Here is a 57,671-nt window from a genome sequence, read left to right as displayed (position 1 = left end):
TGCGCCATCGGGACGATGACCTCGTTGAACAGCGGGTTGCCCAGCCGGGACACCTGGACCTGCGGGCCCACGTAGACGTCGGCGTTCTTGCTGTCGCCGTTGCGCACCTGCACCTGGCGGCGGCTGGCCGAGGTCCACACGCCGATCACGGCGCCGGCGTCGGTGGCCTTGACCCGCTTCTTGCCGTCGCGGCGGACCATGTGCAGCGGGATCTTGATCGCGATGCTGTGCACGTTGGTCTGGTCGGTCGCGTTGACCGCCTTGCCGGCGTAGTTGAACAGCTTCTGGCCGACCAGGTGCTTGTCCTGGAACGGGCGCAGCGTGCCCAGGTCGAAGATGGCGCCCAGGTCGACGAAGAACGCGTCGGCGCGCTGGCCGGCGAAGACCGTCTCCCCGGACTTCAGCTTGTGGACGGCGTCCTGGGCCAGCTTCTCGTAGTGCGGGATCGAGATCTTGCCGACGTTGCAGGGCGGGCAGGGCAGCTTCTTGGCCAGTACGGTCTGCTTGCCGTGCCGGTCGACCTTGGTGACCGAGAAGAACTGCCGCCGGTTCCAGTTCTCGCTGTCCAGCGACTCGATCTGGCCGGTGTTGTAGAGGAAGGTCCGGTCGTTGCGCAGTTCGGTGACGAACCGGAACTGGTACGTGATGTCCGGACGGGCATCGCCGTTCGCGTCGATGTGGACCTCGTAGAGCACATCGTCGCCGAACTCGAAGAAGTTCGGTCCGCTCGCCGGGATCTGCAAGGGGACGTAGTTGGCGATGATGGTGACCGTGTCGGCATCGTCAGGGCTGACGAACGCGTACAGGTCGGAACTGTCGGCGACCGGGTCTTTGCTGATCTCCGGCGCTTCGCGGTGAGAAGACATTTACGCGATTCCTCTGAGGTCAGCGGGCGGCTTTGAGCAGCTGCGCGGCGAGTTTCTTGTCGGTCACGGTCTTTTTGGAACTGCCGGAGAAGATGTCGAGCGTGCCCTTCTTGGCGTCCCGTACCGAGATCACCAGCGGCGCGCCATCGGACGCCGAGGCGGTCTCGTTCTCGCTGGCGAGACTGAGCCCGGCAACCCCGGCGGCCGAGACGCCCACACCTGCTGCGGTGAGCGCCAGCAACCGCCGGCGATTGAACCGCGGGAACGCCTGGGCTCGGTAGCGACTACGACTCATGCTGGGCCTTTCGTCTGTTGGGGGCCGGACGGGCGTGCATTGTCGACGCCGGTGATTACGTGATCCACGAACGAGGGGTTCAAAAGTTTTTTCGAGCCATTTCTCCGGGGACTCACAGATTCGTGCGGCGACGGCGGCTGAGCAGGGCAATCATGATCGTCAGCAGGCCGACACCGAGTGCGCCACCGATCAGCCAGTGGCCCACGTTCGTGTTGTCGTCGCGACTGTCCGCGGACGCCAGCACCGGGTCGACGCTCGGCTCCGCGGCCGTCTCCTCGGCCGGCTCCACGGCCGCCTCCGCACTCGTCGTGGTGGCCGGCGACGTGGCCGGCGCGGCCGAGCCGCGGACCGGGGCGACCGACGGCTTCGCGCTCGTCTTCTTCACCGCGGGAGCCGCCGGGAAGACCAGGTCGGAACACGAGTAGTAGGTGTCCGGGGTGCTGGAGGTCTCCCAGACCACGTAGAGCATGTGCCGGCCGGTCCGCTGCGGCAGCGTCACCGACATCCGGTACGACCCGTCGGTCAGCGCCGGGTCGGTGAACGACGCGAGCGGCTTGCTGCCGAGGTCGTCCCAGGTCAGGCGCTTGGTCGGGTCGTACCCGGGCTTGGTCAGGAAGATCCGGAATTCACCCTTGTGCGGGATGGTTCCCCGGTAGGCGATGGGCAGCTTCTGCCCGGAGCGCACCGCGGTCGACGGGAAGTCCTCGCGAGGCAGGTCGAGCCCCTTGTACGCGTCGAGCCCGCCGCTGCAGAGCTTCCCGTCCGGCACCGACACGCGGTCGTCCTTCACGTTCGCGATCCGCAGGTTGTCGAACGCCCCGATGAACCCGTTCGTGGCGGTCTTCGCCGCCTTGCACGCCGCCGTGGAAGTCTTGGTGCCGTTCCCCGCGCAGGCGGCCGACCGGCTGATCGGCGTGATCGGCGTGCCGTGCGCGTACCCGGGCACGGCCGGTACGGCGAACACGGCAGCCGCGGTGAACAGAGCGGCGGCACAGAGGCGGCGGACGGACACGGGATTCCCCCAGGCGGGTCACACGACCGGGACGTTCCCGGTCACCCGGGGATACGGAGATCCGGCACCGCTCGTTCAGCGGGCCCGCGGTTGTGATTGCATGACCGGGTCCGGCAACACAAAACGGGAGGACTTCATGAACAAGCCCGACGTCGGTCCCATCCCCGACGAAGCCCCCAGCGATCTGCTGATCGAGGACCTCGTCGAGGGCACCGGCCCGGAAGCCACGCCCGGCGAGTACGTCAGCGTTCACTACGTGGGCGTGGCCCAATCCACGGGCAAGGAGTTCGACGCCTCCTACAACCGGGGCCAACCGCTCGGCTTCCGGGTCGGCGCCCAGCAGGTCATCTCCGGCTGGGACCAGGGCGTGGCCGGCATGAAGGTGGGCGGCCGCCGCAAGCTCACCATCCCGCCGCACCTGGGCTACGGCTCGGCGGGCGCCGGTGGCGTGATCAAGCCGAACGAGACCCTCATCTTCGTCGTGGACCTCGTCGAGGTCCACTGACCGCAGTCCGGCCGGTCAGGCCCGGGGGCTGTCCCCGGGCCCGCCCAGCAGCCCGGAGAGCCCGGCGGCCGCCTCCGCCTCGATCCGCGCGGCGGCGGCCTCCTCCTCGGCGATCCGCGCCTCCTCGGCCAGCACCTCGGCGGCCACCTCGGCCACGTGCGCCGCCCGCCGCTCCTCGACCGCCTCGACCAGAGCCTCCTCGTACCGCAGCTTGGCCTCGGCGACCTCGAGGTCGACGCGCTCCAGCGCCGCCTCCTCCGGCCGGGTGTGCTCCCAGATCCGGTTCAGCTGATCCACGGAGAGTTCACCGCGCCGGTACGCCTCCAGCGCCGCCCGCTCCACCAATTTGCGGCCCTCGTCCTTCGGGCCGGTCCACGCGTCCCACCGCGCCTGCTGATAGTGCTGCTCGGCCTGGGCGCGCACATCGTTCGCCTCGGTCGCCCGGTCCCGCGCCGCGTCGGCGGCCTCCACCGCCCGCCGCGCCGCGGCCCAGACCTCGCCGGCACCGGTCTCCAGTTCGGTCACCTCCGGCGCCACCTCGGGCACCGGCGCCGCGGGCGCGCGCCGCCCGGCGATGACGGCCATCCCCCCGAGCGCCAGCCCGGCGAGCAGGAGCAGCGCCAGCAGGATCTGCGCCGCTTCGATCCCCGTTCCACTCACGTTTTCCGACGCTAGTAGGAACGTGAGTCAGACGCACATCGGGGCCTACGGCATTGGCTGGGGTGGTGCGGGCTCCGGATCCGGCTCCCACGGCCAGTCGATCGGGATCACCTGGCCCCCTTGAGGGCCGCGCAGCCGCCGGTCTCGTCCGGCAGCAGCGGCCGGAAGGTGACCTGCCACTGCTTGCCACCCGACTTCCACGGGGTGCGCAGGTTCGCCTTGGCCGCGGCGGCCAGCACGGCGTCCTTCTCGGCGCCGGAGACGGCGAGGCAGTGCAGGCCGGCACCGGTGGACAGCTCGGCGCCGGGCAGCGCCGGGCCGGGCCAGTCCTGCGCCACCTGCTTCAGGCCGTCGTCGGCGGCGACGTACGGCTGGGCCAGCGCGGCCAGGGATGCCGGTTGCCATGCGGTGGGGGCGGGGGATCCGGACTCAGCGAACGCGGTCAGGTCGTCGGCGAACGCGGCCAGCTTCTTGCGGGCCGACTGCTGGACGGCGGAGAGCTTCGGGTCGTTCGGCAGCGCCTGGTGCAGGGCCATGACCCGCACCATCTGGGTCTTTCCGGCGGAGGTGGCGGTGATCACCGTGTCCGGGATGTCGGCGACGCCGGGCAGGCCGAGGTCGGCGCCGGTCTTCACGCCGGCGGCGACGGCGTCGTCCGCCCACTTGCGCGCCCGCTCCGGGGTGATCTTGATCATCTGCAGGTTGGGCAGGGCCGGGCCGGGCGCGATGGCGGGCACCGGGCCGTTGCTGATCACCCGGCCGTCGGCGTACACGGTCACGTCGGGCAGCCGGCCGTACGCGTAGCCGGCCGGGACGAAGCCGCCCTCCTGGGAGATCCGGACCAGAACGGTGGAGTCCTGCACCGGGGCGCTCTCGGCGATCGGATCGGCGGCGGAGCCGGCTTCGCCCGGCTGGGCGCAACCGGCCATCAGGATCAGGGGGACGGCGGCGGCGGTCAGGAGGCCGCGGGTTCGGGTCATGACCGGTACGACGAGACGCCCCGCCCCTCGGTTCCGTGCCCGCCGAAGAAACCCGCCGAAAGAGTTGATCGTGGCTACGGTGCGACCCGGGCACGCCGGCCGAGCACCTCGACCACGTCGCCCGGGTGAAGCTGACGGCCCCGGCGGGTGTCCACCTCGCCGTTCACGAGAACGTCGCCGGAAGCGATCAGGATCTTGCCCTCGCCCCCGGTGTCGATGAGGTCGGCCAGCTTGAGGAACTGACCCAGCCGGATCATCTGACCGTCGATCGACACGTCGCGCATCCGGACATCATCCGTCACCACCCGATCGCCCTCGGCGCCAGGGGACGTGAGACAGCTGAAAAGACCCGGAAAACTTTTGTCCGGGCATTGAACCATCGGGGCGCGTGATCCGAACTACCTCCCGTGAGGTATTTGGGAACAGCGCTGACCCTCGTGGCGACCGCCGGGGCGATCGGGATGGCCGGTCCGGCGTTCGCCGGTGTGACCGTCAGCCCGGCCACCGTGCCGCAGGGCAGTGGGCAGAACCTGACCTATCACGTGGTCAACGACGGCGCGGCGGCGCTGACCCGGGTGACCCTGCGGATCCCGGCGGACAGCCCGATCGCCGAGGTCTATCCGCTCTCCGTGGACGACTGGGCGCCGACGATCGAGTGGCAGAATCTCAGCACACCGCTGAAGACGATCCACAACGGCACCCCGGTCACCCAGGTGCCGAAGTCGATCACCTGGATCGCGGTGGGCGGCAAGTCGATCGCGCCCGGCGGCTCCGCGGACCTGAGCGTGGCGCTGGGCCCGCTGCCGACCCTCAGCTCGATGCAGTTCTCGCTGGTCGGGACGTACGCCGACGGCAAGACCGCGCCAGCGATGACCGCGAGCCTGACGCTCACCCCGGACGCCACCGGCACGGCGGGCCACGGCCACGACACCACCGGTGGGGACGCGACCGCCGACGAGGACGAGCTCTTCCGGCAGGCGGTGGCGGACGCGGAGCAGAACGCCCGGGGCTACTCGGTGCTCGCGATCGCCGGCTGGGTGGTCGCCGGGTTCGCGCTGCTCGGCGCCGGCTGGATCGTTCTGCGCAACCGGCACCGCGCCAGCGAGGAGCCGGACGACTCGCCCTCCCCCGAGGACGAGGCCGGCGAGGACAGGTCCGAGGAGAGGGCGGCGACGGACGACGAGCGGGAGGTCGTAGCGGCCGGCCGCTGGAGCCTGCGCGACTGAGACACCGAGTGCGGTTGCGTGAGCACCGCCGGAGAACTCCCCGCAGGGCAGGGTCCTTGCAGCGGGAAACCTCACGCGGGTGGGCGTGAGGCTGGTCGTGGGTACGCGCGTGGGGCGCGGGCCACGACAGGCGGGTGGGGCCGCGGGCAAGGCCCATGATCCGCGCACGGAGCGGGCGGCGAGGACACTCTCCGCCCGCTCCGTGTTTGCCCGGGTCTTGTTCCGCCAGGCTCCGGCGCTTGTTCCGCCAGGCTCCGGCGCTTGTTCCGCCGGGCTCAGGCGTTTGTTCCGCCAGGCTCAGGCCGGGACGACGCGCTCCGTGCGGAGGGCGTCGATGATCTCGCGCTCGATCCGCTCGGACTCGTCGTGCGGGACCTGGCAGGTACCGGCCGCGATGTGCCCGCCGCCGCCGTAACGCAGCATCACCTCGCCGATGTCCACCGGCGACGTGCGGTCCAGGATCGACTTGCCGCAGGCGAAGACCGTGTTCAGCTTCTGCCGCCCCCAGAGGACGTGCATCGAGACCCGGGCCTCGGGGAAGAGCGCGTACACCATGAACCGGTTGCCGGCCTCGATGATCTCCTCCTCGCGCAGGTCGATGATGACGACGTCGCCCTCCATCCGGCTGACCCGGTGCAGCTGCTCGACGAACCGGGCCGAGCAGTCGTGGAAGAGGGTGGCCCGCTCGGCGACGTCCGGCAGGGCGAGGATGTCCTGCACGTCGGGGTGCTCGATGCAGGCGTCGATGAGCATCATCATCAACTGGTAGTTGGAGATCCGGAAGTCACGGAACCGGCCGAGCCCGGTCCGGCTGTCCATCAGGAAGTTGAGCAGCGTCCAGCCGGTCGGGCTGAGGATGTCCGTGAGTGAGTAGTCCGCCGAGTCGGCCTGGTCGACCGCGGTCATCAGGTCGTCCGAGATGGTCGGGAAGCGCTCTTTGCCCCCGAAGTGGTTGTAGATCACCCGGGCAGCGGACGGTGCCTCCGGGTCGATCACATGGTTGGGGTGTTCGCCCGGGTTGCGCAACGTCTCCGAGTGGTGGTGGTCGTACACCCGGTGCGCCCGGGGATCGTACGGCAGGTTGGTGAGGATGTCCTGTTCGGTGATGTTGACCGCGCCGGTCTGCACGTCCCTGGGATGCACGAACGTGATCTCGTCGATCATGTCGAGTTTCCGCAGCAGCACGGCGCAGACCAAGCCGTCGAAGTCGCTGCGGGTCACGAGCCGGTACTTCACGGGTTCCCCCTCAATTGCCAACCTTATGTGCCCATTTTGCCCTTTTATCGGTTAGGTCTGCCCAGCAATCAAGGGAAGCTGCCGCATTGTGCTGGGCGGCACACATCACGATGAACCGCGGACGGGGGCTGCTGCGTAAGGTTCAAACGGACGCAACAAACCCGGTCGGAGGACACGGAGACGATGGACCAACCTCAGCTCATCCAGGAGCGCAGCGCGCCGCCGGCCACTCTGGTGATCTTCGGCGCCTCCGGTGACCTCACCCGCCGTAAACTGCTGCCTGCGGTAGAGAGCCTAGCCCGCCACAACCGGCTGCCCGACCAGTTCGCGCTGGTAGGCGTCGCCCGGACACCGATGTCCGACGAACAGTTCGCGGAGAGCGCCCTCGGCGGCCGCAGCCTGAGCGAGAAGCGACAGCTCGCCGGCGGCATCCGTTACGTTTCGGGCGGCTACGACGATCCGGAGACCTACAAGCGTCTGGCCGAGACGCTCGACGAACTCGACGCGCAGCGGGGCACGTCCGGAAACCGGCTGTTCTACCTCTCGACCCCGGCGAACGCGTTCGAGCCGGTGATCTGCGGCCTCGCCGCCGCCGGGCTGAACCAGGCGAACGAGGGCTCCTTCTCCCGCCTGGTCATCGAGAAGCCGTACGGGCGGGACGTGACCACCGCTCGCGAACTGGACGGCGTCGTGCACGCCGCGTTCGACGAGTCGAACGTCTTCCGGATCGACCACTACCTGGGCAAGGACACCGTCCAGAACGTGCTGGCGCTGCGCTTCGCCAACTCGATCTTCCAGCCGATCTGGGACCGCTCCTGGGTCGACCACGTGCAGATCACCGTCGCCGAGACGCTCGGCGTCGGGACCCGCGGCGGCTTCTACGAGTCGGCCGGCGCGATGCGCGACATCGTGCAGAACCACGTGCTCCAGGTCCTCGCGCTCGCGCTGATGGAGCCGCCGGCGTCGTTCGGCGGTGAGGGCCTGCGCAGCGAGAAGGTGAAGCTGCTCCAGGCGATCCGGCTCCCCACTGACCGGGACATCGCCGACGCGGCCGTCCGCGGGCAGTACACCCGGGGCGGTACCCGGGAGGAGCTGATGGCCGGTTACCGCGAGGAGATCGGCGTCGACCCGCTGTCGCGGACCGAGACGTACGCCGCCATGCGCCTGAACGTGGACAACTGGCGCTGGGCCGGCGTCCCGTTCTACGTGCGCACCGGCAAGCGCCTGCCGGCCCGGGTGACCGAGGTCGCGCTGCAGTTCCAGCGCCCGCCGCACCTGCCGATCCCGACCAGCCAGCTCACCGAGCTGGACGCGGACGCGCTGGTCCTGCGGATCCAGCCGAACGAGGGCATCTCGCTGCGCTTCGGCGCCAAGGTGCCGGGTCACTCGTTCCGGGTCCGGACCGCCAGCATGGACTTCTCGTACGACCAGACCTTCGTCGAGGAGTCCCCGGAGGCCTACGAACGCCTGCTGCTGGACGCGCTGGTCGGCGACGCGTCGCTGTTCATCCGCAGTGACGAGGTGCAGCAGTCCTGGCGGGTCGTCGACCCGATCATCGAGCACTGGGCGAAGGACCACTCGCCGATCCCGACGTACGAGGCGGCCTCCTGGGGCCCGTCCGACGCCGACCGGCTGATCGGGCGCAACGGCCGCAGATGGCGTAACACGATCTGATAAATGCGGGGGTGGGCGTGCTCGCATAGGGTTGTCAGCAACCCTGACGCCCGCCCCCGACCCGAAAGATCACAGCGAAATGCAGGTATCGGTCGCGCACCATCCACCGAACACGGCCGTCCTCGTCCTGCGCGGTTCCCTCGACATCGACACGGCGCCCGCTCTCAAGGCCAACCTCGGCCGCCTGGTCGAGCGGCCCGCCCCGCGTGTCGTGGTCGACGTCGCCGGGCTGGACTTCTGCGACTCGATGGGCGTCGGCGTCCTGGTGACCGCCCACGGCCGCGCCATGGAACGCGGCGGATGGGTCCGCCTCGCCGCGCCGTCCGGCTTTCTCCGGCGCCTCTTCGACACCCTCGGTCTCAGCGACCACCTGCCGATGTTTCCGGACGTGGCGACCGCCCTGAAAGAGGAATAAACCCTCCTCCGGTACGACCCGTCCAGCGCCGCCGCAGCCACCGGCCGGCTACACCGATGCGAGCCAGCCCACCGCCGCCTGCGATCCGCAGGTGAGGACAGGTCAGCGGGAAGCGACGGAGACCGCGTCGAGTGCGGCGACCGCTGCTCCCCGGGCGCCGGCCATGTCGAGGTCGGCGACCAGGGCGAACGCCGCCGACTTGGCCTGCTCGTCGCGGAGCTGGGTGCTGTCCCGCACGGTGTTCAGGAACCACTGCCGGAAGTGGGGAGCCGCCTCGACCACCCCGCCGCCCAGGAAGTAGGCGTTCGGGTCGGTGAAGTTGGCGGCGATGGTGAACAGCTTGCCGATGGCCCGGGCCTGCTGGGTGAAGACCGCGATGGCCATCGGGTCCTCCTTCTCCCCGTACCCGCGCAGCAGCTTGGCGGCCTTGCCGATCGGCTCGGCGGCGAGCGGGTGGTCCGGGAAGCGGGTCAGCCAGTACGGCAGCAGGTTGTTCTTGATGCCGGTGAGGGAGGCGATCGACTCCACGTCGCCCGCGAAGCCGCAGTTGCAGGTCGGCACCGGCTGGCCGTCCTCCAGCACCCCGTGCAACGGGATCTGCACGTGGCCCAGCTCGCCGGCCATCCCCGCGGTGCCGCGAATGACCTTGCCGTTCTCGACCACTCCTCCGCCGAGGCCGGTGCCGACGATCGCGGCGACCGACGACGTCTCCAGGGCGGCGGCGCCGAAGTGGCGGTGATGGGCGTAGAGGGCGGCGGCGTTCGCGTCGTTGTTGTAGATCACCGGCAGGCCGAGCCGGGCCTCGAGGGCGCCGCGGATGTCGAAGCCGTGCCAGGAGACCTGGTTGAAGTTGGTCGCGCCCTTGGAGGAGATCACGCCGTGGGCGCTGGCCGGGCCGGGGGTGTCCAGGCCGACCGCGCGGACCAGGGACCGCGGCGTGCTGGTCAGCTCCAGGATGCCGGTGAACGCCTCGGCGAGGGACTCGACGGCCGACTCCGGGCCGTCCAGGACCCGGCTCGGGTTCTCCACCAGGTTGTTCACCAGGAACTGGCCCGTCGCGTCGAGGACGGTGGCGTTGTTACAGGTCCCACCGTTGTCGAGACCGACGACGACCCAGGACGAGGGGGTGCGTACCGCTTCAGCCTGATCCACGGGAGGAAGCCTACGTCCGTCACCCGTGTCCGGTCACGGGTGCGCCCGGATTCCGGACGGGTCGGGTGACGGTTACACCCGCGCGGCACCCGCGTGAACCACTGCCGTCCGTTGCAACAACAAAGTCAGCCGTGGCCCTCCGCTGAAACAACGGAGCCGGCCGCGGCCGTCCGCCGGAAGAACGACGGCAGCCGTGCGGATCTCCGCACGGCTGCCGTCGTTGTCGCTACCGGGAGGACCGGCTCACTTGGCGCGAGCGGTGCGGCGCTTGCTCCACACGTCGAAGGCGACCGCGAGCAGCAGCACGAAGCCCTTGAAGAGCATGACCTCTTCCGGCGCCCGGCCGAGCAGGCCCATACCGTTGTTGATCACACCCATGATCAGGCCACCGGTGATCGCGCCGACGACCTTGCCGACGCCGCCCTGGACCGCGGCGCCGCCGATGAAGGCCGCCGCGATGGCGTCCAGCTCGAAGCTGTTACCGGCGGTCGGGCCGGCCAGGTTCAGGCGGCCGGCGAAGATGATGCCGGCGACCGCCGCCAGCACGCCCATGTTGACGAACAACCAGAACACGACCGACTTGACCTTGACGCCGGAGAGCGTCGCGGCCTGCAGGTTGCCACCGACGGCGTAGATCTGGCGGCCGAACACGGCCCGGTTGGTGACGAAGGTGTAGCCGACCACCAGCACGGCGAGCAGGACGAGCACCCACGGCAGGTTGCGGAACCGGGCGAGCTGCACGACCAGGAACATCACCAGCACCGCCGGGCCGGCGACCTTGAGGAGGAACAGCCACATCGGGTCGACGACCTGGTTGTAGCTGATCCGGCCGGCGCGGGCCCGCCACTGCACGAAGGCCAGGGCGACCACGACGACGACGCCGACGATGATGCTGAACAGGTCGGCGCCGCCGAGCGCGCCGAGCCCGATGTTGCCCATGAAACCGGGGATGAAGCCGTTGGCGAGGGTACGGATCTCGTCCGGGAACGGGCCGATGCCCTTGTTACCGAGGATCATGTAGGTGACCGCGCGGAACAGCAGCATGCCGGCCAGGGTGACGATGAAGGCGGGGATGCCGAAGTACGCCACCCAGTAGCCCTGCCAGGCGCCGATCGCCGCACCGACGGCCAGCGTCGCGATCACCGCGATCGGCCAGGGCAGATCCCAGTTCACCATCAGGACCGCCGCGATCGCACCGGTCGCCGCGACCACCGACCCCACCGACAGGTCGATGTGCCCCGCGATGATGATCAGCACCATGCCGATCGCCAGCACCAGGATGTACGAGTACTGGACGATGATGTTGCTGAGGTTCTGCGGCGCGAGCAGGTCACCGCCGGTCGCGACGGTGAACCCGAACACCAGCAGCGCGAGCGCGATGTAGATTCCGCTCTGCTTCAGGTCGAAGCTGACCCTCCGCGGCGCGTTGTCCTGGGCACCGGCCGGACCCTTGCTGACCGACATGTCAGCGTTGGTAGGTGCGACGGTCACGGCGCCACCTCCTGTTCTTCCTTCGTCATGAGAGTCATCAGGCTCTCCTGCGTGGCCTCGGCACGGGGCACCTCGCCGGTGATCCGGCCGGCCGAGAGGGTGTAGATACGGTCACAGATCCCGAGCAGCTCGGGCAGCTCGGACGAGATGACCAGGACGGCCTTCCCCTCGTCCGCGAGCCGGTTGATGATCGTATAGATCTCGTACTTCGCGCCGACGTCGATCCCTCGGGTCGGCTCGTCGAGGATCAGCACGTCCGGATCAGTGAAGATCCATTTCGACAGTACGACCTTCTGCTGGTTGCCGCCGGAGAGTTTGCCGACGATCGCCCCGACGTCCGGCGCCTTGATGTTCATGCTGGCGCGGTACTCGTTGGCGACCTTGAACTCCTCGTTGCCGTCGACCCAGCCGCCCTTGGCAAGCTTGGACAACGCGGCCGCCGAGATGTTGCGCTTGATGTCCTCGATCAGGTTCAGGCCGTACCGCTTGCGGTCCTCGGTCGCGTACGCGATGCCGTGGTCGATCGCCTCGCGTACCGTCCGGGCCTGGATCTGGATGCCGTCCTTGATCAGGCGGCCGGAGATGTTGACGCCGTAGGAGCGGCCGAAGACGCTCATCGCCAGCTCGGTGCGGCCGGCGCCCATCAGGCCGGCCAGCCCGACGATCTCGCCCCGGCGCAGCGTCATGTTCGCCTTGCGGACCAGCGCCCGGTCGGGCTGGGTCGGGCTGTAGACCGTCCAGTCCTCGATCCGCAGTGCCTCTTCGCCGATCGTCGACTCGTGCTCCGGGTACCGGTGCTCCATGTCACGGCCGACCATGCCGGAGATGATCTTCTCCTCGGAGAGGTTCTCGATCTCGTCGGTCCAGATGGTCTTGCCGTCGCGCAGGATGGTGACCCGGTCCGAGATTCCCATCACCTCGTTGAGCTTGTGCGAGATGATGACGCAGGTGATGCCCTCGTCACGAAGGCCTCGGAGCAGGTTCAGCAGGTGTGCTGAATCCTCGTCGTTGAGGGCCGCGGTGGGCTCGTCGAGAATCAGCAGCTTGACGTCCTTGGAGAGCGCCTTGGCGATCTCCACCAGCTGCTGCTTGCCCACGCCCAGCTCGAGCACGTGGGTGACCGCGCTCTCGTTCAGGCCGACGCGGCGCAGCAATGTATCCGCCGCCGCGTTGGTCTCGTTCCAGTTGATCCAGCCGCGCTTGCTGCGCTCGTTGCCGAGGAAGATGTTCTCCGCGATCGAGAGGTTCGAGGCGAGCGCCAGCTCCTGGTGGATGATGACGATGCCGCGGTGCTCACTGTCGCGGATACCGGAGAACTGGCAGGACTCGCCCTCGAACTCGATGTCGCCCTCATAGGTGCCGTGCGGGTAGACCCCGGAGAGCACCTTCATCAGGGTCGACTTGCCAGCTCCGTTCTCCCCGCAGATGGCGTGGATCTCGCCCCTGCGCACGTCCAGGTTGACGTCCTGCAGCGCCTTGACGCCCGGGAACGTCTTGGTGATGCCGCTCATCCGCAGGATCGTGTCGGTCATGCAGACCCTCCTATGGGCCGATCAGTTCCGCGCCCCGCCCGTCGGACGGGCGGGGCGCGGAGCTCAGATCACTTCAGCTGGTCAGCGGTGTAGTAGCCGCTGTCGATGAGGACCTTCTGGTAGTTCTCCTTGTTGACGATGACCGAATCGAGCAGCATGGCCGAAACGATCTTCTTGCCGTTGTCGTAGTCGGTGGTGTTGTTCGTCTTCGGGGTCTCGCCCTTCAGGATGGCGTTGGCCATCTCGCCGGTGACCTTCGCCAGCTCGCGGGTGTCCTTGTAGATGGTGGAGTACTGCTCACCCGCGATGATCGACTTGACCGACGCCAGCTCGGCGTCCTGGCCGGTGACGACCGGGTACTTCTGGGAGGCGGTACCGTAACCGGCCGACTTCAGCGCCGAGAGGATACCGATCGAGATGCCGTCGTAGGGCGAGAGAACGCCGTCGACCTTGGCGCCACCCTTGTAGGTGGAGGTCAGGATGTTCTCCATGCGCTTCTGCGCGGTCTCCGGGTCCCAGCGGAGGGTGGCGACCGTCTTGAAGTCCTTCTGACCCGACTTGATGACGATCGTGCCGTCCTTGATGTACGGGTCGAGGATGCTCATCGCGCCGTTGAAGAAGAAGGTCGCGTTGTTGTCGTCCGGCGAGCCGGCGAACAGCTCGACGTTGAACGGGCCCTTCACGTCGCCCTTGCTGCCGTCGGCCTTCAGCACGCCGAGACCGGTCAGGAGCGAGGTCGCCTGCTGCACACCGACCTTGAAGTTGTCGAAGGTGGTGTAGTAGTCCACGTTCGCGTTGTCGCGGATCAGGCGGTCGTACGCGATGACCGGGATGTTCGCGGCCTTGGCGTTGTCCAGCTGGCTGGAGAGCGCGGTGCCGTCGATCGACGCGATGATCAGCAGCTTCGCGCCCTTGGTGATCTGGCTGTCCAGCTGCTGGGTCTGGGTCGGGATGTCGTTCTCCGCGTACTGGAGGTCGACCTTGTAGCCCATGCCCTCGAGCTGCGACTTGAGGTTGTCGCCGTCGTGGATCCAGCGCTCCGACGACTTGGTCGGCATGGTGATGCCGATCAGGGCGCCGGCGGTGTCGCCGCCGGAGGCAGCCTTGTCCGTGCTCTTCTCGCTCGAGCCACAGGCGGCCATGGTCGTCACCAGCGCGACGGCACTCAACGCCGCCGCGAACCGGGTGTATTTCACGGTGGTTTCTCCTCTTTGAGAGCGGTGTTACAGGGGGCGGGCCAGGCGGTGGTATGCCTGGTTCCACCGCACCCGGTCGGCGAAATCGTCGGTCGTGGTGCGGTCATCGATGAGCAGGAGCTCGGTCTGGGCCATCGTCGCGAAGTCCCGGAGGACCTCGGAGCCGACGGCCTGGGTGAGGACCGTGTGGTGCGGTCCTCCTGCGGTGAGCCAGCACTCCGCCGAGGTAGAAAGCGACGGCGCAGGCTTCCACACCGCACGAGCAACTGGCAAATTAGGCAGCGGCTCGTCCGGCGGAACCACTTCGATGACGTTCGCCACCAGGCGGAACCGGTCGCCGAGGTCGGCGAGTCCGATCACCACACCTGGTCCGGACGTGGCGTCGAACACCATGCGGACCGGGTCCTCCCGGCCGCCGATGCCCAGTGGGTGGATCTCCACGCGAGGCCGCGCGGACGCGATGGTCGGACAGACCTCGAGCATGTGGGCACCGAGGATCTTCGGTTCGCCCGGACCGAAGTGGTATGTGTAGTCCTCCATGAAGGACGTGCCCCGGCCGGTACCGGCGCCCATCGCCTTCACGGTGGCCAGCAGCGCGGAGGTCTTCCAGTCCCCCTCGCCGCCGAACCCGTACCCGTCGGCCATCAGCCGCTGGACGGCCAGGCCGGGCAGCTGCCGCAGACCACCGAGGTCCTCGAAGTTGGTGGTGAAGGCACCGAAGCCACCGTCGGTGAGGAACTGCCGCAGGCCGGCCTCGATCCGGGCGCCGTAGCGCAGCGAGTCGTGCCGCGCGCCGCCCTTCGCCAGCTCCGGCGCCAGCTCGTAGAGCTCCGCGTACTCCCCGACGAGGTCGTCGACGGCCTTCTCATCGACCGCGTCGACGACGGCGACCAGGTCGTTCACGCCGTACGTGTTGACCGAGACGCCGAAGCGCAGCTCGGCCTCGACCTTGTCGCCCTCGGTGACCGCAACGTCGCGCATGTTGTCGCCGAAGCGGGCCAGCCGCAGGGTGCGCAGGCGCTGCAGGCCGGCCGCCGCCTTCGCCCACCCGTCGATCCGGGCCACCACCGACGGGTCGGACACGTGCCCAGCCACCGTCTTGCGCGGCACGCCCAGTCGCGCCTGGATGAACCCGAACTCCCGGTCGCCGTGGGCGGCCTGGTTGAGGTTCATGAAGTCCATGTCGATGGACTCCCAGGGCAACGAGATGTTGTGCTGGGTGTGCAGGTGCAGCAGCGGCTTGCGCAGCGCGTCGAGGCCGGAGATCCACATCTTGGCCGGCGAGAACGTGTGCATCCACGCGATCACACCGATCACGTCGGGATCGCTGTTCGCCTCGAGCATCACCCGCTTGATCGCGCCGGAGTCGGTCAGCACCGGGCGGGTGACGAGTTCGGCACCGAGGCCGGCCGCCAGGGTGCGCTGGATCTCAGCGGACTGGTCGGCGACCTGCTGCAGGGTTTCCGGCCCGTACAGATGCTGACTGCCGGTCAGAAACCAGATCTGCGGTTTCATCGTATTTCCTTTGGTGTCGACGGTGGTGCTGTTACCGATCCCGGTCAGGCTTCACTCAAAGTAATCGTGCAGCACCGCACAGTCGCCGATCTTGGCTGTTTCCGAATTGCCACCGAAGGCCACCCCACCCCGTGACCGAACGGCGATTCGGGACCGTTCACGGTCCCGGACGCCGCTCCGGCAACGGGGGTCACGCTCGACTCAGCGGGCACGGGTGGCACCTCCACGAGGGGGGCCGACTGCGGCGACAGCCACACGGCGGCGGGGCGAACCCAGTGTTATCGCTAACAATTGTTGTGTCAACGGATCTTCGCAACAACGCGGTAACGGCCGCTTAACCGGACCGTCGTCACCGCTCAGGCGGGCGGTGCCACGCTCTCACGTACCACCAATTGTGCCGGAACGATCACCGTGTCCGCTGCCCCGGGTTCCTCTCGCAGCTGACCCAGCAACAGCGTCAGGGCGGCCCGGGCGACATCGCCGAACGACTGCCGCACCGTGGTCAGCGGCGGAAATGAAGTACGCCGCCTCGGGCACGTCGTCGAAGCCCACCACGCTGACGTCGTGCGGCACCCGGCGGCCGCGCTCGTGCAGCGCTCGCAGCACACCCAGGGCCAGGTGGTCGTTGGCCGCGAAGATCGCGGTGACCTCGGGCATCCGGGCCAGCATCTGGCCGGCGCGGTAGCCCTCGGCGGCCGACCAGTCCGCGCTCAGCAGCGGCGGCACCTCGCGCCCGGCCTCCAGCAGGGTCTGCCGCCAGCCGTGGATGCGGCCTGCCGAGTCGAACCACTCGGTCGGCCCGGAGACGTGCCAGACCGTCTCGTGCCCGGCCTCGAGCAGGTGCCGCACCGCCGCCCGGGCCCCGGCCACCTGATCGACCGTGACCAGGGAACGGCCGGCCGCCGGGTCGCCGTCGATGAAGACCACCGGCACGTCGGCCGGGATCTCGGCGAGCGCCTCGGTGGCCGAGGCGACCTGGGCGATCACGACCAGGCCGGCGACCCGCTGGTCCAGGTGACGGTCGACGACCGCGGAGATCGAGTCACGGTCCAGCTCCCGGACACTGCCGACGCTCACCGCGAAACCGGCGTCCGCCGCCGCCTGCTCGAACTCGGTCAGCATGGACGCCGGGCCGTAGAGCATGCTGTTGCGCGCGACCACGCCGATCAGCTGCGAACGGCCGGTGACCAGGGCACGGGCCGCTCGGTTGGGGCGGTAGTTCAGCTCCGCGATGGCCGCCCGCACCCGCAGCCGGGTCTGCTCCTTGACGTTCGGATGATCGTTCAGGACGCGGGAGACGGTCTGGTGGGAGACCCCGGCCAGCCGTGCCACGTCCGTCATCGCCGGGGAACGGGATCCCTTGGTCTCCACTTGCGCACCTCGCCAGGTCCGGATCTATTGGAGCGTAGCGGCAGGCCGCGCGTCTCCCGGTATGGGAAATGTTATCGATAACAATGCCTGCGCCGCGAGCCCCTGCGGCGACGGTTGCCGCGCGTCCCCGTACTCTCGGCACGGATGGACGCGACATCAACGACCGGCAGCCCCGTCGTTATCGGCTCAGCGGGCGACGAGGGTTTCACCTCCCTGCGCCGGCCCGCACGTCCGCGCGCCGAACGATACGAGATCGGCCGCTCCCTGCGCGAGCGGTCCCCCCGTTCGGACATGGCCCAGTGGCAGGCCCCCGCCGGCCGGCCCGATCCGGTGGACCAGGTGATCCAGTCCCATGAGGGCCGGCTCCCCTGGCTCGTCCCGGTCCGCATCGGCCGGATGATCACCAGTCCGTACGCGTTCCTGCGTGGCACCGCCGGCCTGATGGCGGACGACTTCGCCAGCCTCGCACACACCGGCATCACCCCGGTGATCTGCGGCGACGCCCACCTCGGCAACTTCGGCTTCTACGCCTCCCCGGAGCGGGAGCTGGTCTTCGACCTCAACGACTTCGACGAGGCGCACCCGGGCCCCTGGGAGTGGGACCTGCGCCGCCTGGTGGTCAGCGTCCACGTGGCCGGCCGGGTCAACGGCTTCCGGGAGAGCGCCTGCTCCCAGGCGGTGCAGCACTGCGTCGAGGAGTACCGGCACCAGATCGCCATGCTGTCCGACCGGCCGCTGCTGGCCCGCTCGTTCGACCAGCTCGATGTCGACGCGATGCGCAGCGCCGCGAGCCGGTCCAGCTTCCGTGACGAGATCGAACGGGCCGCCCGCCGGGCGCGGCGGCGCACCAGCGACCGGGCGCTGCCCCGGTTCACCGAGCGGCGCGACGGCACCCGCCGGCTGGTCGAGGAGCCGCCGGTGATCACCCGGCCCCCGGACGGCGACCGCGAGCTGCTGGACGAGGCGCTGGACGGTTACCTCAACACGCTCAAGCCGCACTGGGCACGGATCCTCGGTGGGTACCGGATCGTCGACGTGGCGCACAAGGTGGTCGGCGTCGGTTCGGTCGGTCTGCGGGCGTACGTCGCGCTGTGCGAGGGCAGCGACCCCGAGGACGTGGTGTTCCTGCAGCTCAAGCAGGCCCGCCGGTCGGTCATCGCGAAGCACCAGCACGGCGCCCTGGCCTGGCACCGGCACCAGGGTCAGCGGGTGGTGGAGTACCAGCAGGCGCTCCAGACGGTCAGCGACCCGCTGCTGGGGTGGACCACCGTGGGCGAGCACCAGTACTACGTGCGGCAGTTCCGCGACATGAAGGGCGCGATCCTGGTCGAGGACATGAACGCCGGGGCGCTCGCCGACTACGCCGGGATCTGCGGCTACCTGCTGGCCAAGTCGCACGCCAGGACCAGCGGCGCGTCGATGATCGCCGGCTACTGCGGGAGCAGCGACAAGCTCGACGAGTCCCTGGCGCGGTTCGCCCGGCTCTACGCCGACCAGGTGGAGCGCGACCACCAGGCACTGGTCACCGCCGTACGGCGCGGCGAACTGGCGGCGGAGACGGCATGAGCGAATCGATCGGCTCGACTGGAACAAGGATGTACCGATGAGCGGAGTGGTTTCCCTGGCGTCCGCGAGGTTGCGGGAGTTCTGGACCGAGCGGCACCTGTGCACGCTGACCACCCTGCGCGCGGACGGATCGCCGCACGTGGTCGCCGTCGGCGCCACCCTCGACCCGGTCGCCGGGATCGCCCGGGTGATCTCGTCCAGCGCGTCCGCCAAGGTCCGGCACGTACGCCGGGGCCAGCAGCGGGTCGCCATCTGCCAGGTGGAGGGCCCCCGCTGGAGCACCGTGGAGGGGATCGCGATCGTCCGCGACGACCCGGACTCGGTCGCCGAGGCGGTACGGCGGTACGCGGAGCGCTACCGGACGCCCCGGCCCAACCCGGCGCGCGTGGTCATCGAGGTCGAGGTGACCCGCGTGCTCGGCTCCGCCTCGATCATCGCCTGACGTTCCCGCTCCCGCGCCGGCCGGCGCAGGTGGCTGACGGCCAGGTAGATCAGGTAGATCGTGACCAGAGGCGCGCCCGGGAACTTCAGCGAGCGGACCAGGCCGGAGCCGTCCGGCAGCACCGAGAAGGCCGCGACGATCGTGATGACCATCACCACCTTGGTACGCAGGGTGGTGGCGGCCAGCAGGGTCAGCGGCCAGAGCGTGTACCAGGGCAGGAAGACCGGGGCCAGGGCCACCGTGGCGACCACCGCCGCCGCGGCCCCGCAGAGCGCGGCCCGGCCCGGGTCGGCGCGGTCCAGCAGCGCCCGCACCCAGATGACCACCAGCGCGACGGCGAGCACGGCCAAAGCGGCCGCGCGGACCGCCGGGACCGCGTCGAAGCCGGGGTCGAACAGCTGTCCGGCGTAGGTGATCGTCATACCCACCGCGGTCGGCATCGAGCTGAACTGGACCAGCGCCTCGCTGTCCCGCATACCGGCGATCCAGCCGAGGTCGAGCCCGCCGGCCACGGTGATCCCGGCCAGGGTCGCGGCGGCCGCGCCGATGACGCCCGCCGCCCCGATCGCCAGCCCGCGCGGGTCGATCGCGCGTCGCCGGGTGTGGGCGGCGGCGACCGCCAGGACCGCGAACGGGACGGCGATCAGCGCGGTCGCCTTGACCGCCACCGCGCCGCCGAGCAGGACACCCGCGCCGATCATCGCGGCCGGACGGCGCGGGAACCGGGTCGCCAGCGCCAAGCCGGCGACCAGCAGGCCGAGCATCGCCGCGTCGTTGTGCGGGCCGCCGATCAGGTGCGCGCCGATCAGCGGGCCGGCCAGCGCCAGCCACAGCGCCCGGGCCGGCGGCACCCCGCACCGCCGGGCCAGCACCGGCAGCCCGGCCGCCATCGCCAGCACGCCGATCAGCGCGACCAGCCGGAACAGCACCAGCGGCAGGATCAGGGAGCCGAGCTGCGGCGGCAGCGCGTCGACGACGCCGGGAGCGAGCGGCACGGCCTGCCCGGCCGCGACGACGGCCGCGGCGAGCAGGATGAAGAGCGGGCCGTACGGCGCCACGGTGTCCCGCCAGATCGGCGGCACCGCCCCGACCCAGGTGCAGGGCAGCGTCTGCGCGGTCGACGAGTACGGACTCAGGCCGTTCGCGTAAAGCTCGCCCTGGCAGCTGTACGAGTAGAAGTCCCGGCTCCCGACCGGCGGCAGGAACAGGAACGGCGCGGTCCAGAGCGCGATCGTGCCGAGCACCCACCGCGGGCTGTGGTCGCGGTCCCGGCCGGTCCACCAGGCGTACCCCATCAGGGCGGTGCCCACCAGCCACAGCGAGGTGACCACGATGTTGTGGTTGCCCTTGGCCGGCAACGCCCCACCGAGCAGCCCGGCGACGAGAAGCAGGACGGAACCACCGAAACCGACCCAGCGCAGGGCCCGCGACGTCAACACCGGCAGATGGTCGCGACAGCGGGTGAGCAGCAGGCCGAGCCTGGGAGAACGGCAGGCGTCCAGCAGACGATGAGGTGACCCGGTTCGGTCGATGTTCATCCCGGCCTCACGCCCCCGTCACGCGGCCCCGCTCGGATCGAGACCGGCGGGTGGAGACTGCCACGGCGACGCAAGCCGCCGGAACCCCGGCCGCGACCACGCCGGGGGCCGCTCTGCGGTTTCAGGCCGCGGCGCGGCGGCCGGGTGCGATCCGCAGTACGGCGGGCGGCCGCACGCCGAGCACCTCGGCGTAGTGACCGAGCAGCTCATCGCCGACCGCCGCCCAGCTGCGGCCCGCGATCGCGGCGCGACCGGCGGCGCCCATGCCGCGGCGCAGCGCCGGATCGGCGGCGAGCCGGGCGACCGCCGCGGTGAACCCGGCCGCCTCGTGCGGCGGGACCAGCAGGCCGGTCCGCCCGTCCGCGACCAGGTCGCACGGGCCGCCCTTGGCCGGAGCCACCACCGGGACGCCGCTGGCCATCGCCTCCTGAACGGTCTGGCCGAACGTCTCGAACGGGCCGGTGTGGGCGAACACGTCCAGGCTGGCGTAGATCCGGGCGAGCTGGCCGCCGTGCCGCGCGCCGAGGAACGTGGCGTGCGGCAGCGCCCTGCGCAGTCGCTCCTCGGCCGGACCGGCACCGACGATCACCAGCCGCACGCCCGGCAGGCACGAGACGCCGGCGAGGAGGTCGACCTCCTTCTCGACGGCAAGCCGGCCGACGAACCCGACCAGCACCTCGTCGTCGCGGCAGAGCGCGCGGCGCACCCCGGCGCTGCGCCGGCCGGGGTGGAAACGGACGTCGTCGACACCACGTCGCCACAGGTGGACCCGTTCGACACCGTGCCGCCGCAGCGCGGACATCGACTCGGTGGAGGGCGCGAGGGTGCGGGCGGCACCGTTGTGCAGCCGCCGGATCCAGCGCCACGACAGGTCCTCGCAGACGCCCAGGTTCCGGGCTCGGGCGTACGCGGCGACATCGGTCTGGTAGACCGCCACCGTGGGCAGGCCCAGCGACGCCGCCGCGGTACGACCCCACGCGCCCAGCACGAACGGGCTCGCCAGGTGGACCACCTCGGCACCGTGACCCCGGATCGCGGCACGCAGCGCCGGCATCGGCAGGCCGAGCCGGATCTGCGGATATCCGGGCAGCGGGATCGAGGGGATCCGCACGACCGGGTACGGCAGCGTGGCGGGCATCGGGGCCGGTGCGGGTACCGGTGCGATGACGATCGGTTCGTGGCCGGTGCGGATGAGGTGCTCCGCGGTCCGCACCACCGAGTGGGCGACGCCGTTGACGTCCGGCATGAAGGACTCTGTGACCAGCGCGATGCGCATGCCCCCAGGGAAAGGCCGGGCCCGGACCGCTGAGCACCGGCCCCATGACGCGCAGTTTAAGCGTGGCTTACATCACTGATGTTCGCCTCGCTGTCGCTTGTATTTAGCTGAAAGGTTCCTGAATGCCTCCTCACAACCGCCATGGGCGTACGTCGATTGACGGCAGTCGCACAAAGGGGCGTTGACGGTGCGCCGATCCGGACGGAGGGTCAGGTGAAGAAGCAAGCACGGGCATCCGGAGTGTGCCGTGACCCTGTTCGACGCCAGTCGCATCGCCCTGATCATCGCCACGCCACCGCTGGCCCTCGCCGCCGTCCGGCACGCGCCGCGGTGCTGGCGCACGCTCACCGGGCGGGTCCGGGAGCGGCGGCCGGCCGAGCCGCGACCCTACGGGCTGCCGATCGAGCGACTCGCCGCCGACCTGCGCCGGTTGCTGCGACTGCACGGGGCGCTGACCGCGTCGGCGCAGTCGGCGCACTGCGCCCACCGGGTGTGGGCGGTGGAGGCGGCGATCGAGGCCCGGGCGATCGAGGCGGCCACCGCGCTCGGCGTGCCGCATCCGTGGCCGGACGGGGCGGGACTGTTCACTCGCACGCAACTGTCGGCGCTGCTGACCGACCTCGCCGAGGCCGGCCTGGTGCTGCCGGCGGGCGCCTGCCCGTTCACCCCGGACGGCCGCATCTGAGCCGTGGGGCAGTTGGTCCGCGGGCAGCCGGTCGATGGGGTGGCGACAAGAACGGCGGCGGGATCACTCCCGCCGCCGTCTCTCGTCCCGGCCAGCGCGCCCTGATCCGCCAAGCACCCGGAGAGTCGGGGGGCGGTCCCCGGGTGGGTCGTTCACAGGCGCCGAGAAGCGACCGCCAAGATTGGGGGGCGGCGGCCGCTCGGCCGGGGAGCTCGGAGGCTCGTCGTCACCGCGGCCGATCACCGGCGCGGCGGGCGGCCGTTCCGTCCTGAACCCGGTCTCCCTCAGGAGATCCGATCCGCTGTGGACCCGGCCGCACAACAACCGTGCCAGGCCCGACCCCCAAGATCCGCGGAAGGCGGGGGTGTCCTTCACCACGCCCCGTCACCTGTTCAGGGTCACCCGCGAGTCTGTTGCTCTTCTGAAAAGGACCTTAAGAAATGATTAAGTCGATCAGCCCGGAGCCGCCGAGGGCCAATCATGCGGATTGATGAGCAGGCGTTCCGGCGCGCCCGCCGCCCCGCCGCCGGAAACCCGGCATAGTCACTGCTCACAACATTGAACCGAATGCGTTCGGTGGACGTATCTCTGATCGACCGAGTACACCCGGCGGGCTGCGGCGCCGGGTCGGTCACCGGCCGCGGTGCCTACGCGTGTCCGGTCAGGGGGATCCGCAGGGCGGTGGCGCACTACGCAAATCCGTGATTAACCTTCCACATCCACCAGTGGCGGGCGGTTGATCCGGGTGCGCGAGGGGCGGGCATCGGGGGGCGCGGAGGTGGTCCAGGGTGAGGACGGTGGCACAGATGCGGCGACGGGGCGGTGGGATTTTCCCCAGCCGTGACGGAGCCAAGTCATGAGCTTCGAGGACGACGAGTACTGGGACGAGGAGTACAACGAGTACTCCTTCATGCCGAAGTACGCGGTGGCCCAGGAGCGCCACTTCGAGAAGCGGTCGGCGCCGGATCCGGTCATCCCCACTCGACGCCCTACGGAGGGTGACGAGCTGGCCGCGCGCCGTGCGCGGCGCGACGCCGGCAAACCGGCCACCCCCTTCGACGGCGAGCGTCCGAGCTGGCTGAACGACCCGGACTTCGTGCCGATCGACACGTCGGTGGACAACCTCGCCGGCGACTACTTCGACGACATCGACTTCAACCGCCCCGAGCTCGGGGTGGACTTCGACAAGCCGGACTTCCCGATCGTGGACCCGGCTTCGCTGCGCAACCCCGAGCGGCAGTCCCGCCGGCCCCAGGGCGACGAGCGCGGTCGGCCCGCGCGGCCCGACGACCGGTATGCCGCGCCGAGCCGCGACGGCGCGAGCCGCGACGACCGGGAGCGTGGACGCGGGCGGGACGAGCGCTGGGACGACGACCGGCGCGGTACGGACGAACGCCGGGGCGAGAGCTCGGCCGGGCGGCGGCCCGCGGATCGCTGGGACGACGACCGGCGCGGCGGCCGGCGCGAGGACGAGCGGCGGGACGTCGCGGCCTCGTACCGCCGGCCCGCGGAGGCCGGGCCGGAGGGGCGCTGGAACGAGGACGACCGCGGTCGCCCCACCCGCGACGGCTGGAACCCGCCCGGCGAACCGCGCGGCACCGGTCCAGCGCCGCGACGGGACGAGCGCGACGGCCGGGACCTGCCCGGCGAACGGCCCGGCACCGGCCCGGCGGCCAGGCCGGACGAACGCGACAGCCGAGACCTGCCCGGCGAACGGCGCGGCACCGGCCCGGCGGCCCGACCGGACGAACGCGACGCACGGCCCGCTGCGGCGCGGCCTGAATTCGGCGACGAGCGCGGCCGAGGCCCGGTCCCGCAGCCGTGGCAGGAGGAGGACTTCGGTCCGATCCGTCCGGCGGGTGGCCGGCGGCCTCGGCGCGACGACGAGGACCCGCGTCGCGGTCCGGCGCCCCGCGACGACCGGGCGGCCGCGTCCGGGCGGGCGCAGGTGCCCGGCGGACCCGATGACCCGTACGACGTTCGTGGGCGTCCGCAGGACGCGGAGCCGGCCCGCGGCAGTGGCCGGCCGCGCGACGACGAGCCGGTCCGCGGCGACGGGCGCGTGGCCGAGGACTGGGCGGCGAGCGAGCGCTCGGGCAGCCGGCCCGACGCTCGGGACGACCGTTCCAGGGGTCGGGACGACGAGCAGCGGCCCCGCCCCGAGCCGATCGTGCTGGACGGCGAGTACTACGAGACGCCGCAGGAACCGGCGCAGCCCGAGCCGCCCACCGACGAGGACGGCAAGCCCCGCGTGCTGCGGCGCGCGGAGCCGCCCGCGCAGCCGAAGGTGGTCAACCGGGCCGCTCCGGCGCCCGTGCCGCGCGTCATCAAGAGCGAGCCGCCGGTCGCGCCGCGGGTCATGGCCGCTCCGCAGCCGACGGCCCCGGCCCGGGTGGTCGGTCCGGACGGGCCGCAGGTTCCGGTGACGCCGCCCGCGGCGTCCGCGCCGGCCGCCTCGGTCTCGCCGGCCGCGTCGCCTTCGGCCGCTGCCATGCCACCGGTCCGTCCGCAGGATGCGAACCCGGCCGATTCCGGTATGCCCGGCCATTCCGGTACGCCCGGCCGCGACGAGCCCGGCAAGCGAGCCGGTGCGCCCGATTCCGGCCCGGCGGCCCCCGTGTCGCCGGCGGCCGGCGCGAACCGTCCCGCCGCCCCGACCGGCGCCGAGCCCGTCCGGCAACGGCCGGAGCCGATGCCCGGTGCGGACCGGTCCGGCGCGAGCGCGGAGCCACGTCCGGCCGGCGCGTCCGCTCACCCCGACACCCCCGCCCGCCCCAGCGACGCACGACCGGCCGCTGGCCCGACACTCCCCAACGGCCCGGCGCCCGTTGGGGGCCCGGCATCCGTTGGCGGACCGGCGCCCGTTGGCGGACCGGCATCCGTTGGCGGACCGGCATCCGTTGGCGGACCGGCGCCCGTTGGCGGCCCGGCATCCGTTGGCGGCCCGGCGCCCGTAGGCGGACCGGCGCAGGCCGTCCCCGGCATGACCGATCCCCGGCAGGCCGGTGCGCCGGGTCAGGACCCGACCGGGCGCCCCACGGCTTCCGCTCCCGGGGGTTACCCGGCGCCGGGCATGCCTCAGCAGCGGGCCGGGCGCAGCCCGCGCACCGCGCACGTCTTCCTCTCCGACGGCGACGGGCCCTGGGCGATCGTCCCGGACGAGGTCCCGCCGATGCCGACGCCCACGCACGCCCGTCCGGCGCGGGGGCCCGCGCCGGCGGACCGGCCGACCGTCCCGATGCCCGGCGCGGGCCGGCAGCCTGCGCAACCGGCCGCCCCGACCCCGCCGAACACGGCCCAGCCGGCCACACCCCCGCCCGGATTGGTCGCCCGACAGCCGGCCCAGCCGGTCATGCCACCCCCCGGGCTCGTCGCTGCCCCGCCGGTCACGCCGCCCGGGCCGGCCACGCCCCAGCCGGTCGCGCCGCCGCCGGGACTGGTCACACCTCAGCCGGTCACGCCGCCACCCGGACTGGTCACACCCCAACCGGCCCAGCCAGTCACGCCGCCCTCCGGACTGGCCACGCCCCAGCCGGTCGCGCCGCCGCCCGGACTGGTCACACCCCCACCGGCCCAGCCGGTCATGCCACCACCCGGACTGGTCACACCCCATCCGGGTGCCGGGCAGCAGCCTGGATACCCAGCACCCGAGGGTCGGCAGGGCGCTCCCGCAGGGCCGTGGGAACCCGTGCAGCCGGTTCCCGGCCGGCCGCAGGCATCCGGCGCCCCTCGGCCGGTGTCTCCGGCAGCCCAGTGGGCACCGCAACAGCCCACAGCGCCTCGACCGGTGTCGCCGGCAACGCAGTGGGCACCGGAACAACCCACCACGCCTCGACCGGTGTCGCCGGCAACGCAGTGGGCACCGGAACAACCCACCGCACCCCGACCGGTCTCCCCGGCAACGCAGTGGGCACCGGAACAGCCCGCCGCGCCTCGGCCGGTGTCGCCCGCAGCGCAGTGGGCACCGATCGCACCACGGCCGGTGTCGCCCGCAGCGCAGCCGGGCGTCCCGGGTGGGCCGATGCCCGCGCAGCCCGGCTCGGCTCGCCCGGTCTCACCCTCCGGACCTCCGGCGGCGAACGGCCCCTGGGCACCCGCCGCCACCCCGAGCGGACAGCCCCAGACGGCGCAGCCCGGACAGCGGCACCCCGAATGGGCGGCCGAGGGAGGCTGGGCGCCCCGGGCCGGGCATCGGGCGGCGCCCGACCAGGCCGGCGAGCCCGGCCGGCCGACGGCCGGCGGGGGTACCGGCAGCACGGGGACGTCGCAGGCCGGCGCTCACGCGGCCGGTGACCTGCCGACGGGCGAACTACCGCTGGCGGCGCCGACGGACGCCGACGGCTGGGGACCCCGGGCCGGTCAGCGGCCCGTCTCACCGGCGCCGGTACAGCCTATTTCCGGACAACCCACGCAAGGGCGGCACAGCCCGGAGCAATTCGCACCAGGGCAGCCTCCCGCCGGACAGGCAGCGCCGGGACAGCCTCCGGCCGGACAAGCCGCCGCGGGCCAGCCCACGCCGGGAAGGGCCTGGCTGCCCGCCCCACGACCGGGCACCGTCCCGGCGCCCGAATCGAGTGCTCCTGCGGCCGATGGCGGTCGGCCGCAGGACGGTAACCCGGCCTCGCCGCAGACCGACGCGGTCACCGGCCGCGGCCCGGCGGAGAGCGGGAACGGAATTCCGGCACAGCGGCCCTCCGTCGACGGAGCCACCCCGCAGGCGCCGGCCGACGGAACCGGACTCCTGCCGGACGGCAATCCCGCGCCGTACATGGACCCGGACGGCACCCTGCACAACCTGAGGCCGATCGCGCGTCTGGCGGTCTCGGGCCCGGACCAGGAGCCACGGCGGTACACGGACACCGCGTTCGGCAGCGGCTGGTTCGTCGCCAACGCTCCGGCGACGCCGACAGCCGAGGCGCCGGCCGGGGACGACGCCGGCACCCCGGCTGTGGAGAGCGACGACACGGTCGCGACCGGCGGGGACGAGCAGGGCCGGGGCTCCGGCGAGCGGGGCGACGACCGTACCGGCGAGCAGGAGGAGACCGCCGCGGAGCCTCCGCAGGAGGCGAACGACCTCGGCAAACACCTGCCCCTCTCGGCGGCCGACCTGGACGCCATCCGCTGGCGGCTGGACGGCGGCACTCTCCGCGAGGTCGTCGACGACCGCGACGCCCTGCGTGAGCTGGGCGAACGCCTGGACGGGCCGCTCGCCGACGAGGCCGACAACATCGTCAAGGCGGGGCTGCTGAGCGTCCGCGCGGAGGTCTACCGCCTCCTCGGCGAGCTGGGCATGGCCGCCGCCGCGAGCCGGCTGGCCCTGGCCCACGCGGAGTCCGCGAAGGACGAGCAGTCGATGGTGATCGCCCAGGCCGAACTGGCGCACGTGTTGCGGCTGCGCGGCGACTGGATGGAGGCCGACCGGCTCTTCCAGCGGGCTGTCGACTCGAAGGTGTCCGCGGCGGTGCGGAGCGTGGTGCACGAGAACGCCGGGCGCAGCGCCTTCGACCAGGGCCGGCACATGGAGGCGCTGGACCACTTCGCCCGGGCGATCCGGCTGGGTTCCCCGGAGGACTCCGATCTGGTGGAGCGGATCGGGGTGTGCCTGGAGGCCGTCTACATCCACGTGCTGCGGGACGGCTGGGGTCCGTACCCGAGGCGCGCGGAGGAGGTCCTGGCCCCGCTGAGCGGACGGAACGCGGAGGAGACCGCGGCGAAGAAGGCCGCGCCGAACCAGCCCGCGGCGAGGAACGAGCCGGACGCCTTCGACGAGCCGACCGCCGAGCGGCCGGTCGTCACCAGGAGGGACTGACACGGACGGTGGCCCGCTCCGCGGACGCGGGGCGGGCTCACTCCGTTCGCAGCGCCACCACCGGATCGAGCCGGCCGGCCCGCTGAGCCGGGACGACGCCGAAGATGATGCCGACGCCCGCGGAGACCCCGAACGCCAGGGCCATGGACCACCAGGTGAGCGCGGCCGGGACCGGGCTGAGCCCGTCGACCAGCAGGGCCGTGCCGGCGCCGAGCAGCATGCCGAGCACTCCCCCGGTGGTGGTCAGCAGCACCGCTTCGAGGAGGAACTGGACGCCGATGTCGCGGGGCCGCGCGCCGACCGCCTTGCGCAGGCCGATCTCCCGGGTCCGTTCGCGGACCGAGACCAGCATGATGTTGGAGACGCCGACCCCGCCGACGAGCAGGCTGATCCCGGCGATCGCGGCGAGCACGCCGGTCAGGACGCCGAGGATGTCGCCGAGCACGCCGAGGATCTGCTCCTGGGTGACCGCGCTGAAGTCGGTGTCGGGGTGCCGGTCGGCGAGGGTGGCGACGACGTCCCGGCCGAGCTGGTCGATCCGGTCGCGGTCGGGGGCCCGGATCGCGAGGCCGTCGATGCGGTCGGTGCCGAGGAGCCGCTGCGCGGCGGTCACCGGTACGTGCACCTCGTTGTCCCGGTCCACGCCGAGGCTCTGCCCGAGCGGCTCGAACGCGCCGATCACCCGGAACCGCACTCCGCCGATGGTGATCTGCCGCCCGATCGGGTCGCGGTCGCCGAAGAGGGTGCGGGCCACCCCCGCGCCGAGCACCGCGACCCGTCGCCCGGTGCTGACGTCGGTGCGGGTCAGGTAGGCGCCGCGGTTCAGTTCGCGGACGAAGACCGTCGGGGTGGTCTCCAGAACGCCCTGCATGCTGGCGAATCCGCTCCGCGACCCGGCGCGTACGGTCTCGCCGGACGCGATCGTCACGGCGACCCGCGAGCGGTCGCCGACGACCCGGCTCACCGCGTCGGCGTCGTCCAGCGTGAGGGGCGAGCTGGTCGGCGCGGCGCCGGCTTCGAGCCGTCCCGGTACGACGATCAGCAGGTTGCTGCCGAGCCCTTCGACCTGGCGTTCGATCTGCTGCTTCGTCCCGGTCCCGATGGCCACGAGAGCGACGACGGCGGCGACCCCGATGACCACCCCGAGCATGGTGAGCAGGCTCCGCATCCGGTTGGCCCGCAGCGCGTCCAGTGCGACCCGCCACGCCTCGGCGACCCTCACCGCCGGCCGTCCGCCACGATCAGTCCGCCGTTCCCGGGACGCTCTCCACGATCAGGCCGTCCTTCATCAGGATCTGGCGGTCAGCCCGGGCCGCCACCTCGCGATCGTGGGTGACCAGGACGATCGCGACGCCCTCGGCGTTCAGGGACTCCAGGAGGGTGAGGATGGACCGGCCGGTGGCGGAGTCCAGGTTGCCGGTCGGTTCGTCGGCCAGCAGCAGCGACGGACCGGTGACCAGGGCGCGGGCGATCGCGACCCGTTGCTGTTCGCCGCCGGAGAGCTGGTTGGGGCGGTGGGTGACGCGGTGGGCGAGGCCGACCCGGTCCAGCATGGCGGTGGCGCGGGCACGGCGTTCGCGACGGCCGATCCCGCGGTAGACCAGTGGCAGGCCCACATTGTCCTGGGCGGTGGTCCGGGCGAGCAGGTGGAAGGACTGGAAGACGAAGCCGATCGTGCTGTTGCGCAGTTCGGCCAGCTCGTTCGGGGTGAGTCCGGCGACGTCGCGGCCACCGATCAGCAGGGTGCCGCCGGTCGGCCGGTCCAGGCCGCCGAGCAGGTGCATCAGAGTGGACTTGCCGGAGCCGGAGGTACCGACGATGGCCAGGTAGTCGCCCGGTTCGACGGTGAGCGAGACCCCGCGCAGCGCCGGCACGGAGAAGCCGTCCAGCTGATAGACCCGGGTCACCCCGGTCGCGACGATCGCCGGTGTCGTCACGGGGCCCCGGCGCCGTTCTCGACGCGGTCGGTGCCGGCGACGACGATCCGCTGGCCGGCCGTGACGCCCGAGACCACTTGCACGGTGTCCTCCCCGCGCACCCCGAGCCGGACCGGGATCGAGCGGTAGTGTCCGTCCTGGACGGCCCAGACGGTGTCCCGTCCGTCCACACTGACCACCGCCGAGGCCGGCACGGTCACCGCCGCGTCGGCCTGGCGCACCCGCAGCCGGACCACCGCGCTCATCCCGGGTCGCGGTGTCGGTGCCGCCCCGCTGCCGTCGGTGTAGGCGCCTTCGCCCAGGTCGAGCCGCACCCGGTAGGAGACCCCGCCCCGCGCCGAGGTGACCGGTAGCAGGTCCACCGACCGTACCGTGGCCGGGTAGGTGGCCCCGGTCGCCGCGTCCAGCTCGACGTCCGCCGCCACTCCCGGCTTGACCAGCAGCACATCGGTCTCGTCCACCTCGGCGGCGAGCCCGAGCCGGCCCACGTCGACCACGGTCAGCACCGGCGTACCGGGGGCGACGTAGGCTCCTTCGGCGACGGCCGGGTCCACCCCGGCCGTGGGGTTCCGCACGCTCTCGGCGCCGTCCGAGAGCAGCGCGGAGAGGCCGCCACCGGCCGGGTCGGGCGCGGGCCCGCCGAGTTGGACCACCCCGGACACCGGCGCCTTCAGCGTGAGCGCGTCCACGGCCGCGTCGGCCAGGTCGTACGCCTGCTGAGCCTGCAGCCGTTGGGCCGCCGACAGCGAGCTGACCGCCTCGCTCAGCGAGGCGACCCCGTGCTGAACGGCGCGGACCGCGGCGTCGGCGGCGGCCGACGCCGCCCGGTACTGCTTGCGGGCCGCGTCGACCTGCCGCCGCATCACCTCGCGCAGTCGCGGGTCGGCGATCTGGTCAGCGGCCTCGAGGGCCAGTTCGAACGCCTGGGCGGCCTGCTCGTCGGTGGTCCGCCGGACCTGGGTGAAGGCCGCCGTCCCGCCGGTCGGCGCTCCCCCGCCGGACGGGGCCTGGGCCAGCGCTTTCCGCGCGGCGTCCCGGCGCCGCCGGAGTTCGGGCGAGTCGAGGACCGCGAGCACGTCGCCTCTGGCCACCCGGTCGCCGGACTCGACGCGCAGGTCGGCGAGGGTGCCGGCGGCGGGTGCGGTGAGGGTGGCCGCGGTCCGGGCGGTGACCGAGCCGGGGGCCTCGACGATCTCACCCACCGTGCCGACGGTCGCGGTGCCCAGGCGTACGCCGGTGTCGTGGTCGTCGCAGGAGGCCGCGGTCAGCAGCAGGAGCACCAGGATGCCGCCGGCGAGCAGGGCGCTCCGGGAGTGGGTCCGAGACACAGACGCCACTCTATGCCTGGAAGAACGGAACGGGCCGCCCCCGAGGGGACGGCCCGTTCCGGGTGAGCGGTGGATCAGGTGCCGGGACGGCGCCCGATCACCTTCACCGTCATCCCGATCTTGCCGATGCTGTAGTACTGCTTGGCATCCTGCTCGAGCAGGTTGACGCAACCGTGCGAACCACGCCACTTGTCGTGGATGTACGTGGTGGTCTGGTGGAATCCGCGCCCGCCGATGAAGCGCTGCCAGTACGGCAGCCAGACGTGGTACGGGTCGGACCATTCCTTCTTCGTACGCTTGTTGATCTTGAAGGTGCCGGACGGGGTCCGGTAGCCCTTCATGCCGGTACGGGTGATCGTCGGCTTGACGAAGACCTTCCCGTTCTTCATCACCCACGTCGTCTGGTTGGTCAGGTCGACACAGAAGGTGATGCCGGTCTTGTTCGGCTTGCACGCCGACGTCTTCGTGGCCGCCAGACGCTTGGCGACGTCGTAGGTCGTCGGGCCGGCCAGACCCTGGGCCGGCTTGATGCCGAACCGCTTCTGGAACTTCACGATCGCGGCACAGTCCGCGGCCGACTGCTTCCCGTCGACGGTGATCGTGCCGTACCCACCCAGCTTCTTGAGGTAGCCCTCAACCTGCTTCTGGTACTTGCCGGTCGCGCACGACGAGGCGGCCGCCTTGGTGACCACCGCGGTGGTCAGCGGCGCGGTTCGCACGGCGGCGCCGGCACCGGCCGGCGTCAAGGCGAACGCGCCGAGACCGCCGCCCACCACGACGGCCATCGCCGCCATCGCAAGACGTGCGGTAACACGTTTCACTGACAAATCACATCCTCCCCAGGAGTGTCGTTCGCACATCGAAGCACAGCGGCCCCGCGAAAACGATCAGGGGAGGGGACCATGACATGAAACCGGGATGCCGATGGCATCCCGGTTCTGTGTTCGAGGCGAACTCCCGTTCCGGGGAGTCGTGAGTCAGCTACCTAGGGGTGGCGAAGTCCTGCACCCAGTACGGGGTGTTGTAGCGGTCGATGGCCAGGCCGACACCCATCTGGTCGAGCCGGCAGTCGAGGATGTTCGACCGATGGGACGGGCTGTTCATCCAGTCGGCCATCGCGGCCCACGGGCTGTCCTGACCGCGGGCGATGTTCTCGCCGTACCAGCGCCAGTCGTAACCGGTGTCGCTGACCCGGTCGCCGGCCCGCTCGCCGTTCGGGGACTCGTGCTCGAAGTAGTCGCGGGTGGCCATGTCGGCGGCGTGCCGGTTGGCCGCGGCGATCAGCCGCCGGTCGATGGTGACCTGCCCGCAGCCGGCCCGCGCGCGATGCCAGTTGACCAGGGCGAGGATCTGCTGCTGGACCGGCGAGTCCGGGCTGAAGGAGATGCTCCTCGCGGTGACGGTGGTGTGCGAGGCCGCGAACGGATCGGCGACGGCGCGCCCCCGCCGGCCGGCGGGCTCGAGGTCGACCGGCGACCGGCGCGCGGACGGGCCCTGTGGGGCGCCGCTCCCGGGGCGTGCTCCGGTGGGCGCGGCGGCCGGCCGCCCGGCGGGCGTCCCGGGTGGTGTCGCGGATGGCGTGCCGGACGGTGTCACGGCCGGTGTCCGGTCCGGCTCGGCGGCGCCGAAGCCGGACCGCGCGGAGGCCGGTGGCTCCGTCTCCGGCACGTCGTCCTCCCCGGAGAGCCGGGGCAGTCCGAAGACGTTGAAGCCCGCGGAGTCGTTCGGTGGCTCCTGCGCCGTCGCGCGTGCCGCGACGGCACCCCCCGCGATCAGAGCAGTGGCGGCCACGGCGAGCACAACCAGAGGCTTACGCATAACTGAAGGCGATCCCATTCCGTCGCGCGCCCCGGTCCACCCGGGGCACTCCCGGGTTTGACCAACGCCACAGACGCGGAAGAGTGACTTCGCCGCCGGGCCGGCAACGGTGCGAGGTCGCCTCAAGAACCCTCGGATGTACGGCCTGAGCAGGCAAAACGTGGATCATGCCGAAACGGCGACGTCGCACAATCGCACTGAGATCGGACACACTTCCCGCTATCGGGGTAATCCGGCAGGGCGTTCTTGCCGACCGGCCGGATGTCCCGGACCCGGGTGTGTCGTGGCTACGGTTCCCCGGTGCGTAACCGATACCTGGACCTGCTTCGCGCCGCGGCAATCGTCCGGGTGATCGTCTACCACCTCTTCGGCTGGTCCTGGCTGTCGATCGTGATGCCCGCGATGGGCGTCATGTTCGCGCTGGCCGGGTCGTTGACCGCGGCTTCGCTGGAGAAGCGGCCGGCCGCCCAGGTGGTGACCTCCCGGTTGCGGCGGCTGCTCCCGCCGCTGTGGCTGCTCGGGCTGCTCGCCGTACCGGTGATGCTCGCCCTGGGCTGGACCCGCGAGGAGGACGGCGAACACCCCTTCACACTGTGGAAGCTCGCGTTCTGGATCCTGCCCCTCGGCGACCCACCCGGCAGCGAGCTCGGCATCGACTCCTGGGAGCCGCTCTGGTACATCCGGGCGTACGTCTGGTTCATCGTGCTCTCGCCGGTGCTCTGGTTCTTCTGGAAGCGCCTGGGCCCGGCGTGCTGGCTGCTGGTGATCGCGCCGTTCGCCACCATGTTCGTCCTCGACCGGACCGGGTTCGAGCTGCCGGAGACCGCCGACGTGGTGATGTGGGACTTCGTCACCTATGCCGCGTGCTGGATCGCCGGCTTCGCGCACCGGGACGGCCGGCTCCGGAAACTCTCTCCCGTCACCGTGTTCCTCCTGGCCGTGGTGCTCGCCGGCGCCGCGCTCTACTTCCAGAGCGGTCACCAGGGCGAGGACGCCTGGGATCTCAACGACGTCTCCGAGTCGCAGGGGCTGTACTCGCTCGCGTTCGTGCTGCTGTTCCTGCGCTGGCAGCCGGACATGTCCTGGCTGTCGCGCAAGCGCCCGCTGGATCGGGCGGTCACCCTGCTCAACGCCCGCGCGGTCACCGTCTATCTGTGGCACAACCTGGCCATCGCGGCGATCTGGCCACTGCTCACCCTGCTCGGCTTCGATGACCTCGGGCACCTGGAGAAGCCGGTCACGCTCACCCTGGCGCTGGTACTGACCGGAGTGGCGGTGCTGCTCTTCGGCTGGGTGGAGGACGTGGCAGCGCGGCGACGGCCACGCCTGTGGCCGGACATCGACACGCCGCCCGGGGCGACGGCCCGTCCGGCGGTGGAGCTAGCCCCGGTCCCGACCGTCCTCGGCAGCGACGGCCAGCCGCACGCGGGCTGGAGCGAGGCGGGCCGCGACGGCGAACCGTACGCCGGGCGGCCCCCGGCGAGCGAACGCGCCGCCCGGGACGCGGTGACGGAGAAGCTGGAGCTGCCGGTCGCCCGGAGTCACGTCCGCCAGCGCTCCCGCAAGGAGACCAAGCGCGAGGAGAACTCCCTGATCCCCACCTGGTGGGACCAGAAGGACTGAACCCCGCTCGGCCGGTCGGCCTACCCCGCCTGAGCGGGGCAGGCCGACCGGACTTCGCCGGATCAGTCCGTCCCGAGCGCGTTCACCGGGCTGACCCGGGCCGCGCGCCGGGCCGGGAGGACGCCGGCGAGCGCGGTCAGGACCACCAGGATCAGGAACGCACCGGCCAGCTGCCAGACCGGCACCGCCAGCGGAGCGTTCGCTCCGGTCGCCCGCAGGGCCAGCCAGGCGTACGGAACGCCGAGCAGCAAGCCGAGGACCGCGCCGATCACGCCGTACAGGGCCGATTCGAGGGTGAGCATGGTGCGCAGGCCGGCCCGGGACATCCCGATCGCGCGCAGCAGCCCGGACTCGCGGACCCGCTCGACCACCGACAGCGCGGTGGTGGCGCCCACGCCGACCACGGCGATCAGCACGGTCAGGCCGATCAGGCCGAGCGCGATGCCGAGCAGCGTGGCCAGCTCGGCGTCGAGGGCGTCACGCTGGTCGGCGAGGACGACGACGCTGAACTCGGTCTTCCCGCCGGCGGCCGCGCGCATCGCCCGCAGCGCCTCGGTACGCGCGCTCGCCCCGTCCCGAGCCGCGTCGGCGAGCATCCCGGACCACCCGCCGCCCGCCCCCATCGCGGTCAGATCGGCCGGTACGACCAGCAGCCCGGCGTGCAGCGGCGCGTCGTCGCCGAGCACCGCGACCACCTGCAGGCTGACGGTTCTGCCCTGGTTCTCCACCCGCACGGTGTCACCGAGCCGGAGACCCGCCATCTCGGCGAGGTAGCCGGCGACCACGGCCGTGCCCGGCTTCAGTTCGTCCACCGAGCCGGACCGGACGTCGAGGTCGCGCAGCCGGGGCAGCGCCCGCACGTCCAGGTCGGTGACCGCGGTGCCCTCGAACTGGGCGATCTTCGCGCTGGTCAGCCGCCGGTACGGCGTCACCCGGGTGAGCTCCCCGCTCGCCTTCGCCCGGGTCACGATCTCCTCCGGCAGGGTGCTCCCGTCGCCACCGGTCATCTCGAAGTCGGTCGGCGCCGCGGCGGCCAGTTCCCGGTCACCGAGGGCCCGGATCGAGGCGCCACCGACCAGCACCCCGGCGACCAGCGTGACGCCGAGCGCGACCACCACCGACACCGCGGCGGCCCGGCGGGCGCTGCCGCCCACCCCGCCGACCGCGAGCCGGCCGACCGGACCGAGCCGCCGCAGCGGCCAGCCGGTGACCGCGAGCACCGGCCGGACCAGCACCGGCCCGAGCGCGATCAGGGCGGCGAAGGCGAGTGCGCCGGACGCGACCACGGCCAGCAGCATCATCTGGGGGTCGTAATCCCGCTCGTCCAGTCCGGGCAGGTTGGTGTAGACGTATCCGGCCAGGGCCAGGGCGGCGGCCAGCGGGAGCAGCCCGGCGATCCAGCGCGGTACGCCGATGCCGGTCCGCGCACCGGTGCCGGCCGCGGTCCGCAGCGCCTCGAGCGGCGCGACCCGGGCGGCGGAGACCGCCGGGGCGAGCACCGCGACCACCGAGATCACCACGGCGAGCAGGATCGTGCCGACCGCCCAGAGCACCGGGATCCCCGGGTTCAGCACGTTCCAGCCGATCCCACGCAGCAGGGCCGGCACCGCGAACCCGGCCCCCTGCCCGACGGCCACCCCGACCGCGCCGGTGGCCAGGCCGGTCAGCGCTCCCTCGGTGGCCAGCGCGCGGAACGTCGCACTCCGGCCGGCGCCGATCGCGCGGAGCAGGGCGAGTTGCCGCATCCGCTGGGCGAAGACGATCCGGAAGGTGCTGGCGGCGATCAGGCCGGCCGCCGCGACGGCGATCCCGACGAACATGCCGACCACCGCGAAGACCTGGTCGATCTGGGAGGCGGCGTCGCGGGCCTCGGCGAGCCGGACGTCGGCCCCCGTGACCACCTCCGGCCGGTCCTCGTCCTTGGCCCCGGCGAACAGCGCCTCGATCCGGTCGCGCACCGGCCCGGCGTCGGTCCCGGCGTCCACGTCGACGTAGATCCCCTGGACGAAGTGGTCAACGGTGAGCGCGAGCACGGTGCTCGCCGGAGCGTACGCGTCGTTCCCGAAGTCCACCGGCGGCTTGACCACGCCGACGACCCTCAGCGCCACCTTCTTCCCGGTGCCCGGATCGACCGAGGCGGTCGATCCGACCTTGAGGCCGAGCAGTTGGACGGTCCGCGGCGTGACCGCGATCTCGCCGGCCGCGCTCGGGTACCGGCCCTCGGTGACCGAGACCAGGGCGAGCGGGCCGCTGCCCGGGTCGCCGCTGATGTTCAGATACTGCCCGCCCAGCTGGGCGCCGATCTCGGTCTGGGCGGAGGTGCGGGAGACGCCGGGGATCGCGTTGATCGCGGCGAGGTGCCGGTCGTCGATCGACCCCTGGCGGATCACCAGGTCGACCGCCTCCGGCGTGCCGCTGAGCCCGTCCACGATGCTGCGCTGGGTGATCTGCTGGGCCAGGACCGTGGCGTAGACGACGAACGACGCGACCAGCACGGCGAGGCCGGTGAGCAGCATGCGGGCCGGGCGCCGGGCGACTCCGGCCAGTTGGGTACGCAGGATCGGGTTCACCGGCCGGCCGCCAGCTTCTGCAGGGCGTCGGTGACCGACGTGATGTCCGGTTGGTAGATCTCCCCGGCCAGTCGCCCGTCGGCGAGCAGCACCACCCGGTCGGCATACGCGGCCGCACCGGGGTCGTGGGTCACCATCACGATGGTCTGCCCCAGGTTACGGGCCGAGTCGCGGAGCAGGCCCAGCACCTCGGCCCCGGAGCGGGAGTCCAGGTTGCCGGTCGGCTCGTCGGCGAAGAGCACCTCGGGGCGGGAGACCAGGGCGCGGGCCAGCGCGACCCGCTGCTGCTGGCCGCCGGAGAGTTCGCTGGGCAGATGCCCGAGCCGGCCGGCCAGCCCGAGCGTGGTGACCAGCCGGTCCAGCAGCTCGGCGTCCGGGCGGCGGCCGGCCAGGTCGAGCGGGAGGGTGATGTTGCGCAGCGCGGTCAGCTGCGGCAGCAGGTTGAACGACTGGAAGACGAAGCCGATCCGTTCCCGGCGCACCTTCGTCAGCACCTTGTCGGACTGCTTGGTCAGGTCGGCGCCGCCGAGCAGCACCTGGCCGGAGGTGGCGGTGTCCAGGCCGGCCAGACAGTGCATCAGGGTGGACTTGCCGGACCCGGACGGGCCCATGATCGCGGTGAACCGGGCACGCTCGAACCCGACCGTGACCCCGTCGAGCGCTCGCACCGCGGTGTCGCCGGCGCCGTACACCTTCACCAGGTCGACGGCCGCGACCGCCGCCAGGGCGTCGTGGCCGACCGGGGGTGAGGACTGCGTCTGCATGAAAGCTCCAAGAAGGCTGTGAACCGGGCAGAGTGATCCTCATCGACGCCGGCAAGTGGCACATCGGCTCGCGGTCGGGGTTCGCGGTCCGGCGCCTCTAACTTTCGGCCGATGGGGCCGGGGCCCCGGCCGCCTACGCTGGCTCACGATGAATCGTGTTCTGGTAGGCCTCATGCAGGTCGGCGGGCTGGCCCTGCTGGCCCTGATCGGCTTCGTCGAGGTGGCCGGCGGCAGCGGGGAGTCCAGCCCGCTCCTCCCGGTCCAGGTGCTGCTCGCGATGGCGGCCGCCGCGGTCTGGCTGCCGCATTACCGGCTCGGATCGCTGTGGCTGCCGCTGAGCGCGATCGCGGTCTCGGCCGCTTCGCTGCTGGTCACCGGGGTGCTGGCCCTCCTCGACCCGTACGGCGGGCTGTGGGGGCTGGCCGAGTCGACCGCGCTGCTGATCGTGCTGGCCGTGGTGGCCCGCAACGCCACCCCCGGCTGGGCGCTGGTCGCGCTCATGGTGACCGGCACCGCGGTCAGCGTGATGCCGCTGCGGGCCGGCCACTCCACCATCTACGGCACGTTCTGCCTGATCCAGGCGCTCGGCGCGGCCGGCGCCATCGGGGTGGGTGTCGCCCTGCGGATGATGGCCACCAACCGGCTGCGCGCGCTCGATTCGGTCCGGTCGGAGCAGCGCGCGGAGTTCGCCCGGGACCTGCACGACTTCATCGCCCACCACGTGACCGGGATCGTGGTGCAGGCCCAGGGCGCCCGGTTCATCGCCGAGCAGGACCCGCACCGGGTGCTGCTCGCCCTGGAGCAGATCGAGCAGGCCGGCACCGAGACGATGGCGTCGATGCGCCGGATGGTCGGCGTGCTGCGCGACCCGGAGTCGAGACCGGACGCGCCGCTCGCCCCGATCGCCGGGGTGCCCGAGCTGGTGCCGCTCGCCGAGCAGTTCACCGCGGCCGGTGGCCCGCCGGCGCGGCTGCTGCTGGAGGGCGAGGTGCACGGCCTGCCGGTGGAGGTGTCGACGTCGGCGTACCGGGTGGTGATGGAGGCGCTGACCAACGCCCGGCAGCACGCGCCGCAGGCCACCGCGGTCGACGTCCGGGTCCGCCGGACCCGGGACCAGCTGCTCGTCCGGGTCGCCAACGACGGTCCGGTCCCGCGCCCGTCGCCCGGCTCGCCGGGATACGGTCTGGTCGGCCTGACCGAGCGGGTCCGCGCGGCCGGCGGGCGGATCGTCGCCGGGCCGGGCGTCGACGGCGGCTGGGTCGTCGACGCGGTCTTTCCGCTGTGAACAGGAGTTTCTGACGGTGATACGGGTACTCGTCGCGGACGATCAGGCGATGGTCCGCACCGGCTTCGGCATGATCATCGGTGCGCAGCCGGACATGGAGGTGATCGGCGAGGCGGCCGACGGTGTCGAGGCGGTCGAGGCGGCCCGCCGGCTGCGGCCGGACGTGGCGCTGCTGGACATCCGGATGCCGAAGATGGACGGCCTTCAGGCGTTGCGGCTGCTCGCCGGCCCCGGCGTGACCGACCCGGTCAAGGTGGTCGTGGTCACCACCTTCGACCTGGACGAGTACGTGCACCAGGCGCTGCACAACGGCGCGGCCGGGTTCCTGCTCAAGGACTCCGGGCCGGCCCTGCTGGTCGAGGCGGTCCGGGCGGCGGTCTCCGGGGACGCGCTGATCAGCCCGTCGATCACGGTCCGGCTGCTGCAGCACCTGACCGCCCCGCGGCCGAGCGCCGACGACGGCGGCCTCTCGCCACGGGAGCTCGAGGTGGTGCGGCTGATCGCCCGCGGCCAGACCAACGCGGAGATCGCCGCGGACCTGTTCATCTCGGTGGGCACCGTGAAGACCCACCTGGGCAGCGTCCATCAGAAGCTGGGGACCCGCAACCGGGTCGAGATCGCCGCCTGGGTCTGGGAACGCCGCCTGATCAGCTGATCAGCCCACCGGTACCGGTTCTTCGGCGCGGGCCCGGACCGGCCGGGTGGAGAGCCAGCAGCCGGTCACGATCAGCAGGAAGCCGGCCGCGGTGCCGACGCCGACCGGTTCGCGCAGCAGCACCACCCCGAGCAGCACCGCCACCACCGGGTTCACATAGGTGACCAGGCCGGCCCGGTTCGACCCGGCCAGGGCGATCAGCCGGTAGAACGCGAGCATCGCGAGGGCGGTGCAGAGCAGGCCGAGCCCGGCCAGGGCCAGCCAGGAGTCGACGCCGACGGCGCCGGCGTCCGGCAACCGGAACAGGACGAACGGGGTCAGCACCAGGGTGCTGACGGTGGTGGTGCCGACGGTCAGCGCGTCCGGCGGGACGTCCGAGAGCCGCTGCTGGACCATCCGGGTGGCGTAGGCGTAGCTGAGCGCGGCGAGCAGCACCATGGCGGCACCGAGCAGGCCCCACCGGTCGCCGGAGACGTCCAGGCCGACCAGCACCACCACTCCGGCGAACCCGGTGACCAGGCCGACCGTCCGGATCCCGGTGATCGGCTCGGAGTTCGCCATCAGCAGGGCGATCACGACCGGCTCGATGGCGATCAGGATGCCGGTCAGGGACGAGCTGATGTGCGTCTCGCCGTACGTGATCAGCAGGAACGGCCCGACGATGTGGACCGCCGCGAGCCCGGCGACCACCCGCATCCGGCCGCGCAGCGCGGTGAGCGTGCCGCGCAGCGCGGCGACCGGGATCAGGGCCGCCGCGCCGATGGCGCAGCGACCGGCGACGACCAGCATCGGCGAGAGGTCGTCGATGGCGATTTTGATCAGGAAGTACGGAATGCCCCAGAGCACGGAGACCAGAACGAAGAGGAGCCAGGCACGACGATTCACAGACAACAGCCTTCCGCCGTACGGTAGTAAGCGGTAGTGCTGACTTACTGATGGCGTCGTAAGCGTTTCTTAACAGGGGGCAGAGCCGATGATCGACTCGAGGCGGTTGCAGGTGCTCTCCGAGGTGGCCCGGCACGGCAGCTTCAACCGGGCCGCCGCCGAGCTACGGCTCACCCCGTCCGCGGTGTCCCAGCAGATCAGCGCCCTGGAGCGGGGGCTGGGCACCCCCGTCGTGCGGCGCAGCACCCGCGGCGTCGAGCTGACCGAGGCCGGCCTGGTCCTGATCGACGCCGCCGAGGCGATCTCCGCCGAGCTGCTCACCGCCCAGCGGGAGATCGACCGGCTGGCCACCGCGCGCACCGAGCGGCTCACCGTCGCCACCTTCACCAGTGGCGGCCAGCGGCTGCTGCCGGCCGCGCTGACCCGGTTCACCGCGGCCCACCCGGGCGTCGAGCTGACCGTGATCGAGAGCGAGCCGCAGGAGAGTCTGCCGCTGGTCCGCGCCGGGACGGCCGAGCTCGCCCTCGCCTACCACTTCACCGGCCCGCCGCCGGTCGTCGACGGGGACCGTTCCGGGCTGGTGTGGACACCCGTGCTGGAGGACCCGATGTGGGTCGCCCTGCCCGCCGACCACCCCCGTGCCGGGTCGTCCTCGCTGGCGATCGCGGAGCTGGGCGACGAGCGGTGGGTGCAGGGTTGCCTGGACCAGAGCGACCTGCTGGAGCACTACGCGGCGCTGGCCGGGTTCGAGATGCGGACGGCCTGCCGGGGAACGGACTACCAGTTCGCACAGTCGCTCGTCCGTGCCGGGGTGGGGATCAGCACGATCCCGGAGGTGGCGCTGACCACCGACCCGGCGGGCATCGTCGCGGTGCCGTTGCGGCCACCGGGCCCGTGCCGGTACATCGGGGTCGCGATGCCGAGCCGGCGGCCCTCGGCGCTGGCCACCGCGCTGCTGCGGACGTTGCGGGAGGCGGTCGGCACGCTTCCGCCGAACCCGTTGGTCCAGGCCTTCAGAGCGCGATCCAGTAACGCTTGAGGGTGCCGATCTCGGTCTCCCGGATGTCCTCCAGCACGCCGCCGCGCCCCTCGATGGTGCGCGCCGACCCCTCGTTGGCGACGTTGCAGGTGATCAGGACCCGGTCCAGCCCCAGCGCGCGGGCCTCGCCGAGCATCGCCCCCAGCGCGAACGAGGCCAGCCCGCGGCGCCGGGCCGACGGCCGAACCCCGTATCCGATGTGTCCGCCGGCCCGCAGCAGGAAGTCGTCCAACTCGTGCCGCAACGCGATCGCCCCGAGGTAGCGGTCCCCCTCGACGATCCACCGGAACGTGCAGTGCACCCAGCCCTCGGGCGCCGGCCGCAGCCGGTCCGCACAGCTGACCAGCCACTCCACCCAGGCGGCGAACCCCGCCGGAGAGTCCAGATCGGTCCCGAACCGCAGTCCGCTGCCGTCCTGGTGCACGCCCTTCCCCCACTCGTCCCGGGACTCGAGCCAGCTGTCCCGCAGCCGGACGGTGGGAACAATCAACTCAGGCATCCCGCGACCCTATCGGGCACCACCGGGGAACATGCCAATCGGAGAACTCAAGGCCGGCCAAATGGTTTTGTCGGTGGGCTCCGTTAGCCTCGCCCCGTCCACATCGGATATGGGGGACGAATGGATCCGAACCAACAGCCGGACCGGACGCCGCCGGGACCATGGTCGTCACCGCCGGCCAACCGGCCTCAGCAGCCGGACCGGACGCCCCCGGCCGGACCATGGTCGTCACCGCCGGCCAACCGGCCGGATACGCAACCGGTCTGGGGCCCACCCGCCCCGGGTGGGGAGTCGCCCGCGCCCCCGGTTGAGGAACCGCCCGCGATGCCGGTTGAGGAACCGCCCGCGATGCCGCCGGATGCGAGCCTGGTGGCCGCGCCGGTCCGGCCCCGTCGGCGGGCCGTCCTCCCCGCGGTCAGTCTCGCCCTGATCTGTGCGGTCACGACCACGCTCTTCCTCCTCACCCGCGAGAAGACCGGCGCCGATGCGATCGGCGCGGCAGCCGACCGGCTCCACGACCAGTCCGCCACCGCGGTCGAGGTCACCTACGCCGACCCCGACGGCGAGTCGATCAGCGGGAAATTCACGCTCGACGACGAGCTCAACGCCACCGGCACCATCACCGACCCGGTCGCCGGCACCGCCGACCTGGTCGAATACACCGCGTACTCGGCCGTCCGCGGCGACGCCGACTGGTGGTCGCGGCGCAACCCCGACCAGGCCGGCGCGCTGCGGAAGAAGTGGGCCACCCCGTCCGCCGACCCGTTCCCGGTGGAGCTCACCGGCAATTTCGACCCGGGATCCCTCGCCCACCTGCTCGCCCAGGTCCGCGACCACGGCACCGTGATGCCCGTCGAGGACCCGTTCCGCGGCCGGCGCGTCGCCGGCATGACGTGGAACGGCTGGTCGGTCCTGGTCACCACGGAATCGCCGCAGACTCTCGTCTGGCTCGGCGGCCCGATCACCAGATCCGGCCCGATCAAGCCGGTCTCCTGGGCACGACCGCAGGCCGGCCCACGGTCCGCGACCCCCACCGCTTTCCACCCCACATCGGCGTACGCCGGAAGCCCGCGCCCCGCGCGTTACGCGCTCGCTCCGGTCGCCGTGCCGCAGCCGCCGTACGTCAGCGTCACCGTCAACGACGCCCCGGACGGCGCGGCGCAATCCGTCCAGCGGGCCGTCGCCAAGGTTCTTCCGGAGGCCGCCAGGTCCGGCGGGCTCCCAGCGCCCGAGGAGCCACCCGTCGAGGGGTCCGTCCTCCCGAAGCTCCCGCACTTCGAGACCACCGTGAACGCCACCAACTGCACCACCCCCACCTGCCGGTGGACGGTCACCGTGACCAACACCGGCACCGCCGCCGGCCGCGCCTCGGTCGTCGCGACGGTTAGTCCCGGCATGCCCACCCGCACCATCTCGATCGGCACGCTCCAGCCAGGTGAGAGCCGCACCACCGCGCCGATGACCTTCGCCAACCCGGCCCCGCGGGTCGCGGGCCGCACCACTCAGGTCCCGGTCGACTACACGGCTGACATCTTCAGCCCCGACCTGGCCGGAGCCTCCGCGGCCGTGATCAACCGGCTCCGCTCGCGCGGCATCGAGATACCCAACGCCTCGATCCTGAACAACGGCGACGAGGTGCAGAAAGCCATCGCCTACCGGGCCCTCGACGTGATGTCCGGCCGGGCCGGCTTCCGCCCCGGCAAGGTGCTCGCCGCGGTCGAGAACGCGTTCCGCCAGAACGCCGTCCCCGAGTTGCAGACTCTCACCCAGTCCGGGCGCCTGGAGAATCCGCAGGATCTCGCCGAGAAGCTGAGCCAGCTCGACTTCGAGATCGATCCCGATCCCACGGCGCCCCAGCCGGACAAGGGCAGGATCGGCTTCCGCCGTGAGGTCCAGGTCGCCGTGACCACGCTGCGCGCCGATCCCCGGGCGCGGGTCCTGCTCGACGGCGTCAAGGAGGTCGGCGGCCGGAGATACAGGGTCGACCTGCTGGTCGAGCGGGCCGTCTCGGGTCGTACCGAGACCGAGGCGTTCCAGATCAAGACGGTCAGCAGCGACAAGTTGTACGCCAACCTGCGAACCGCGTTACGGCAGCTCAACGGGCGCAACCCGGCCGCGTCGTCGACCGGGGTGGCCGAGCACGCGCCGCCGGACAGCAGACGGATCGCGCTGATCTACCTCGAACCGGCGGCCGGCTGGATACAGGCCGCCGACCGGGCCGGCCTGGAGCGCAAGCTCACCGGCAGCGGCCGGAGTTCCCTGCTGGCAGACTGGTGCGTGGACGGCACGGCCCAGGCCGACGAGGTGCTCATCGTCAACCAGCTCGGCACACATCGATGGTCCAAGGAGCAGATGAATGCCCTCCTCGACGTCTCCGGGCAGTGCGTCTGACGTGAACAACTGGAACTCGTTCAAGACCGACGAAGGGTTCATCTGGAGTTCGCACATTCCGCGGGTCACCGCGGGCGAGCGGGTGACCGCATGGCAGGACACCGTGCTGCGGGCCGGTGAGCGGCACGGCATCCTGCGAGTGGTCGAGGCCCTCGACGGGGAATTCCGCCGGGACCGCGACGGTTCCATCGCCGACTGGCTGGTGGCCCACGGCGACCGCGTCGAGCCGTTCGGCACCTTCCCGGCCGGCTTCCTCCTCGGCCGGCCCGACCTCTACCTTCCGGCCGCCCGCTTGGCGTACGCCACCGGCGACGGCATGACCGAGGCCTGGTTCACCAACGTCGCCGACCTCGCCGGGGCCGCCGGCCTGCCCCCGCACGGCCGGGTCTATCCGCCGCTCTCCATCGATCCGAGCTTCTGGGACGAGGACGACAGCTTCACCGTCAGCCTCGCCACGGCCACCGACATCTGGTTCCCGCACAATCATCCGGCGCACCGCGTCCACGACGGCCCGATCGACAACCGTGTCGTCTCCGCCCGCAACGCGCCCCGGCTGAACGCGTTCCTGACCGAGGTCCGGACCGCCTGTCAGGCCCTGGGCGGCGACTGGCGGTGGACCAGCACCCCGGCCGGCGTGTGGGAGGTCGACGACGAGGGCCTGATCAGAGGGTGAGCCGGCGGGGATCCGGCTTTCAGGCGGCCAGTTTGAGCAGACGCTGGATCTGGGCCTGGCGAGTGGTGGCCATCCGCGTCGCGAGGGCCCGCGCCGGCGGGTAGGAGCCCCCGGCGGCCTCCATCCGCAGCGTCTCCATGCCGTTGTGCAGGTTCCCGAGCAGCAGGCTGACCGCCGTACGGTCGAAGTCCGCGCCCTGAACGGCGCGCAGCTCGCCGAAGTCCGACGGGCGCAGCGCGTGCAGGTCGCCGTGGCCGGCGTGCGCGCCCGCCGACGGATCGGCCGTGACCGGTTCTGCCCAGCCCAGCAGCCAGCGTTCCATGGTGCCGCTCTCGGTCTTCCACTGCTCACGCAGCTCGGCCGCGACGGCCCGGACCTCGCTGTTGCCGGCGCGCTCCTCGGCGAGGGCGGCGATCTGCTCGCCCTCGCCGATCTGCGCCAGGCCCATCTGCAGGAACATCACGTCGACCTCGTTGACCGCCGCGGACGCGGCCGGTGCGGCTGCCGCGGATTCGGCCGGGACGACTGCCGTGGGCGGTGACGACGCGGCGGGTGGGCTGGCGCAACCGGCCGGCAGGAAGGCGACCGCGGACAGCACAATCGCGGCCACGGCACTCGGGGTCCGTACCGGAGAAAGGGCCCGCGCCGGGGAAGGAGTGCGGGCCGAGGCGGCCCGGCGAACCGGGCCGCTCGGTTCCATCGGAGAGGACATGGCTTACAGCGCGGTCCAGAGAGCCGGCACGTTCGGCGGCTCCCAGCCGTTGATCGCGGTGTGCGCCTGCCGGCACTGGTACGACTTGCCGGCGTAGGTGACCCGGTCCCCCACCTTGTAGGTGGTTCCGGCCGCCCACGTCGTGGTGCCGGAGGTGGGCGGCGTCGTCGGGGACGTGGTCGGCGGAGTGGTCGGCGAGGTGGTGGGCGGAGTGGTCGGCGGGGTGGTGCCGCCCCCGCCACCGATGTTCAGGTCCACGCAGGAGTAGAACGCGTTGACCGTGTCCGCGATGTTCCACCGGGCCAGCACGGTCTGCCGTCCGGTGAACCCCTTCATGTTGACGGTGTGCGACTTGGTCGCGCCCGGCTGCGCCCCGCCGTCGTTGAACGACGCCAGCAGGGTGCCGCCGATGAAGTACTCCCAGGTCGCGGTCGAGTGCCGCGCGGTGAGCACCCAGTTGAAGGTGACCGACTGCCCGACCGTGGCGGCCGGCCAGTTCTTGCTGTTGTCGTTGAGCACCGCGAAGCGGCTGCCGCCGCCGTTGCACTGCGTGGAACCCTTCGGGGCCTCGACGCTCTGCGGTTCGTAGATGATGTCGCCGCAGTTGGCGACCGCACCGCTGGCGCAGTTGGCCTGACGGCTGGGCGGGGATGAGATGTAGCCGTGCGCGGACGCCGGACTGACGGCCACGAACAGCGATCCGACGACCGCCGCGACGGTCAGCAGGGGCAGGGTGAATCGGCGTCTCATCAGGTACTCCTTGGTGAGGATGAGGGGACGACGTGTTCACCAACGTAAATGAAATGTTCTTAACAGTAAACACTGTTAAGGAATCTTTAGGGCAACACCCAAACCCACATATTTCGTACAATCATCGGCGTTCTCCACGGCAAGCTGCTCTGGGCCCATGTCCGGGAACAAACGGCGGACGGGGCCGGTCCGGACGAGGTCGACGAGCGGTGGCTCGTGCTGGATCCGGTCGACGGCATGACGCCGCTGTGGTCGGCACCGAGGAGCCCCGGCATTGGCTGGTCGACCTGGCGACGATGGCGGCGCGCGGACCCGATCACCTACCCGCCAGGCCCGGTGGACCGAGCTGTCCCGCTCAACCCACCGGGCCTCGGCTGTTCCTACACGCGCGCGAGCGCGGCACGATGCCGCTCGACGTCGATCGCGATCAGCCGGACCCGGACCGGCGTACCGACCTCCGGACCGGTGGCCTGCGGCAACAACCCGTCGGCGTCGTCGGCGATCCGGACGAACACACCGAACGGCACGACCGCCGTCACCTCGCCGTCGACCACGTCACCGACGGACAGTTCCTCGAAGCTGGACATGCGTTTCCTCTCTTCTCCCCACAGTGGATTTCGCAACACCGGGGAGAGCGGGCGGGCCACGGGCCCGCCGGAGGATCAACGCGCGGCCGGGAAGCCGCTCTGTGCACGGCGCGAGGCCGACCCGGCAGTCATGGCCGCAACATTAGTCGCTCGCGGCGGACGGGGGGCGCCCCCTACCCTCGGCGACATGATCGACTACGACGCGGAGGCCGCGGACTACGATCGCACTCGAGGCGGGGAGCCCCGGGCCGCTGCCGCGGCGCGGGCGGTCACCGCGCTGTTTCCCGCTTCGGTACGAACGGTTGTCGACGTCGCCTGCGGAACCGGCATAGTCACGACCCGGCTGGCGGGGAGTCGGCGGACGGTACTGGGCATCGACCGTACGCCGGCAATGCTCTCGCGGGCCGCCACGCGCCTGCCCGGCGGCGTCGCAAGGGCCGACGCCACCGCACTGCCGCTGAAAGCGGCGTCGGTCGACGCCGTGGTCGTGATCTGGCTGCTGCACCTGCTCCCCGACGCCGCCCCGGTGATCGCCGAAGCCGCGCGCGTCCTGCGCCCCGGCGGCGTCCTGATCACCACCGTGGACAAGGACGAGGCCCCGTTCGCGCGGCCCGGCGGCGACCTCGCGGTGGCGACCGAACCGTTCCGCACCAGGCACGCCGCACGCCGCGCCGACAACGCTGATCGAGTTCTGGCGCTGGCCGCCGAACACGGCCTGCACCCGGCCGGCGAATCCGCCTTCCGCGGTGTCGGCCAGGGCCGCACCCCCGCCCGCTGGCTGGCCGCCGCCGAGGCGAACCGCCTGAAGTGGGCACCGCCGGCGGAGCTGGAAGCGGTTCGGGCCGCGCTCACCGCCCTGCCCGAGCAGGACTCGCCACGCCCCGACCCCACCTACCGGCTGCTCGCGCTGCGGGCACGCACCACGGGCCGCTGAGCCCGTCGCCCCTCACCGGCCTCCGGGAACCGGATGCAGCGGCTGCCCGGCGAGTTCCGTCTCGCCGGCCTGACCCCACCAGATCTCGCCCGTGACCGTGAGGTACGGATGCCAGCAGCCGACCCGGCCACCGGTCTCGAGTGCTTCCGCGACCAGCGTCAGATACCCGCCCAGCGACGGGTACGCATTGGAGAAGTCTCCGCCGTCGCTGTTCGGCGCGAGTCCCAGCCGCCCCCGCTCCGGCCCCGGCCGCAGGTCGATGACCTGCAGATTGCTCGCAAACGCGCCGAACGGGACCCAGAGCTCGTGCCACCAGGGCTCATCGTTCGGCGAGTGCGTGTCGAAACCGTCGACGTCCGGGGCGATGTCCATCCGGATCTCGTACCACTCGACGATCTCGTCGAGGCTCTGCGGATCGGCCTCCGGGAGCAGGCTCGCCCACTCGGTGAGCCCGTTGTGCCGCAGCAGCGACTCGACGAGTTCCTCGGGAAAGGTGAGCCCGGTCCGGCCCTGCGCCGCGGCGATCGCCTCGGTGGTCGCCGGTCCCGCGAGCTTGGCCGCGCTCATGGGCGCGTTCCGCCCCATCCACCGCTCGACGCGTTCCCAGGCCGAGGTCACCACCGTCATCAGCGAAGTTTAAAGCGGCCGATCCCTACCTCCGGGTACGACCGATGGAGCCCCGTCGCCAGGCTCGAGCCAAGTTCCGTGACCTTCCCGCGCGAGGCCCGTGCCACCCCCGGTTGCCGCCGCGCGTCGCCGCCGTCACCGCGAACGCGGAAACCTTGCGCACCTAGCGCCGCACCGGGCCCCGCAAGCCCCCGACGTCGGCGCAGCGGCCCGCCTACCAGGAGCACCCGCCCACATCCCGGAACGGCCGCGCCCACCAACCGCGAGCGGCGCCACCAGCCGCAACCCGCAGCTGGGAGCGGGCCGTGACACGCGGCCGGGAAGCGGGCCGTGACACGCGACCGGAAAGCGGGCCGTGACGCGCGGCTGAGGGCCGGATGGCGCGAGCCCCGCGCGAGATGTCACGGGACTTGGCCTCGAGCCTGGCCACAGCGCTCCATCGGTCGTACCCGGAAATGATCTTGAAGATATTGCCGGTCGATGTAGGCGCCGCAGCCGTTTCGAAGATCAGGATGCGGCGCTCGACAGCGTGGCCAGGATCGTCAGGCGCGGCGCTCCAGGAAGTCGTAGACGTCGCGGTTGTCGACGCCGGGGAAGGTGCCCGGGGGCAGCGCGGCGAGCAGGTGCGAGTGCACCCGGGCCGAGGGCCAGGCGTTGCCGGCCCAGCGGTCGACGAGCTGCGCCGGCGGCCGCCGGCAGCAGTCCGGGTCGGGACAGGTCGAGACGGTACGCCCGGACACGTCCCCGCCCCGGAACCAGCGCGCGTGCTCGTACGGCGTCCCCACGGTCACCGAGAACTCCCCCGATCGGGTCGACTCCACGTGCACCGTGCACCAGTACGTCCCCGCCGTCGTGTCGGTGAACTGGTAGAACGACGAGTACGGGTCCTCGGCCTCGAACACCGTCCGGGACGCCCACTTGCGGCAGACCGGCTGCCCCTCGATCGCCCCGGTCACGTCGGACGGGAAGCGCACGTTGTCGTTCTCGTACGCCTTGTAGACGATCCCGCTCTCGTGCACGCGCGCGAAGTGCACCGGGATTCCGAAGTGGTGCGTCGCCAGGTTCGTGAACCGGTGTGCCGCGGTCTCGTACGACACCCCGAACGCGTCCCGGAAGTCGTCGATCGCGAGTGCCCGGTCGGCTTTCGCTGCGGCGAGGAAGTCGACGGCGAACTTCTCCGGCATCAGCAGCGCCGCCGCGAAGTAGTTCACCTCGACCCGCTGCCGCAGGAAGTCGCCGTAGTCGGCGGGGTCGTTGTGCCCGAGCACGAAGTGCCCGAGGGTCTGCAGGACCACGCCGCGCGGGTCGTGTCCTTTACCGCTGGCGACCTGCGGGAGATAAATTCGGCGATTCTTCAGGTCGGTGACCGAGCGGGTGGAGCTGGGCAGGTCGTTCACGTAGTGCAGGGTGAACCCGACCTGAGCGGCGACATCCAGGATGCCGCGCTGGGACAGCGGGCCGGTCGTGTGCCGTACGGAGAGCAGGATCTTGTTGGCCGCGGACTCGATCTCGGCGAAGTAGTTGTTGCGTTTGCGCATGTCAGACCGGAGCTGTGCATTGGCCCGGCGGGCCACCTCGGGGGTGGCGCTCTGCTCGGTGAGCACGCGGTTGAGCTCCCGGTGCAGGCCGATCAGGGACTCCAGCGCGTCCGGCGGGAGGCGCCGGCCACCCTTGACCAGGGGCAGACCGAGCGCGGAATAAGCGGGATTCTTCTGAAAGTGCGTCAGCTCGATCTCCAGAGCGGCCCGCCGCGAGGGCGCCTCCGCGCGGAGCAGGTCCTGCATCGTCACGCCCAGGGCGGCTGCGATCGCCTGCAGGACGGAGAGCTTGGGCTCCCGTTTCCCGTTCTCGATCAGCGAGAGCTGCGACGGCGCCCGGCCCACCGCCTCGCTGAGCTGGTCCAGGGTCATGCCCTTGGTACGCCGCAAATGCCGCAGACGCTGCCCAAGGGTGACGAGGTCGACTGAGTCCGAAGGTGAAGCGGTCACGTGTTTCAACCTAGCAGAATTTTTGCGTTTCTTCTTCTCACAAGGGCCTTCTATGGGGCTGGTGGGATCCCTGAGAGTGAAGTTCTTCCGAACAGAAGCGCGGAAGAACGCGACAGGGCACGAAAGGGAATTTCTGATGACTGAGCTTGCCGAAACCCGGGGCGGTACCGCAGCGGACCTCACTCAGGCCTGGGCCAGCGACCCTCGTTGGGCGGGTGTCAAGCGCACCTACTCCGCGGAGGACGTCGTCCGTCTGCGTGGCACCTTGCAGGAGCGTCACACCCTCGCCGAGCGGGGCGCCGCGAAGCTGTGGGAGCTGCTGCACACCGAGGACTACATCAACGCTCTCGGTTCGCTGACCGGTGGCCAGGCGACCCAGATGGTGCGCGCCGGCCTGAAGGCGATCTACCTGTCCGGCTGGCAGGTCGCGGCGGACGCGAACCTCTCCGGTCACACCTACCCGGACCAGTCGCTCTACCCGGCGAACTCGGTTCCCGCGGTGGTCCGCCGGATCAACAACGCCCTGCTGCGCGCCGACCAGATCGACACCTCGAACGGTAAGTACGAGCGCGACTGGTTCGCCCCGATCGTCGCCGACGCGGAGGCCGGCTTCGGTGGCCCGCTGAACGCGTTCGAGCTGATGAAGGGCATGATCGCCGCGGGTGCGGCCGGTGTGCACTGGGAGGACCAGCTCGCCAGTGAGAAGAAGTGCGGCCACCTGGGCGGCAAGGTTCTCATCCCGACCCAGCAGCACATCCGCACGCTGAACGCGGCCCGCCTGGCGGCCGACGTGGCCGGCGTCCCGACCCTGGTCATCGCCCGCACCGACGCCCTGGCGGCGGACCTGCTCACCACCGACGTGGACGAGCGCGACCAGCCGTTCCTGACCGGCGAGCGCACCGCCGAGGGCTTCTTCCGGGTCACCCCGGGCGACGACGCGGCGATCGCCCGCGGTATCGCCTACGCCGACTACGCCGACATGCTGTGGGTCGAGACCGGCAAGCCGGACCTGGAGTTCGCCCGCAAGTTCGCCGAGGCCGTGCACGCCAAGCACCCGGGCAAGCTGCTCTCCTACAACTGCTCGCCGTCGTTCAACTGGAAGAAGAACCTGGACGACGCCACCATCGCCCGCTTCCAGAAGGAGCTCGGCGCGATGGGCTACAAGTTCCAGTTCGTCACCCTGGCCGGCTTCCACGCCCTCAACCACTCGATGTTCGAGCTGGCCAAGGGTTACTCCGAGACCGGCATGACGGCGTACGTGAAGCTGCAGGAGGCCGAGTTCGCGGCCGAGGTCGACGGCTACACCGCGACCAAGCACCAGGCCGAGGTCGGCACCGGCTACTTCGACGCCGTCTCCACCGCCCTGAACCCCGAGTCGTCCACCACCGCCCTGTCCGGCTCCACCGAGGCCGAGCAGTTCTGATCTGAGAGATGGGCAGGGAGATCTGATCATGGGTGCCGAAGAGATCACCATCACCGGAACCACCGCAGACCGATACTCCGAAATCCTGACCCCCGAGGCCATCGAATTCGTGGTGGCGCTGGACCGGGAGTTCGGCGCACGCCGGGTGCAGTTGCTGGAGCGCCGCCGGCGCCGCCGGGCCACTCGCACCACCGACCTGGACTTCCTGCCCTCCACCCAGCACGTGCGTGACGACGCGTCGTGGCAGGTCGCGGCTCCGGCCGCGGACCTGCTCGACCGGCGCGTCGAGATCACCGGCCCGCCCGAGCGCAAGATGACCATCAACGCGCTCAACTCCGGTGCCAAGGTCTGGATGGCGGACTTCGAGGACTCCACGTCTCCCACCTGGGAGAACGTCATCCTCGGGCAGGTCAACCTGAAGGACGCGCTGGACGGCACGCTGGGCTACACGGCCCCGGACGGGCGGCTGTACCAGGTCGGCGCCCAGCTGCCGACGATCATGGTCCGCCCGCGCGGCTGGCACCTGCCGGAGTGCCACCTGCGCATCGGCGGCCGCGCGGTCTCCGCGGCGCTGTTCGACTTCGGCCTGTACCTGTTCCACTGCGGGCAGAAGCAGATCGACCGGGGCAGCGGACCGTACTTCTACCTGCCGAAGCTGGAGTCGCACCTGGAGGCCCGCCTCTGGAACGACGTCTTCATCTTCGCCCAGGAACTGCTCGGCATCCCGCGCGGCACGATCCGGGCCACGGTCCTGATCGAGACGATCAACGCGGCGTTCGAGATGGACGAGATCCTGTACGAACTGCGTGAGCACTCGGCCGGCCTCAACGCCGGCCGGTGGGACTACCTGTTCAGCATGATCAAGAACCGGCCGGACGCGGTCCTGCCTGAGCGGTCCCAGGTCACCATGACCACGCCGTTCATGCGGGCCTACACCGAGCTGCTGGTCAAGACGTGCCACCGGCGCGGCGCCCACGCGATCGGCGGGATGGCCGCGGTCGTGCCCAGCCGTGACCCGGTCGCCGCGAAGCGGGCGCTCAACCAGGTCCGCCAGGACAAGCGGCGCGAGGTCGGCGACGGCTTCGACGGCTCCTGGGTGGCACACCCGGGCCTGGTCGAGACCTGCCGTGAGGTGTTCGACCAGTGGCTCGCCGACGAGCCGCACCAGATCGTGCGCAAGCGCGACGACGTGCGGATCGGCGCCGCCGAACTGCTCGACGTCAAGTCGCTCGGCGTGTCGGTGAGCGAGGTGGCGTTGCGTACCAACGTCAGCGTCGCGCTCCGGTACATCGCCTCCTGGCTGGGCGGGCGCGGCGCCGTCGCGCTCGGCGGGCTCATGGAGGACGCCGCGACCGCCGAGATCTGCCGGGCCCAGCTCTGGCAGTGGATCTCCTCGGGGACACTCACCGACTACGGCGTGCCGGTGACGGCCGCCATGGTCACCCGGATGTTGCGCGAGGAACTGGACGTGCTCAGCGAGACCGGTGCGCTGGACGAGGAAGCGGCCCGGCTCTTCGGCCAGGCCCGGACCCTGCTGACCGTCCTGCTCACGGAAAGAACGTGCCCGGAGTTCCTGACCCTGCCGGCATACCTACGGCACCTGTCGGGCGGGTCGATTCCGGTCACCGCTCAGGCTCCTGTCGCGGCCTGAAAGGTGAGATGAAGCCCGGGGCAGCCCTCCGACCTGCCCCGGGCTTCATCGCGTCCGTCTAATCACGCTCCTGCCAGGTACACAGACAGACCCGGTTGCCGTCCGGGTCGGCCAGCACCCAGAAACTCGGCGCGAACTCGTCGGTGACCAGGGTTCCCCCGGCCGCGACCGCCGCGTCGATCCGCGGCCGCACCTCGGACGGATCCACCCACAGGTCCGGATGCCAGCGCTGCCGCGGCTCCTCGCTCCCGGACCGCTGAAACCAGATCGTGGGCACCGCCCCGGCCGGGTCCCGTACCTCGTCGTCGGACCCGTTGTGATCCCGGTGCTCCCCGCCGAGCACCGCTGCCCAGAACCCGCCGAGCCGCTCCCCCGCCGGCGCGTCCAGGCCCAGCTCAAGCACGGCGACAGCGGCCTTGTCCAGTGCGACTCCGGCCTTCGCCGCCAGCTCCGAGATCGTCCGGGCCAGCCGCAGGTCCCGCTCGGTCACCGCGCCCACGTCATGGCTGCTGGTCCGCACGTCCAGATGCCCGTAACGCAGATCCAGGTCCGGATGGTGGTCCATCTCCTCGGCCGCCGCCCCGATCGCGTTGACCAGCGCCAGCCCGGTCGCGAAGTCCCCGGTCCGCAGCCGGGTCTGCAACCTCTCCAGCAGGTAGACCCACCCTTCGGGTGCCTGCTCCGCGATCTCCCGCCCACTCAGCTTCGTCATGCCCCCCATGCTGTCGCGGCCCGCGCCCGTCGGCACCCCGCCACTCGAAGTTCCTCCATTGGCCCACCACGATGCTCGAACGTGAGGATGATGAGGTGACCTTCCCCCTGGCGCGAACCTGAGGGGTGCGGTGTGGGCTTTCACGTGTGGGCCCGAAGAGGCCGGGAGGTCAGCGCCTGGGCCGCCATGATCATCTGGATCTGCATCGGCGTCCTGGTGACGGTGGCCGTGATCGCGATCTTCGCCTTCCACTGCAAAGGGACGGTTCAGCCGTGCGGAACCTGGGACACCTTCGCCACCGGATTGATCGTCGCCGCGGCCGCGATGCTGGTGGGCGGCCTGGTCGGGTTCATCTTCGGCGTGCCGAAGGTGTTCTCGTCCGACGGTTCGGGGCACCGGCCGCTGCCCCCGCGGGAGGTCGTCGCGAACACCAACCTGGAGCAGGTCAGTGACTGGCTCACCAAGATTCTCGTCGGCATCGGGCTGACCCAGTTCCAGGCCATCGGCGACGCGGCACACGACCTCTTCGAAGCGCTCGCGCCGTCCTTCGGTGGCCGGCCCACCGGAACGATCTTCGCGGGCGGGTTGACCGTGTTCGCGGCGGCGTTCGGCTTCGTCACCGGCTGGCTCTACTCGCGGCTGCTGCTCGGGGAGGCGATGGCCCGGGCCGACCAGCGCGGCTACGTGGCGGCCATGTATGAGCAGGAAGCGGTCCAGGCCGAGAAGGACGGCGACAGTCAGGGCGCGGTCCAGCTCCGTAACCGGGCCCGCGACGTCCTGCACGGCATGACCGACATCGGTGCCGCCTATGAGGACGCGCGCCGCTCGATGCCGGTCGGCCTGGGCCGGACCGGAGCGTTCGACCGCCTGGCCGAGCAGGCGCGGAGAATCGCGAGGTTCGGACACTACGACGCGGCCGGCGTGAAGGCGGCGCTGACCGACGGCAGCGACGGTGAGCGGATCGCCGCACTCGCGATCATGGAGGTCCAGACGGACATCGCGGATCTGGAGACGGTCAGGTCCGTGCTCGCCGCGCCCCGGTCGGCCAACGAGCAGTATCTGGCGTTGCGGGTGATCAGAAACCTGATCCCGCACCTGCGCGGCCAGGACCGGGAGCGGATCCGCGCCTACATCGACGGGATCCGCCCATCGATGTCGCACGGCGTTCAGCCGAGACTGCTTGCCGACGACATCATCCGGCTGCTCGACCAGAGTGGCTCATGACAGTGCGCCCCCTGGTGATCCTCCACGGTTCGCGGGGAGCCAGCACACCCCGGGCCATCACCACCAGGCAGAGGGAAGCGTTCAGGAAGGCGGAGAGCACGTCGCTCGGGTGATGCATGCCCCGGTACAGCCGAGCCGCGGCGACCGTGATCGGGACCAGGACGAGCAGCCAGCACAGCGCCTTCAGCCAGTCGGGCCGGGCCAGCATGGCGAACACGACGGCGAGGCCGACGTAGAGCGCGAAGGACGCCGATGTATGCCCCGAGGGGAAGCTCGAGGTCGGCGGAGACGGATCGAGCCGGTGCACGTCCGGGCGCGGCCGATCGATGGCGAGCGTGGTGAAGAAGAAGACAACCGCCTGCGCGGTGACCGAGAGGCACAGGAAGGCCGCCTCCCGCCAGCGGTGCAGGGTGAGCCGGAGAACCGCGGCCATCAGCGCGGTGACCGCGATCACCGAGGAGGTGTTGCCGATCCCGCTGAGGAATACCGAGACACGGACGCCGGTCCCGGTGCGGTGGCTCTCGAGGTACCGGTTGACCCCGTCCTCCACGGTGAACGGCCAGGTGTGCGGCAGCACGTGGGTGAGCAGCAGCCCGAGACCGATCATCAGCACGAGGATCGCGGCGACCGGCAGGACGATCCGGCGGAGGACCTGATCAATGAATGTGGACACGGCCGCCTTCTACCCCGGCGCGGCGTCCTTGGAACACGGAGACGGTGATCGCCGGCACCGCCGAGCCGAGCAGCAGCCCGGCCACCACGTCACTGGTCCAGTGCACGCCGAGCAGCACCCGGGCGTACGCGGTGATCAGCGGCAGGATGACCGCCCCCGCGACGAGCGCCGCCCGTTTCCGGCGCCCCCGCGTGCGGGGCAGCAGGACCAGCAGAAACACCACCGCGCCGAGGGCGGCGTTGAGCGCGTGCCCGGAGGGGAACGAATACCCGGTCGCCTGGGCCACCGGGTCGAGCAGGTCCGGCCGGTGGCGGCCGAAGAGCAGCTTCAGCACGCCACCGAGGATTCCCCCGGCTGCCATGGTCGCCACCACCCACCAGGCGAGCGCCTTCTTCCCGCGCCGGGCCAGCCCGATCGCGAGCACCACCGCCGCGATCCGCCAGGTGTTCGGGTGCAGCAGCAGGCTCCACCAGTACATGGC

The 57,671-nt window shown here is 71.4% G+C and carries 48 protein-coding genes and 2 pseudogenes (2 of these 50 only partly in view); 18 read left to right on the top strand and 32 right to left on the bottom strand.

The genetic code is table 11. The annotated features are described in order from the left end of the window. The 3 genes from CHC09_RS13445 to CHC09_RS13435 form a co-directional block, all read right to left on the bottom strand. On the bottom strand, positions 1–866 hold the 5' portion of the coding sequence (locus CHC09_RS13445; RefSeq protein WP_089293403.1) for a DUF4331 domain-containing protein. The gene continues 529 nt to the left of window position 1, outside the view; only the first 866 of its 1,395 coding nucleotides appear in the window; it begins with the start codon at positions 864–866; its stop codon lies beyond the left edge, outside the window. Between the two features lie 19 nt (positions 867–885). After that, entirely contained in the window at positions 886–1,161 is a 276-nt protein-coding gene (locus CHC09_RS13440) for a hypothetical protein (RefSeq protein WP_089293402.1), read from the bottom strand. Positions 1,162–1,273: 112 nt separating this feature from the next. Further along, on the bottom strand, positions 1,274–2,173 hold the full coding sequence (locus tag CHC09_RS13435; RefSeq protein WP_089293401.1) for a lytic polysaccharide monooxygenase: 900 nt from the start codon (positions 2,171–2,173) through the stop codon (positions 1,274–1,276). Between the two features lie 136 nt (positions 2,174–2,309). On the opposite strand from CHC09_RS13435, the gene CHC09_RS13430 reads away from it, so the two are divergent. Next, positions 2,310–2,678 carry an FKBP-type peptidyl-prolyl cis-trans isomerase gene (locus CHC09_RS13430; protein ID WP_089293683.1) on the top strand — a complete coding sequence of 123 codons (369 nt, stop codon included), beginning with the start codon at positions 2,310–2,312 and terminating at the stop codon, positions 2,676–2,678. Between the two features lie 15 nt (positions 2,679–2,693). Here the strand turns inward: CHC09_RS13430 and CHC09_RS13425 are convergent, their stop codons facing one another. The 3 genes from CHC09_RS13425 to CHC09_RS13415 all read right to left on the bottom strand — a co-directional run bounded on the left by CHC09_RS13425 (position 2,694) and on the right by CHC09_RS13415 (position 4,602). Next, positions 2,694–3,338: a hypothetical protein gene (locus CHC09_RS13425; protein WP_089293400.1), complete on the bottom strand. Its 645-nt coding sequence runs from the start codon at positions 3,336–3,338 to the stop codon at positions 2,694–2,696. A gap of 107 nt (positions 3,339–3,445) precedes the next feature. Beyond that, entirely contained in the window at positions 3,446–4,318 is an 873-nt protein-coding gene (locus tag CHC09_RS13420; protein ID WP_089293399.1) for a hypothetical protein, read from the bottom strand. Between the two features lie 74 nt (positions 4,319–4,392). After that, positions 4,393–4,602, bottom strand: coding sequence for an RNA-binding S4 domain-containing protein (locus CHC09_RS13415; protein WP_089293398.1), 210 nt, complete (start codon positions 4,600–4,602; stop codon positions 4,393–4,395). 123 nt (positions 4,603–4,725) lie between these two features. On the opposite strand from CHC09_RS13415, the gene CHC09_RS13410 reads away from it, so the two are divergent. Then, entirely contained in the window at positions 4,726–5,544 is an 819-nt protein-coding gene (locus CHC09_RS13410; protein WP_218827165.1) for a DUF1775 domain-containing protein, read from the top strand. A gap of 297 nt (positions 5,545–5,841) precedes the next feature. Here the strand turns inward: CHC09_RS13410 and CHC09_RS13405 are convergent, their stop codons facing one another. Next, the gene (locus tag CHC09_RS13405; protein ID WP_089293396.1) at positions 5,842–6,780 is read right to left on the bottom strand and encodes a DHH family phosphoesterase; all 939 of its coding nucleotides are present in this window, start codon (positions 6,778–6,780) and stop codon (positions 5,842–5,844) included. A gap of 183 nt (positions 6,781–6,963) precedes the next feature. Between CHC09_RS13405 and zwf the strand changes: the two genes are divergently transcribed. Further along, positions 6,964–8,454 (top strand): glucose-6-phosphate dehydrogenase, encoded by a 1,491-nt coding sequence (gene zwf, locus CHC09_RS13400; RefSeq protein ID WP_089293395.1) that lies wholly within the window; start codon positions 6,964–6,966, stop codon positions 8,452–8,454. 79 nt (positions 8,455–8,533) lie between these two features. Next, positions 8,534–8,869 carry an STAS domain-containing protein gene (locus CHC09_RS13395; protein ID WP_089293394.1) on the top strand — a complete coding sequence of 112 codons (336 nt, stop codon included), beginning with the start codon at positions 8,534–8,536 and terminating at the stop codon, positions 8,867–8,869. Between the two features lie 102 nt (positions 8,870–8,971). On the opposite strand, the gene CHC09_RS13390 is transcribed toward CHC09_RS13395, so the two are convergent. The 6 genes and pseudogenes from CHC09_RS13390 to CHC09_RS13365 form a co-directional block, all read right to left on the bottom strand. Then, the gene (locus CHC09_RS13390) at positions 8,972–10,021 is read right to left on the bottom strand and encodes an ROK family protein (protein WP_089293393.1); all 1,050 of its coding nucleotides are present in this window, start codon (positions 10,019–10,021) and stop codon (positions 8,972–8,974) included. A gap of 243 nt (positions 10,022–10,264) precedes the next feature. After that, the gene (gene mmsB / locus CHC09_RS13385) at positions 10,265–11,512 is read right to left on the bottom strand and encodes a multiple monosaccharide ABC transporter permease (protein WP_203833130.1); all 1,248 of its coding nucleotides are present in this window, start codon (positions 11,510–11,512) and stop codon (positions 10,265–10,267) included. Then, entirely contained in the window at positions 11,509–13,044 is a 1,536-nt protein-coding gene (gene mmsA / locus CHC09_RS13380; protein ID WP_089293392.1) for a multiple monosaccharide ABC transporter ATP-binding protein, read from the bottom strand. The genes mmsB and mmsA overlap by 4 nt, the downstream gene beginning before the upstream one ends. Before the next feature lie 68 nt (positions 13,045–13,112). Continuing rightward, positions 13,113–14,240, bottom strand: a complete 1,128-nt coding sequence (chvE, locus tag CHC09_RS13375; RefSeq protein WP_089293391.1) for a multiple monosaccharide ABC transporter substrate-binding protein — start codon at positions 14,238–14,240, stop codon at positions 13,113–13,115. Between the two features lie 27 nt (positions 14,241–14,267). Next, entirely contained in the window at positions 14,268–15,755 is a 1,488-nt protein-coding gene (araA, locus tag CHC09_RS13370) for an L-arabinose isomerase (RefSeq protein WP_089293390.1), read from the bottom strand. Between the two features lie 356 nt (positions 15,756–16,111). Continuing rightward, a pseudogene (locus CHC09_RS13365) lies at positions 16,112–17,096 on the bottom strand (LacI family DNA-binding transcriptional regulator). Between the two features lie 174 nt (positions 17,097–17,270). Between CHC09_RS13365 and CHC09_RS13360 the strand changes: the two are divergent. Next, entirely contained in the window at positions 17,271–18,692 is a 1,422-nt protein-coding gene (locus CHC09_RS13360; protein ID WP_089293389.1) for a DUF2252 domain-containing protein, read from the top strand. A gap of 37 nt (positions 18,693–18,729) precedes the next feature. Then, a complete protein-coding gene (locus CHC09_RS13355) occupies positions 18,730–19,134 on the top strand; it encodes a pyridoxamine 5'-phosphate oxidase family protein (RefSeq protein ID WP_089293388.1) in 405 nt (134 codons plus the stop codon). Here CHC09_RS13355 and mptB read toward each other — a convergent pair. Further along, the gene (gene mptB, locus CHC09_RS13350; protein WP_239138315.1) at positions 19,047–20,573 is read right to left on the bottom strand and encodes a polyprenol phosphomannose-dependent alpha 1,6 mannosyltransferase MptB; all 1,527 of its coding nucleotides are present in this window, start codon (positions 20,571–20,573) and stop codon (positions 19,047–19,049) included. The two genes, CHC09_RS13355 and mptB, sit on opposite strands and share 88 nt — an antisense overlap. Before the next feature lie 220 nt (positions 20,574–20,793). Further along, positions 20,794–21,948: a glycosyltransferase family 4 protein gene (locus CHC09_RS13345; protein ID WP_089293387.1), complete on the bottom strand. Its 1,155-nt coding sequence runs from the start codon at positions 21,946–21,948 to the stop codon at positions 20,794–20,796. Between the two features lie 247 nt (positions 21,949–22,195). Here CHC09_RS13345 and CHC09_RS13340 point away from each other — a divergent pair, with 247 nt between their 5' ends. Next, positions 22,196–22,633: a hypothetical protein gene (locus CHC09_RS13340; RefSeq protein WP_179277074.1), complete on the top strand. Its 438-nt coding sequence runs from the start codon at positions 22,196–22,198 to the stop codon at positions 22,631–22,633. Between the two features lie 856 nt (positions 22,634–23,489). Beyond that, the gene (locus CHC09_RS48390) at positions 23,490–28,442 is read left to right on the top strand and encodes a hypothetical protein (RefSeq protein ID WP_143232307.1); all 4,953 of its coding nucleotides are present in this window, start codon (positions 23,490–23,492) and stop codon (positions 28,440–28,442) included. Between the two features lie 37 nt (positions 28,443–28,479). Here CHC09_RS48390 and CHC09_RS13315 read toward each other — a convergent pair whose 3' ends face one another. The 5 genes from CHC09_RS13315 to CHC09_RS13295 all read right to left on the bottom strand — a co-directional run bounded on the left by CHC09_RS13315 (position 28,480) and on the right by CHC09_RS13295 (position 33,525). Next, a complete protein-coding gene (locus CHC09_RS13315; protein WP_089293383.1) occupies positions 28,480–29,664 on the bottom strand; it encodes an ABC transporter permease in 1,185 nt (394 codons plus the stop codon). Between the two features lie 19 nt (positions 29,665–29,683). Continuing rightward, positions 29,684–30,379: an ABC transporter ATP-binding protein gene (locus tag CHC09_RS13310; protein WP_089293382.1), complete on the bottom strand. Its 696-nt coding sequence runs from the start codon at positions 30,377–30,379 to the stop codon at positions 29,684–29,686. Then, positions 30,376–31,707 carry an efflux RND transporter periplasmic adaptor subunit gene (locus CHC09_RS13305; protein WP_089293381.1) on the bottom strand — a complete coding sequence of 444 codons (1,332 nt, stop codon included), beginning with the start codon at positions 31,705–31,707 and terminating at the stop codon, positions 30,376–30,378. Before CHC09_RS13305 ends, CHC09_RS13310 begins: the two co-directional genes overlap by 4 nt. A 74-nt stretch (positions 31,708–31,781) precedes the next feature. Further along, on the bottom strand, positions 31,782–32,492 hold the full coding sequence (locus CHC09_RS13300; protein WP_089293679.1) for a L,D-transpeptidase family protein: 711 nt from the start codon (positions 32,490–32,492) through the stop codon (positions 31,782–31,784). Positions 32,493–32,688: 196 nt separating this feature from the next. Continuing rightward, positions 32,689–33,525, bottom strand: coding sequence for a CAP domain-containing protein (locus CHC09_RS13295; RefSeq protein ID WP_143232306.1), 837 nt, complete (start codon positions 33,523–33,525; stop codon positions 32,689–32,691). A gap of 300 nt (positions 33,526–33,825) precedes the next feature. Between CHC09_RS13295 and CHC09_RS13290 the strand changes: the two genes are divergently transcribed. Further along, positions 33,826–35,148, top strand: a complete 1,323-nt coding sequence (locus CHC09_RS13290) for an acyltransferase family protein (RefSeq protein ID WP_089293678.1) — start codon at positions 33,826–33,828, stop codon at positions 35,146–35,148. 62 nt (positions 35,149–35,210) lie between these two features. Here the strand turns inward: CHC09_RS13290 and CHC09_RS13285 are convergent, their stop codons facing one another. Both CHC09_RS13285 and CHC09_RS13280 read right to left on the bottom strand, forming a co-directional pair. Continuing rightward, positions 35,211–37,718, bottom strand: coding sequence for an FtsX-like permease family protein (locus tag CHC09_RS13285; protein ID WP_089293379.1), 2,508 nt, complete (start codon positions 37,716–37,718; stop codon positions 35,211–35,213). Beyond that, positions 37,715–38,482 carry an ABC transporter ATP-binding protein gene (locus tag CHC09_RS13280; protein WP_089293378.1) on the bottom strand — a complete coding sequence of 256 codons (768 nt, stop codon included), beginning with the start codon at positions 38,480–38,482 and terminating at the stop codon, positions 37,715–37,717. The genes CHC09_RS13285 and CHC09_RS13280 overlap by 4 nt, the downstream gene beginning before the upstream one ends. 148 nt (positions 38,483–38,630) lie before the next feature. Between CHC09_RS13280 and CHC09_RS13275 the strand changes: the two genes are divergently transcribed. Together CHC09_RS13275 and CHC09_RS13270 are read left to right on the top strand one after the other, a co-directional pair. Further along, positions 38,631–39,767, top strand: a complete 1,137-nt coding sequence (locus CHC09_RS13275) for a sensor histidine kinase (protein ID WP_089293377.1) — start codon at positions 38,631–38,633, stop codon at positions 39,765–39,767. Positions 39,768–39,783: 16 nt separating this feature from the next. Continuing rightward, entirely contained in the window at positions 39,784–40,422 is a 639-nt protein-coding gene (locus CHC09_RS13270) for a response regulator (RefSeq protein ID WP_089293376.1), read from the top strand. Here CHC09_RS13270 and CHC09_RS13265 read toward each other — a convergent pair whose 3' ends face one another. After that, positions 40,423–41,307 carry a DMT family transporter gene (locus tag CHC09_RS13265; RefSeq protein ID WP_089293375.1) on the bottom strand — a complete coding sequence of 295 codons (885 nt, stop codon included), beginning with the start codon at positions 41,305–41,307 and terminating at the stop codon, positions 40,423–40,425. It lies immediately after the preceding gene. 88 nt (positions 41,308–41,395) lie between these two features. Here CHC09_RS13265 and CHC09_RS13260 point away from each other — a divergent pair, with 88 nt between their 5' ends. Beyond that, entirely contained in the window at positions 41,396–42,346 is a 951-nt protein-coding gene (locus CHC09_RS13260) for a LysR family transcriptional regulator (protein ID WP_089293374.1), read from the top strand. Here CHC09_RS13260 and CHC09_RS13255 read toward each other — a convergent pair. Beyond that, positions 42,321–42,845, bottom strand: coding sequence for a GNAT family N-acetyltransferase (locus CHC09_RS13255; RefSeq protein ID WP_089293373.1), 525 nt, complete (start codon positions 42,843–42,845; stop codon positions 42,321–42,323). The genes CHC09_RS13260 and CHC09_RS13255 overlap by 26 nt on opposite strands. Before the next feature lie 324 nt (positions 42,846–43,169). Between CHC09_RS13255 and CHC09_RS13250 the strand changes: the two genes are divergently transcribed. Together CHC09_RS13250 and CHC09_RS13245 are read left to right on the top strand one after the other, a co-directional pair. Beyond that, complete coding sequence (locus CHC09_RS13250) at positions 43,170–45,236, top strand: hypothetical protein (protein ID WP_089293372.1); 2,067 nt, start codon at positions 43,170–43,172, stop codon at positions 45,234–45,236. Continuing rightward, entirely contained in the window at positions 45,202–45,909 is a 708-nt protein-coding gene (locus CHC09_RS13245; RefSeq protein ID WP_143232305.1) for a hypothetical protein, read from the top strand. Before CHC09_RS13250 ends, CHC09_RS13245 begins: the two co-directional genes overlap by 35 nt. Positions 45,910–45,928: 19 nt before the next feature. Here CHC09_RS13245 and CHC09_RS13240 read toward each other — a convergent pair whose 3' ends face one another. The 3 genes from CHC09_RS13240 to CHC09_RS13230 form a co-directional block, all read right to left on the bottom strand. After that, positions 45,929–46,519: a DUF305 domain-containing protein gene (locus CHC09_RS13240; protein ID WP_239138316.1), complete on the bottom strand. Its 591-nt coding sequence runs from the start codon at positions 46,517–46,519 to the stop codon at positions 45,929–45,931. A 105-nt stretch (positions 46,520–46,624) separates the two neighbouring features. Then, positions 46,625–47,371 carry a lytic polysaccharide monooxygenase gene (locus CHC09_RS13235; RefSeq protein WP_089293369.1) on the bottom strand — a complete coding sequence of 249 codons (747 nt, stop codon included), beginning with the start codon at positions 47,369–47,371 and terminating at the stop codon, positions 46,625–46,627. A 380-nt stretch (positions 47,372–47,751) separates the two neighbouring features. After that, positions 47,752–47,958, bottom strand: coding sequence for a S1 RNA-binding domain-containing protein (locus CHC09_RS13230; RefSeq protein WP_089293368.1), 207 nt, complete (start codon positions 47,956–47,958; stop codon positions 47,752–47,754). A 187-nt stretch (positions 47,959–48,145) separates the two neighbouring features. Here CHC09_RS13230 and CHC09_RS13225 point away from each other — a divergent pair, with 187 nt between their 5' ends. Then, on the top strand, positions 48,146–48,892 hold the full coding sequence (locus CHC09_RS13225) for a class I SAM-dependent methyltransferase (protein ID WP_089293367.1): 747 nt from the start codon (positions 48,146–48,148) through the stop codon (positions 48,890–48,892). Between the two features lie 12 nt (positions 48,893–48,904). On the opposite strand, the gene CHC09_RS13220 is transcribed toward CHC09_RS13225, so the two are convergent. Both CHC09_RS13220 and CHC09_RS13215 read right to left on the bottom strand, forming a co-directional pair. After that, the gene (locus tag CHC09_RS13220) at positions 48,905–49,519 is read right to left on the bottom strand and encodes an SMI1/KNR4 family protein (protein ID WP_089293366.1); all 615 of its coding nucleotides are present in this window, start codon (positions 49,517–49,519) and stop codon (positions 48,905–48,907) included. 542 nt (positions 49,520–50,061) lie between these two features. Further along, positions 50,062–51,507: an XRE family transcriptional regulator gene (locus CHC09_RS13215; protein ID WP_089293365.1), complete on the bottom strand. Its 1,446-nt coding sequence runs from the start codon at positions 51,505–51,507 to the stop codon at positions 50,062–50,064. Between the two features lie 136 nt (positions 51,508–51,643). Between CHC09_RS13215 and aceA the strand changes: the two genes are divergently transcribed. Further along, positions 51,644–52,930 carry an isocitrate lyase gene (gene aceA / locus CHC09_RS13210; RefSeq protein WP_089293364.1) on the top strand — a complete coding sequence of 429 codons (1,287 nt, stop codon included), beginning with the start codon at positions 51,644–51,646 and terminating at the stop codon, positions 52,928–52,930. 28 nt (positions 52,931–52,958) lie between these two features. Next, positions 52,959–54,581 carry a malate synthase A gene (gene aceB / locus CHC09_RS13205; RefSeq protein ID WP_089293363.1) on the top strand — a complete coding sequence of 541 codons (1,623 nt, stop codon included), beginning with the start codon at positions 52,959–52,961 and terminating at the stop codon, positions 54,579–54,581. Between the two features lie 58 nt (positions 54,582–54,639). On the opposite strand, the gene CHC09_RS13200 is transcribed toward aceB, so the two are convergent. Next, positions 54,640–55,293 carry a VOC family protein gene (locus tag CHC09_RS13200; RefSeq protein ID WP_089293677.1) on the bottom strand — a complete coding sequence of 218 codons (654 nt, stop codon included), beginning with the start codon at positions 55,291–55,293 and terminating at the stop codon, positions 54,640–54,642. 132 nt (positions 55,294–55,425) lie between these two features. Between CHC09_RS13200 and CHC09_RS13195 the strand changes: the two genes are divergently transcribed. Further along, positions 55,426–56,517, top strand: coding sequence for a hypothetical protein (locus tag CHC09_RS13195; RefSeq protein ID WP_143232304.1), 1,092 nt, complete (start codon positions 55,426–55,428; stop codon positions 56,515–56,517). Positions 56,518–56,626: 109 nt separating this feature from the next. Here the strand turns inward: CHC09_RS13195 and CHC09_RS48825 are convergent. Together CHC09_RS48825 and CHC09_RS13185 are read right to left on the bottom strand one after the other, a co-directional pair. After that, positions 56,627–56,950, bottom strand: a pseudogene (locus CHC09_RS48825) (phosphatase PAP2 family protein); the annotation flags it as partial. A gap of 223 nt (positions 56,951–57,173) precedes the next feature. Next, positions 57,174–57,671: the 3' portion of a phosphatase PAP2 family protein gene (locus CHC09_RS13185; protein WP_089293360.1), read on the bottom strand. 192 nt of this gene lie beyond the right edge of the window; 498 of the gene's 690 nt are visible here — the last part of the coding sequence; the start codon falls outside the window, past its right edge; it ends in the stop codon at positions 57,174–57,176.

It is taken from the genome of Actinoplanes regularis (assembly GCF_900188005.1).
GTDB classification, from domain to species: domain Bacteria; phylum Actinomycetota; class Actinomycetes; order Mycobacteriales; family Micromonosporaceae; genus Actinoplanes; species Actinoplanes regularis.
Note: the sequence above shows the minus strand (reverse complement) of the source record. Positions and strands in the feature narration are given on the sequence as shown.

Bases quoted from the DNA above. Each gene is read 5' to 3' on its own strand.
- CHC09_RS13440 (WP_089293402.1), bottom strand. From the start codon at position 1,161: ATGAGTCGTAGTCGCTACCGAGCCCAGGCGTTCCCGCGGTTCAATCGC.
- CHC09_RS13430 (WP_089293683.1), top strand. From the start codon at position 2,310: ATGAACAAGCCCGACGTCGGTCCCATCCCCGACGAAGCCCCCAGCGAT.
- CHC09_RS13420 (WP_089293399.1), bottom strand. From the start codon at position 4,318: ATGACCCGAACCCGCGGCCTCCTGACCGCCGCCGCCGTCCCCCTGATC.
- CHC09_RS13415 (WP_089293398.1), bottom strand. From the start codon at position 4,602: ATGCGCGACGTGTCGATCGACGGTCAGATGATCCGGCTGGGTCAGTTC.
- zwf (WP_089293395.1), top strand. From the start codon at position 6,964: ATGGACCAACCTCAGCTCATCCAGGAGCGCAGCGCGCCGCCGGCCACT.
- CHC09_RS13395 (WP_089293394.1), top strand. From the start codon at position 8,534: ATGCAGGTATCGGTCGCGCACCATCCACCGAACACGGCCGTCCTCGTC.
- mmsA (WP_089293392.1), bottom strand. From the start codon at position 13,044: ATGACCGACACGATCCTGCGGATGAGCGGCATCACCAAGACGTTCCCG.
- araA (WP_089293390.1), bottom strand. From the start codon at position 15,755: ATGAAACCGCAGATCTGGTTTCTGACCGGCAGTCAGCATCTGTACGGG.
- CHC09_RS13360 (WP_089293389.1), top strand. From the start codon at position 17,271: ATGGACGCGACATCAACGACCGGCAGCCCCGTCGTTATCGGCTCAGCG.
- CHC09_RS13355 (WP_089293388.1), top strand. From the start codon at position 18,730: ATGAGCGGAGTGGTTTCCCTGGCGTCCGCGAGGTTGCGGGAGTTCTGG.
- CHC09_RS13345 (WP_089293387.1), bottom strand. From the start codon at position 21,948: ATGCGCATCGCGCTGGTCACAGAGTCCTTCATGCCGGACGTCAACGGC.
- CHC09_RS48390 (WP_143232307.1), top strand. From the start codon at position 23,490: ATGAGCTTCGAGGACGACGAGTACTGGGACGAGGAGTACAACGAGTAC.
- CHC09_RS13300 (WP_089293679.1), bottom strand. From the start codon at position 32,492: ATGGCCGTCGTGGTGGGCGGCGGTCTCGGCGCGTTCGCCTTGACGCCG.
- CHC09_RS13295 (WP_143232306.1), bottom strand. From the start codon at position 33,525: ATGCGTAAGCCTCTGGTTGTGCTCGCCGTGGCCGCCACTGCTCTGATC.
- CHC09_RS13280 (WP_089293378.1), bottom strand. From the start codon at position 38,482: ATGCAGACGCAGTCCTCACCCCCGGTCGGCCACGACGCCCTGGCGGCG.
- CHC09_RS13275 (WP_089293377.1), top strand. From the start codon at position 38,631: ATGAATCGTGTTCTGGTAGGCCTCATGCAGGTCGGCGGGCTGGCCCTG.
- CHC09_RS13260 (WP_089293374.1), top strand. From the start codon at position 41,396: ATGATCGACTCGAGGCGGTTGCAGGTGCTCTCCGAGGTGGCCCGGCAC.
- CHC09_RS13255 (WP_089293373.1), bottom strand. From the start codon at position 42,845: ATGCCTGAGTTGATTGTTCCCACCGTCCGGCTGCGGGACAGCTGGCTC.
- CHC09_RS13250 (WP_089293372.1), top strand. From the start codon at position 43,170: ATGCCGGTTGAGGAACCGCCCGCGATGCCGCCGGATGCGAGCCTGGTG.
- CHC09_RS13245 (WP_143232305.1), top strand. From the start codon at position 45,202: ATGCCCTCCTCGACGTCTCCGGGCAGTGCGTCTGACGTGAACAACTGG.
- CHC09_RS13235 (WP_089293369.1), bottom strand. From the start codon at position 47,371: ATGAGACGCCGATTCACCCTGCCCCTGCTGACCGTCGCGGCGGTCGTC.
- CHC09_RS13230 (WP_089293368.1), bottom strand. From the start codon at position 47,958: ATGTCCAGCTTCGAGGAACTGTCCGTCGGTGACGTGGTCGACGGCGAG.
- CHC09_RS13225 (WP_089293367.1), top strand. From the start codon at position 48,146: ATGATCGACTACGACGCGGAGGCCGCGGACTACGATCGCACTCGAGGC.
- CHC09_RS13220 (WP_089293366.1), bottom strand. From the start codon at position 49,519: ATGACGGTGGTGACCTCGGCCTGGGAACGCGTCGAGCGGTGGATGGGG.
- aceA (WP_089293364.1), top strand. From the start codon at position 51,644: ATGACTGAGCTTGCCGAAACCCGGGGCGGTACCGCAGCGGACCTCACT.
- aceB (WP_089293363.1), top strand. From the start codon at position 52,959: ATGGGTGCCGAAGAGATCACCATCACCGGAACCACCGCAGACCGATAC.
- CHC09_RS13200 (WP_089293677.1), bottom strand. From the start codon at position 55,293: ATGACGAAGCTGAGTGGGCGGGAGATCGCGGAGCAGGCACCCGAAGGG.